The organism is Sphingomonas flavalba, assembly GCF_004796535.1.
Classification (GTDB): Bacteria; Pseudomonadota; Alphaproteobacteria; order Sphingomonadales; family Sphingomonadaceae; genus Sphingomonas_L; species Sphingomonas_L flavalba.
In genome coordinates, this window is the sequence record NZ_SPHY01000006.1 from 56705 (window position 1) to 114375 (window position 57671).

The 57671-nt window shown below is 68.0% G+C and carries 42 protein-coding genes (2 of these 42 running past the window's edge); 7 read left to right on the top strand and 35 right to left on the bottom strand.

Going from position 1 to position 57671, the window contains the following annotated elements; genetic code table 11:
- The 31 genes from E4A53_RS07650 to E4A53_RS07800 all read right to left on the bottom strand — a co-directional run.
- Positions 1 to 1317: the 5' portion of a M24 family metallopeptidase gene (locus E4A53_RS07650; RefSeq protein ID WP_136162508.1), read on the bottom strand. The gene continues 78 nt to the left of window position 1, outside the view; 1317 of the gene's 1395 nt are visible here — the first part of the coding sequence; its start codon is at positions 1315 to 1317; its stop codon lies off the left edge, out of view.
- Positions 1318 to 1514: 197 nt separating this feature from the next.
- Complete coding sequence (locus E4A53_RS07655) at positions 1515 to 2429, bottom strand: dihydrodipicolinate synthase family protein (RefSeq protein WP_136162509.1); 915 nt, start codon at positions 2427 to 2429, stop codon at positions 1515 to 1517.
- Between the two features lie 150 nt (positions 2430 to 2579).
- Positions 2580 to 4193 carry an amidohydrolase family protein gene (locus E4A53_RS07660; protein ID WP_136162510.1) on the bottom strand — a complete coding sequence of 538 codons (1614 nt, stop codon included), beginning with the start codon at positions 4191 to 4193 and terminating at the stop codon, positions 2580 to 2582.
- Between the two features lie 53 nt (positions 4194 to 4246).
- Complete coding sequence (locus E4A53_RS07665; protein ID WP_239018184.1) at positions 4247 to 5851, bottom strand: amidohydrolase family protein; 1605 nt, start codon at positions 5849 to 5851, stop codon at positions 4247 to 4249.
- 107 nt (positions 5852 to 5958) lie between these two features.
- Positions 5959 to 8817 carry a TonB-dependent receptor plug domain-containing protein gene (locus E4A53_RS07670; protein WP_239018185.1) on the bottom strand — a complete coding sequence of 953 codons (2859 nt, stop codon included), beginning with the start codon at positions 8815 to 8817 and terminating at the stop codon, positions 5959 to 5961.
- A gap of 541 nt (positions 8818 to 9358) precedes the next feature.
- Positions 9359 to 10762: an alpha,alpha-trehalose-phosphate synthase (UDP-forming) gene (locus tag E4A53_RS07675; RefSeq protein ID WP_206366268.1), complete on the bottom strand. Its 1404-nt coding sequence runs from the start codon at positions 10760 to 10762 to the stop codon at positions 9359 to 9361.
- Positions 10744 to 12555, bottom strand: coding sequence for a glycoside hydrolase family 15 protein (locus E4A53_RS07680; protein WP_168694328.1), 1812 nt, complete (start codon positions 12553 to 12555; stop codon positions 10744 to 10746). The genes E4A53_RS07675 and E4A53_RS07680 overlap by 19 nt, the downstream gene beginning before the upstream one ends.
- Positions 12537 to 13280 (bottom strand): trehalose-phosphatase, encoded by a 744-nt coding sequence (gene otsB / locus E4A53_RS07685; protein ID WP_136162512.1) that lies wholly within the window; start codon positions 13278 to 13280, stop codon positions 12537 to 12539. The genes E4A53_RS07680 and otsB overlap by 19 nt, the downstream gene beginning before the upstream one ends.
- 78 nt (positions 13281 to 13358) lie before the next feature.
- The gene (locus tag E4A53_RS07690; RefSeq protein WP_239018186.1) at positions 13359 to 15575 is read right to left on the bottom strand and encodes a penicillin acylase family protein; all 2217 of its coding nucleotides are present in this window, start codon (positions 15573 to 15575) and stop codon (positions 13359 to 13361) included.
- A 132-nt stretch (positions 15576 to 15707) separates the two neighbouring features.
- Positions 15708 to 16940, bottom strand: a complete 1233-nt coding sequence (locus E4A53_RS07695) for an NnrS family protein (RefSeq protein ID WP_136162513.1) — start codon at positions 16938 to 16940, stop codon at positions 15708 to 15710.
- Entirely contained in the window at positions 16937 to 18064 is a 1128-nt protein-coding gene (locus E4A53_RS07700; protein WP_136162514.1) for an ABC transporter permease, read from the bottom strand. The genes E4A53_RS07695 and E4A53_RS07700 overlap by 4 nt, the downstream gene beginning before the upstream one ends.
- Complete coding sequence (locus E4A53_RS07705) at positions 18061 to 19233, bottom strand: ABC transporter permease (RefSeq protein ID WP_136162515.1); 1173 nt, start codon at positions 19231 to 19233, stop codon at positions 18061 to 18063. Before E4A53_RS07705 ends, E4A53_RS07700 begins: the two co-directional genes overlap by 4 nt.
- Positions 19233 to 20264, bottom strand: coding sequence for an HlyD family secretion protein (locus E4A53_RS07710; protein WP_239018187.1), 1032 nt, complete (start codon positions 20262 to 20264; stop codon positions 19233 to 19235). The genes E4A53_RS07705 and E4A53_RS07710 overlap by 1 nt, the downstream gene beginning before the upstream one ends.
- Positions 20261 to 21619, bottom strand: coding sequence for a TolC family protein (locus E4A53_RS07715; RefSeq protein WP_136162516.1), 1359 nt, complete (start codon positions 21617 to 21619; stop codon positions 20261 to 20263). Before E4A53_RS07715 ends, E4A53_RS07710 begins: the two co-directional genes overlap by 4 nt.
- A gap of 45 nt (positions 21620 to 21664) precedes the next feature.
- Positions 21665 to 22537 (bottom strand): amidohydrolase family protein, encoded by an 873-nt coding sequence (locus E4A53_RS07720; RefSeq protein WP_136162517.1) that lies wholly within the window; start codon positions 22535 to 22537, stop codon positions 21665 to 21667.
- Positions 22538 to 22579: 42 nt separating this feature from the next.
- The gene (locus E4A53_RS07725) at positions 22580 to 24100 is read right to left on the bottom strand and encodes a UxaA family hydrolase (protein ID WP_136162518.1); all 1521 of its coding nucleotides are present in this window, start codon (positions 24098 to 24100) and stop codon (positions 22580 to 22582) included.
- 1 nt (position 24101) lies between these two features.
- Complete coding sequence (locus E4A53_RS07730; RefSeq protein ID WP_168694329.1) at positions 24102 to 25175, bottom strand: amino acid ABC transporter permease; 1074 nt, start codon at positions 25173 to 25175, stop codon at positions 24102 to 24104.
- An 11-nt stretch (positions 25176 to 25186) separates the two neighbouring features.
- Complete coding sequence (locus E4A53_RS07735; protein WP_168694330.1) at positions 25187 to 26368, bottom strand: ABC transporter permease subunit; 1182 nt, start codon at positions 26366 to 26368, stop codon at positions 25187 to 25189.
- Positions 26283 to 26924: a glutathione S-transferase family protein gene (locus E4A53_RS07740; RefSeq protein WP_136162521.1), complete on the bottom strand. Its 642-nt coding sequence runs from the start codon at positions 26922 to 26924 to the stop codon at positions 26283 to 26285. The genes E4A53_RS07735 and E4A53_RS07740 overlap by 86 nt, the downstream gene beginning before the upstream one ends.
- Positions 26921 to 28036 carry a histidinol-phosphate transaminase gene (hisC, locus tag E4A53_RS07745; RefSeq protein WP_136162522.1) on the bottom strand — a complete coding sequence of 372 codons (1116 nt, stop codon included), beginning with the start codon at positions 28034 to 28036 and terminating at the stop codon, positions 26921 to 26923. Before hisC ends, E4A53_RS07740 begins: the two co-directional genes overlap by 4 nt.
- 44 nt (positions 28037 to 28080) lie before the next feature.
- Entirely contained in the window at positions 28081 to 29094 is a 1014-nt protein-coding gene (locus tag E4A53_RS07750) for a transporter substrate-binding domain-containing protein (protein ID WP_136162523.1), read from the bottom strand.
- A gap of 58 nt (positions 29095 to 29152) precedes the next feature.
- Positions 29153 to 30712, bottom strand: coding sequence for a phytoene desaturase family protein (locus E4A53_RS07755; RefSeq protein ID WP_136162524.1), 1560 nt, complete (start codon positions 30710 to 30712; stop codon positions 29153 to 29155).
- A gap of 38 nt (positions 30713 to 30750) precedes the next feature.
- Positions 30751 to 32394 carry a thiamine pyrophosphate-dependent enzyme gene (locus E4A53_RS07760; protein ID WP_239018188.1) on the bottom strand — a complete coding sequence of 548 codons (1644 nt, stop codon included), beginning with the start codon at positions 32392 to 32394 and terminating at the stop codon, positions 30751 to 30753.
- Positions 32395 to 32491: 97 nt separating this feature from the next.
- Positions 32492 to 34777 carry a TonB-dependent receptor gene (locus E4A53_RS07765; RefSeq protein WP_136162525.1) on the bottom strand — a complete coding sequence of 762 codons (2286 nt, stop codon included), beginning with the start codon at positions 34775 to 34777 and terminating at the stop codon, positions 32492 to 32494.
- 224 nt (positions 34778 to 35001) lie between these two features.
- Positions 35002 to 36153 carry a fumarylacetoacetate hydrolase family protein gene (locus tag E4A53_RS07770; protein WP_136162526.1) on the bottom strand — a complete coding sequence of 384 codons (1152 nt, stop codon included), beginning with the start codon at positions 36151 to 36153 and terminating at the stop codon, positions 35002 to 35004.
- A 17-nt stretch (positions 36154 to 36170) separates the two neighbouring features.
- Entirely contained in the window at positions 36171 to 36914 is a 744-nt protein-coding gene (locus E4A53_RS07775) for an amino acid ABC transporter ATP-binding protein (RefSeq protein ID WP_136162527.1), read from the bottom strand.
- Positions 36911 to 37768, bottom strand: coding sequence for an SDR family oxidoreductase (locus tag E4A53_RS07780; RefSeq protein ID WP_136162528.1), 858 nt, complete (start codon positions 37766 to 37768; stop codon positions 36911 to 36913). The genes E4A53_RS07775 and E4A53_RS07780 overlap by 4 nt, the downstream gene beginning before the upstream one ends.
- Before the next feature lie 19 nt (positions 37769 to 37787).
- Entirely contained in the window at positions 37788 to 39260 is a 1473-nt protein-coding gene (locus tag E4A53_RS07785; RefSeq protein ID WP_136162529.1) for an aldehyde dehydrogenase family protein, read from the bottom strand.
- A 20-nt stretch (positions 39261 to 39280) separates the two neighbouring features.
- On the bottom strand, positions 39281 to 39541 hold the full coding sequence (locus E4A53_RS07790) for a hypothetical protein (protein ID WP_136162530.1): 261 nt from the start codon (positions 39539 to 39541) through the stop codon (positions 39281 to 39283).
- A 64-nt stretch (positions 39542 to 39605) separates the two neighbouring features.
- On the bottom strand, positions 39606 to 40760 hold the full coding sequence (locus E4A53_RS07795) for a nitrilase-related carbon-nitrogen hydrolase (RefSeq protein WP_136162531.1): 1155 nt from the start codon (positions 40758 to 40760) through the stop codon (positions 39606 to 39608).
- Between the two features lie 54 nt (positions 40761 to 40814).
- Positions 40815 to 42368 (bottom strand): phytoene desaturase family protein, encoded by a 1554-nt coding sequence (locus tag E4A53_RS07800; RefSeq protein WP_136162532.1) that lies wholly within the window; start codon positions 42366 to 42368, stop codon positions 40815 to 40817.
- A 243-nt stretch (positions 42369 to 42611) separates the two neighbouring features.
- Here E4A53_RS07800 and gcvA point away from each other — a divergent pair, with 243 nt between their 5' ends.
- The 7 genes from gcvA to E4A53_RS07835 all read left to right on the top strand — a co-directional run bounded on the left by gcvA (position 42612) and on the right by E4A53_RS07835 (position 54464).
- Entirely contained in the window at positions 42612 to 43547 is a 936-nt protein-coding gene (gene gcvA / locus E4A53_RS07805) for a transcriptional regulator GcvA (protein WP_136162533.1), read from the top strand.
- 49 nt (positions 43548 to 43596) lie between these two features.
- Positions 43597 to 46305 carry a winged helix-turn-helix domain-containing protein gene (locus E4A53_RS07810; RefSeq protein WP_136162534.1) on the top strand — a complete coding sequence of 903 codons (2709 nt, stop codon included), beginning with the start codon at positions 43597 to 43599 and terminating at the stop codon, positions 46303 to 46305.
- Positions 46306 to 46449: 144 nt separating this feature from the next.
- Positions 46450 to 48675, top strand: coding sequence for a TonB-dependent receptor (locus E4A53_RS07815; protein ID WP_239018189.1), 2226 nt, complete (start codon positions 46450 to 46452; stop codon positions 48673 to 48675).
- Between the two features lie 16 nt (positions 48676 to 48691).
- A complete protein-coding gene (locus E4A53_RS07820; RefSeq protein WP_239018190.1) occupies positions 48692 to 50761 on the top strand; it encodes a hydantoinase/oxoprolinase family protein in 2070 nt (689 codons plus the stop codon).
- Between the two features lie 2 nt (positions 50762 to 50763).
- A complete protein-coding gene (locus E4A53_RS07825; RefSeq protein ID WP_136162535.1) occupies positions 50764 to 52437 on the top strand; it encodes a hydantoinase B/oxoprolinase family protein in 1674 nt (557 codons plus the stop codon).
- A 29-nt stretch (positions 52438 to 52466) separates the two neighbouring features.
- Positions 52467 to 53609: a pepsin-like aspartic protease gene (locus tag E4A53_RS07830; RefSeq protein WP_136162536.1), complete on the top strand. Its 1143-nt coding sequence runs from the start codon at positions 52467 to 52469 to the stop codon at positions 53607 to 53609.
- 42 nt (positions 53610 to 53651) lie between these two features.
- Positions 53652 to 54464: an avidin/streptavidin family protein gene (locus E4A53_RS07835; RefSeq protein WP_136162537.1), complete on the top strand. Its 813-nt coding sequence runs from the start codon at positions 53652 to 53654 to the stop codon at positions 54462 to 54464.
- Between the two features lie 128 nt (positions 54465 to 54592).
- Here the strand turns inward: E4A53_RS07835 and E4A53_RS07840 are convergent, their stop codons facing one another.
- From E4A53_RS07840 to E4A53_RS07855, 4 genes are all read right to left on the bottom strand, one after another.
- The gene (locus tag E4A53_RS07840) at positions 54593 to 54793 is read right to left on the bottom strand and encodes a hypothetical protein (RefSeq protein ID WP_136162538.1); all 201 of its coding nucleotides are present in this window, start codon (positions 54791 to 54793) and stop codon (positions 54593 to 54595) included.
- Between the two features lie 238 nt (positions 54794 to 55031).
- The gene (locus E4A53_RS07845; RefSeq protein ID WP_206366269.1) at positions 55032 to 55637 is read right to left on the bottom strand and encodes a peptidylprolyl isomerase; all 606 of its coding nucleotides are present in this window, start codon (positions 55635 to 55637) and stop codon (positions 55032 to 55034) included.
- Between the two features lie 62 nt (positions 55638 to 55699).
- Entirely contained in the window at positions 55700 to 57451 is a 1752-nt protein-coding gene (locus E4A53_RS07850; RefSeq protein ID WP_136162540.1) for a M1 family metallopeptidase, read from the bottom strand.
- A 79-nt stretch (positions 57452 to 57530) separates the two neighbouring features.
- Positions 57531 to 57671, bottom strand: partial view of a TonB-dependent receptor gene (locus E4A53_RS07855; protein ID WP_136162541.1) — the 3' portion only. It continues 2577 nt past the right edge of the window; only the last 141 of its 2718 coding nucleotides appear in the window; the start codon falls outside the window, past its right edge — the gene reads right to left on this strand; its stop codon occupies positions 57531 to 57533.

A 57671-nucleotide genomic window follows, 5' to 3' on the forward strand; every position in this document is an offset into this window, starting at 1 on the left:
GAATCCGTCGGAGAAGTTCGCGCCGGTGCCGGTTTCGGGGTCGAACATCCCCGGCTCGACCGAGAACATCATGCCGGTGTCGAGGATGGTGTGATCGCCCAGCGACAGATAGGGCGGCTGGTGCCCTTCCATTCCCTCGCCATGGGCCGGGCGGTGATAGATGTATTTCTGCATCCCCCGGTCGATCTGCATCTTGTGAATCGCATAGGCGACATCGGAGCAGGGCGTGCCCTTGCGCGACAGGTCGAGCTGCATCAGGCAGCCGTCGCGTGCGGTCTTCCACACCTTGTCCATATGGTCGGTCCGCGGCGCGATCATATAGGGCCGGTACAATTCACCACCACAGCCGCCGATACGGACGACGCCCGCCACCTGCAGCGCCTTGCCCCGTTCGATCTTGTTGTAGAAGAACTGGTTGGGGTGTGGATAGCCCGTCGCCTGCCCGATGCGGCAACCGATGTTCACCTGGATGCCGACCGCGTTATGCGGCTTCCCGTCCCGCTTGATGTCGGCAAGGATCAGCTCGGTGCCGAATTTCCGAGCGGCATGCGAAATCTCGAAATCGGTCAGGTCGGTGCCGTGGGTCAGGACCAGGTCGCGCGCGAAGGCGTGGATGCGGTCGAAATAGCTGTAGGCGCGGCGCGTCAGCGCGATCTCCAGCGGCGTCTTGCGCTGGCGCAGGTACATGCAGTCGCCCGCCGCCGACGCCATCGGCGCACCCAGCACGTCCGCCACCGTCTTCTGTTCGGACGCCAGCAGCTCGCGATCGGCGGCCAGCTTCTTGCCGGCGAATCCGCGCTTCTTCAGCCCTTCCAGCATCCAGCGCCACAGGTCGTTCTGCGGCCCTTTCTTCAATATGCCTTCGTTCGGCATCGTCCCGGCAACGTCGAGCCAGTCGAAATACATATCGCCGTCTTCATACCACCACTCCTGGATCAGATCGCGGTCCAGCGCAGGGTAGAACCAGATCGGGTGGTCGCCCTTGGTCGGGATGAAGCAGTGGATCATCCGTTCCGTCGTGGTGTGGAACAGGCCGGTGAAATAGATGACGTTCCACTGGTTGGTCAGCAGGATGCCGTCGAGCCCGGCCGCCGCCAGACGCTGCTGCAGCACCTGCGTCCGTTCCTTGCTCCAACTGAGCGGAAGCCGGTCGATCGTGGTCGGCTCCAGGTCGTCGGGGGGAAGAAACAGCTTGGCGGACTCGCTTCCGGTCGGAAGGTCGCCCTTGTCCGCAAGCCTGTTCGCGACGACCGCTCCCGCCGCACCGCCGGCGACGACGCCAAGCCCGAGTCCTCCGATGAATTGACGACGCTGCATAGCATTCTCCCCGTTTCAGTTGGTTGATCGATTTACTTCCGCATTACTGGAACTTGCCTTTCATATTTCACGCTCGCAGGGAGCGGGCAGGACGGCGCGACAAAGCAAGCAAGACCTCAGCCGACATGGCTTTGCACATTCCTTGCGGCCGGCCGAAGCTTTCCGCCCCGGCGATCGATGCCGGGGCGGAAAGGCTGTCAGAAGCCGTACTTCGTCAGGTCCGGGCGGTTCTCCAGGCCGCGCTTGATGATGGCGAGCGCCTGCGCTTCCTCGTCGCCGACCAGCGGATAACGGGGCGCGCGAACGACCGGGGACGTACCCCGCACGACATGCTCGGCAAGCTTGATTTTCTGCACGAACTTCGGCCCGATATCGAGGCTGAGCAGCGGCAGGAACCAGCGATAGATTTCCATCGCCTCTGTGATGCGGCCTTCGCGCACCAGGCGATAAATCGCCACCGTCTCGCGCGGGAAGGCCACGACCAGCCCGGCGATCCAGCCGACGCAGCCGAGCACCATGCTCTCCAGCGCCAGGTCGTCGACACCAATCAGCAGCTTGTAGCGATCACCGACCAGGTCGATGATCTTGTTGATCCGCCGCGTATCGGCCGACGATTCCTTCACCGCGACGAACTTCTTCTCGTCGGCGAGCATCTGGAAATGCTCGGGCAACAGGTCGACGGTATACGCGACCGGGTTGTTATAGAGGATGATCGGCAGCTCGGTATTCGCCGCGATCGTGCGGAAATAGCCCATCGTCTCGCGCGGATCGGACAGATAGCGCATCGCGGGCAGGACCATCAGGCCCTCGACGCCAGCCTTTTCGACCCGGCGGACGAGGTCGATCGCCGCCCGCGTCGAATCCTCGGCGATCGTCATGATGATCGGCTTGCTGCCCGCGGCTTCGGCGACGGCGGCTTCGGCGATCGCCACCTTCTCGTCGGCGGTCAGGCTGCTAGCCTCGCCCAGCGATCCGCAAACGATCACGCCATCGACACCGGCGTCGATCTGAAAGCGGACATCGTCCCGCACAGCCTGGATATCGACGTCCTCCGCGGCGTCCATTTTGGTGGTGATGGCCGGGAATACGCCTTCAAAATCACTCGCGTTCATTTCATGTCCTTGTTCAAGAGCCGTACCGGCCGTCCATAGCTGGTCTCCGTTACAGAATATAGTATACGATTTTATCGATCGCGATACAACCGCTATTTCGCGGCCGTTCCGCGCGGGGGCGCTTCACCGAAAAAGCAGACTGTGAGCGGGTCAATCGCTGGCGCCAGCGGCGGCCTTCTCCTGCGCGACATACCACTTCGCTTCGCGCAGCAGGGCTTGCGCGTCGTAGGCCTCCCCCTCCTTGATCGTCCAGATGACGCCGCCGCCACTCCGGTCGGTGCCGTAATGGGCAAAGCCGGCCCCGTAGAGCAGCTTGAAGTTGTCGAGCGGATTGCCGTCGACGACAACGAGGTCGGCGATGCAGCCCTGGCGGATGCCGCACAGCCCTTTGTCCAGCCCGGCAACCGCCGCCGAATTGGTCGTCGCGATCTTGACCACGTCGAGCGGATGAATCCCGGCCTGCTGCATCAGTTCGAACTCGCGGACCGCGCCGAAACCATAGAGCGACTGCTGCGACCCGCTGTCGCTGCCCAGCCCGACCAGTCCGCCCTTCGCCCAGAAACGGTGCAGCCAGCGCATCCAGCGTTGGTAATTGTCCTTCCAGGCGATCTCGTCCGACGTCTTCCAGTCGGTGTGGAAAGATGCGTGGACGTCCGCACGCGGGCGCCACTGGTCGAGCATCGTCGGATGGACCAGCGTTTCCCGCCAGGGTAGCGTTACCACCCGCATGAAATCGGTCGACGCCTCGTAAATCGCGAAGGTCGGCACCCATGCCGTCTTGTTCGCGATCAACTCGTCGATGACCGCTTCCAGCGCGTCGGGGTCGGCGTCCGCCTGTTTCCACAGGTAGCCGGCCTGACGGAACCGCTGCAATTCGTCGAGATAGTTATAGTCGTAAGGAAAATTCTGCGTTCCCGACAGCGCCGCATCGGGCACGCCGTACCAGTGCTCTATGCTGGTCACCCCCGCCTGCGACGCGACGCGCGCGTCGGCTTCCGACACTTTCAGGTCGACCATCACGCCGCCCATGCCCAGCTTCGCCGCCTCGTCGGTGATCGCGGCGATCACGTCGGGATAGGTGCCGGGCCCATGGCTGATCTTGATGCCGTCGGCGCCCTGCGACCGGTATTGGCGGACCAGGGCGCGCGCTTCGTCCGGCGTATGGCCTTTGTCGCGGGTCCGCGCCGTGTTGGGCCAGCGTTTGTAGATCTGGACGCGCGGCGCGATGATGCTGTGCGCGTCCGACAGCCGCTTCTGCTCGACCAGTGCGGGAAAGTCGCTGGCGCCCGCGTCGCGCAGGGTCGTAAAGCCGTGCCCCAGCCACAGGCGGAACGCATAGGCGTAGGAATGCGCCCCCGCCTGCCGCGCATCGGGAATGTGCGCGTGCAGGTCGAACAGGCCGGGCAGCACATATTTGCCGCTGGCGTCGATGACGACGTCGCCGGTCGGCCGCGTCGCCAGCCCCGATCGGGCGGACACCGCGTCGAACGGCACGATGTCGACGATCCGACCCTGCTCGATGATGATATCGACCGGGCCTTCCGGCGGCACGGCACGGCCGCTCGCCGGGGTGCCGCGCCCGGTGACCATGATGCCGCCGCGCACGATCATGCGCTTGCCGGTCACCGCCTTGGTCGTGCCCAGCGGGATCGGTTCGGCGCCGGCGGCCGGCTCGACCACCGTCTCGGCGGCGGCGGGATGCCCCACGACCATGCCGCAAAGGGCAATAGCGAGCAGAGAGGGGGATAGACGAAATGTCGTCATCGCTATTGGTCCTTTCCGGCTGGGTCGTGGGGCAAGTGCGCGCGAACGGCGCCCTAGGGCAGTTGCTCGCCGTTATGGATGGCCATTTCGCCCTGCGGCATGCCGCGTTCGGTCTTCTGCCGGGCGACCATTTCGCGAACGTCGGCGCGCAGCTTGGCGGCGTCGTAGATGATGCCGTCCTTAATGGTCAGGGAGATGCCGCCGATCTTGTCGACCTTGCCGGTGTCGTCGTTCAGCTTGATCGTGCCGGTGCCGAACAGCAGTTTCAGGTTGGCGAGCGGATTGCCCTTCACCACCACCAGGTCCGCCTTGCGGCCGACGCGGATCGTGCCGACCTGGTCCTCGACGCCGAGCACCTGCGCGCCGACCTGGGTCGCCGCGTGGATCACCTCCAGCGGGCTGAAACCGGCCTCGCGCAGCAGCTGCATCTCCTGGATGTAGCCAAAGCCGTAGAGATTGTAGATGTAGCCGCTGTCGCTGCCGACCGCGACCTTTCCGCCCTTGTTTTTGTATTCGTTCAGGAATTTCATCCAGTACTGGTAATTTTCTTTCCACGCCATTTCATGTTCGGTCGTCCAATCGAACCAGTAGGCGCCGTGGTTGACGCGGCTCGGGCGGTAGAAATCCCACAGCGCCGGCATCGTGTATTCGGCATGCCATTCGGCGCGGCTCATCCGCATGAAATCGCGGCCGGTCAGATAGGCCGTCATCGTCGGAACCAAGGCAAAGTCACGCTCGAGCAGCTTGCCCATCACCTCGTTCCACTTGTCCGACCCCGGCTGGGCCGCTTGCGCCCACAGCCGCCCGGCTTCGCCGAAGCGCATCATCTCGTCATTGTTGATGAAATCGCCGGGGAAGGCCTGCAGGCGCTTGTCGGTGAACATCGCCTCGGGAAGCCCGTACCAGTGCTCCATCGACTCCAGCCCTTGCGCGGACGTGTCGAGCACATTGGCATAGGCGACGACCGGCTGCGCGTGGTGCATCGTCGTCCGCAGGTCGATCTTGTTCGCCTCGTCGATCGCGGCGAACAGCACGTCCTTCGCACCGCCGATGAACTTGATGCCGTCGGCACCGCGCCGCTTCGCTTCCTGGATGGTGGCACGCGCGGTTGTCGCGTCGTTGATCAACTGACCGCGGCGGATGTCGTGGAAGAACGGATAGATATGCAGGCGCGGCGCGACGATTTCGTTGCGGGCGCTGCGCTCCTTGATTGCTTTCAGCCACTCGATCGGGCCGCCGCTGCCCAGGTCGCGCGCGGTGGTGATGCCATGCCCCATCCACAGTTTCAGGATATATTCGGACGGGACGTTCTGGCCCTGGCTCAGCGTGTGCAGGTGGACGTGGGCGTCGACGAAGCCGGGCATCACGTAATGTCCGGTCAGGTCGACCTCATAGTCGCCTTTGGCGGCACGTGCATTGGGGTCGATCGCCCCCGGCGCGCCGATCGTCTTGATCTCGGCGATCTTGTCGCCCGACAGGACGATGTCAGCCGGCCCCTGCGCCGGCGCGCCCGTCCCGTCGATATAATAGACATTGCGCAGGATGATCCGGTTGTAGGGGCCGACACCTTCGGTGCGGTTAGGGATCGGATCGGCCTGCAGGGCGCCCGGCGGGTCAGCCGCGATGGCCGACCCTCCGCCGAAGGCGACCGATGCCATCATGGACAGCAGGACGAGCTTAACCCCCCGTATGCGCCTTTTTTCGCTACGCATTTTCGTCTCTCCTAGATCGAATATTCCGATATTTCGAATGTGTGTCGGCCAACTTAGAACTTGAAACGAACGCCAAGGAAGTAACGGCTACCGATGACGTCATAGAGAGACGGGTCCGTATTGGCGTCGCCGGCAAGGACGGTGCCCATGATCGGCGGCTTTTTGTTGAAGATATTGTCGATGCCGGCGACGATCTCAGCAAAGCTGGTGATCCGGAACTGCGACGACAGGTCGAAGTAGTATTGCGGGCTGGTCCGCTGCACCGCCGCCGTGATCCCCGGATAGAGCTTCAGCACGCCGACCCGCCGCATGCTGCCGCGCAGGGTCAGCGGGCCGCTGTTGTAGGTCAGGTTGGTCTTGAGGCTCAGCTTCGGCGTGCCGTAGATGCCGTAGCCGGTACAGCCGCCGCCCATCCGGCCCGCGCAATCGCGCTTCGGCTGGCCGGCAAGCACCTGGGTCGACCGCTCGAGCATCCAGCTGGCAACGACCTGGAAGTCGAGCCGCGCCAGATCCCCGCCGATTGCCAGCGCATCCGGCAGGTCGACACGATAGTCGATCTGCGCGTCGATGCCGCGCACCGCCAACGTACCGATGTTCTGCAGGTTGGTCGCCACATAATCGACCTGGCCGTTGGGCAGCCGGACGATGGCGCGGCAGGTCGTCGAATTCGGGTCCAAGTTGATGAAGCAGTCGGTCAGCGTCTGATCGGTGTTAACGCTGGCGATCGCCCCGGTGACGTCGATGTTGTAATAGTCGACGGTCAGGTTCAGCCGGTCCAGGAAGGGCGGGGAAATCACCGCGCCCACCGTCCAGGTCTTGGACTTTTCTTCCTGCAGCGCGGGGTTGCCGCCGGTCAGGGCCGTCATGCCGACCGTTCCCTGCTGCCAGTTGGGCAGGTCCACCGCCGGGACGCCCTGCGAAATGCATAGCTGCTGCTGGGCGGATGTCGGCTGGCGGGTGGCGACGCACGGGTCCTCGCCCGATCCGTAGGAACGGCCCATCGGGCGATAAAGCTCGTTCAGGGTCGGCGCCCGGATGGCGCTGTTATACGCGCCGCGGAAGCGGAGCCAGCGCACCGGCGCCCACTCGCCGCCCAGTTTCCAGGCGAACACGCTGCCGATCGTCGAATAATCGGCGTAGCGTGCCGCACCCTCGATCGCCAGCGAGTCCGCGAACGGCACGTCGGCCAGGATCGGCACGCGGGTTTCGCCGAAAAACTCCTTCAGGTTGTAGGACCCGCTCGCCGCCGCCAGCGACGACGGACCGTATTCGCCGGCCAGGTCCTGCGGGCTGGGCAGGAAGCTGTAGCTGTCCTTGCGATATTCGACGCCGATCGCGATCGGCACCGGCCCCGCCGGCATCTCGAACAGGTTGCCGCTCAGCGAGGCGCCAGCGACGGTGCGTGAGAAGGATTCGACGCTGGCGCGCGGCGGGGTCAGGAAAGTCGCGGCGGACGGATCGAGCACGTCGATGCCGAACACGCTCGCCGGAACACAGCCGCGCGACGTGTCGCGGCAGACCACCTGCCCGCTGCCGTCGACCACCGAGTCCAGCGACTGGGCCAGTCGGGTCAGCGAGATCTGCCCGGTGTTCAGCTGGTCGGTCCGGCTGTGCTGGTACTGGAAGAAGCTGTCCCAGCGCCAGGTACCGCTGCCCAGGCCGAACTCGCCGCGCAACCCGCCGGTCAGGTTGTAGGACTGACGTTCATACGCGTAATGGCGCGGGCCCAGTTCGGTTGAACGCCGGTTGGCGTTGATGACGATCGCATCGCCGTCGGCGTCGGTGTCGAATACCGCGGCGTTGTCGACGAAGAATTGCCGCACGGCCGGGGCCAGTGTCGGGTTGGTCGCGTAGTTGGGGATCAACAACTGCGTGCTACCGAGACCAGGCGTCTGCAGCGTCGACTGGTCGGGCGCCTGCTGAAAGGCGTTGACGTTGCGCATGTAGAACGCCTCGGCATAGGCCTCGACGCCATCGGTGATCTCGTAATGGCCGAGCGCCGAAATCTGGGTCCGCTCCAGCGGCCGCAGCAAATAGTTGTCGGCGGAATAGTTGAATGCGTTCTGCGGGGTACAATAGGGCAGCACCTCGCCGTTGACGCCGAAACGGATGCCGGTGATCGCGGTGCACGGGCCGCTCGGGGTCAGGTTGACGCCCTGGAGCTGCGCCAGCGTCGACGCGGTCAGGCCGATGCGCGTGCCGGGGATGCTCCCGGAACCGCCGGGAACCAGCTCGCCGTTGATCGTATCCAGCGCCACCGACGAGAATCCGCGATGCTGCTGAAACACCGGCTTGCGCTTGGTGTAGGACATCGACAGCGTGACGTTGCCCCGCCCCTCGTCCAGATTGGCGCCGACCGTCGCGTCGATCTTGTGCGACGCACCATCATTCTTGAACGTCTCTCCGTACAGGTAATTGAAACCGAAACCGGAAAAATCCTTCTTGAGCAGGAAGTTGACCGCGCCAGCGATCGCGTCGGACCCGTAGACGGCCGACGCGCCGCCAGTGACGATCTCGACGCGCTCGACCAGCACGTCGGGAATGCTGGCAAGGTCGACTTGCCCGTCGGAATTGGCCGGGATGAAGCGGCGGCCGTTGATCAGCACCAGCGTCCGCGTCGCCCCGAGGCCGCGCAGGTTGGCGGTCAGCACACCAGACCCGCCGGCGGCGTTGACGTTGGAATTCTGCCCGGCGGCAAGCTGCGGGAACTCGTTCAGCGTGTTCTCGATCGTGACGCTGCCCGACAGTTGAAGGTCGGCGCCGCCGACGACCGTGGTCGGGCTGGGCGCCGCCAGATCGGTCCGCACCAGGCGCGATCCGGTGACAATGATGTCTTCGTGGACGGCGGTCTCGGCCGGGGCATCCTGAGCCGAGGCGACCTGCACCGGGACCAGCATCGTGCCGATCAGCAAGGCGGTTGCGATACCCCGCCGACGTGCCCCTCGGAACCGCGCGCGCGCACTTTCGCTGTCGTGATTTTGCATAACTCTCCCTCCAGTTTTCGTCATGTTTTTTTGGGCCCCGGTCGCACAGATTATGACCTTATTGCCGCGTATGAGACGTATACTATATATCGTCTACACCCTGTCAAGGTGATGAACTTTTAAAAATTATGTGGTTATTTTCAGTATATTATTATTATATCTTAATAAATTTTCGAGGATAGGATTTTTGAGAAAATTTGCCCTTTTACCTGCCCCCCACTGCGTCGGCGGCGCAGGCAGCAACGCCGGATCGGACGCCTCTGCCACCGGCATTGTCAGGGGATCGCAGCGCTTTAAGATACCGCCGCGCTGCAACGGTGCGCGGTCATCGGCGGTAGTCGCCGCGACTCGCGCTCACATGGGGAAAAATCGCTTCCGGCCCTAATCCGAACCAGCGGCCCAGCGGGTCAGCAGCAGCTCCACGAATGCCTCGATCGCCACGTCGTCCGTCTACAACACGGCGCCGCCGCTACAGGAAGCTGCCGCCCGTCGGCGCCTGTTTCAGCGCATCGGTGAAACGCCTGCGCCACCAGGTCACGTCCTCGCGGATGACATTGTCGTACATCGGCTGCCAGCGGGCGATCCGCTCGTCCAGCGGCATAGCGAGCGCGCGCTCGAGCGCGTCGGCGATGTCGTCGGCGCTGTACGGGTTGATCAGCAGCGCGCCGTCCAACTGGGCGGCCGCGCCGGCGAAGCGCGACAGGATCAGCACGCCTGGGTTCTTCGCGTCCTGCGCCGCCACATACTCCTTGGCCACCAGGTTCATGCCGTCGCGCAGCGGCGTGACCAGGCCGGCGCGCGCCGCACGGTAGATGCCGGCCAGCACAGCGCGCGGATAGCCGTGGTTGACGTAGCGCAGCGGCACCCAGTCGATATCGGCGAAGGCGCCGTTGATCCGCCCCGACAGCGCGTCGAGCTGGGCGCGTATGTCCTGATAGCTCTGAACGCTGGCGCGCGACGGCGGCGCGATCTGCAACAGATAGACATGGGCATGCGCGCCGGGCCGCGTCTCCAGATAGCGCTGGTAGCCGCTGAACCGCTCTTCCAGCCCCTTGGAATAATCCAGCCGGTCGACACCGACGATCAAGCTGCGGCCGATCGAGCTTTCGACCATCCGCGCGTGGGTCGCCACCGCCTCGGCGCTGTCGCGGCTGGCGACGAAATCCTGCGCGTCGATGCCGATCGGGCAGGCGATCGCCCGGATCGTGCGCGCACCGACGGTGACCGCGCCGTCGGGGCCCACCTCGCCGTTCATCTCGTGGATGACGTAATCGTGGAACGTCTCCAGCCATTCGCGGGTCTGGAAACCGATCACGTCATAGGCGAACAGCGCGTCGACCAGCCGCCGGTGGTGCGGCAGGGCGGTCAGCAGCTTGGTCGGCGGCCAGGGGATGTGCAGGAAAAAGCCGATCCGGTTCTCCAGCCCCTGCCGGCGCAGCATCCAGCCGAGCGGGATCATGTGATAGTCATGCACCCAGACCAGGTCGTCCGGCTGGATATGCGGACCGATGACGTCGCCGAACATCTGGTTGACCCGCTCGTAACCGCCCTGGAAATCGCGTTCGAACTCGGTCAGGTCGAGGCGGTAGTGGAACAGCGGCCACAGCGTCCGGTTGGCGTAGCCGTCGTAATATTCCTCGACATCCTGTTCCGGCAGGTCGACCGTCGCGGAGGTGACACCGTCATAGGTCACGAAACGCGGCGCCTCCGTCTCCCCCGCTTCCCCGGACCAGCCGAACCAGATGCCGTTGGTTTCCCGCAGCGCGGCGGTCAGCGCGACGGCAAGGCCGCCCTGCGCGCCGGGCTGTTCGGCGGTCGGCGCCTGCACGCGGTTCGATATGACGATAAGGCGGGTCAGCGGACGGCACTCCATGGTTTGCTCAGCAGGACGGCGCAGTTGATCAGCCCGGCCAGCGAGTAGGTTTGCGGGTAATTGCCCCACAATTCCCCGGTCACCGGGTCGATGTCCTCGGACAGCAGGCCGGCGGGGGTTCGCCGCGCCAGTATCTCCTCAAACAGGGCGCGCGCATCCGCGGTGCGGCCGATGGCGTGCAGCGCCTCGATCAGCCAGAAGGTGCACATGTTGAACGCGGTGTGCGGCATGCCGAAATCATCCTCGCTGTCGTAACGCAGCATGTTGGACCCGCGCCGCAAACCGGCCTCGACCGCCGCCAGCGTTCCCTTGAAGCGCGGGTCGTCGGGCGACAGGAAACGCAGTTCGAGCAGTTGGATCAGGCTGGCGTCGAGCGTGTCGCCGGCGAAGGTCGCGGACAGCCGGTTGCTCTCCGGCCGCCATGCCGCCTGTTCGATCCGCGCCCGCATGCCGTCCGCCCGCGCCTGCCAGAAGGCGGCCCGCGCCTCCAGCCCCAGCGCCGCCGCCGCATTGGCCAGCCGGTCGCAGGCGGCCCAGCACATCGCCGCCGAATAGGTGTGGACATGGGCACGGGTCCGCAATTCCCACAACCCGGCATCGGGCTGGTCATAGCGTTCCCACGCCCGCTCGCCGACCGGCTCCAGCGCTTCGAAATCGGCGACGCCGGCCATCCGCAGCAGCCGATGATCGAAAAACGCCTGGGTGTTGGACAGGACGATCTGGCCATAGGCGTCATGCTGCATCTGGTCATAGGCCTGGTTGCCGACGCGCACCGGCCCCATCCCGCGATAGCCGTTCAGGCCGGGCGCCACGCGCTCGGTCAGCGTCTGCTCGCCGCCGACCCCGTAGAGCGGCTGGATATGCCCGCCGGCGGCGTTGTCGACGATGTTGCGCAGATATTCGAGATAGCCCTCCAGCACGTCGAGCGCGCCCAGTCGGTTCAGCGCCTGGATCGTGTAATAGGCGTCACGGATCCAGCAGTAGCGATAGTCCCAGTTGCGGCCGGAATCGGCATGCTCGGGGATCGACGTCGTCATTGCCGCGACGATCGCGCCGCTTTCCTCATGCTGGCACAGCTTCAGGGTGATCGCGGCGCGAATCACCGCTTCTTGCCATTCGAACGGCGTCGCCAGCCCGCGCACCCAGTGGCGCCACTCCGTCGCTGTCCGGTCGAGCATCTGCTCCAGCGCGGCGACGATGTCGTCGGCGAAGCTCTCGTCGGGGCCAAGGTAGAAATGCAGGCTGCGTTCGACCCGGAACAACCGCTCGCTCTCGATCCAGCCGACCGGCGCCGTCGTCGACAGCCGGATCACGCCGTCGTCCAGCAGGTAGCGGATATGGTTGGTGCCGCGCGTATGGCCGGCCCGCGCGCTGCCCCAGCCCCGGCCAGGCCGCAGGCGGATGCGGACGCGCGGGGAACCGGATACCGGCCGGACGATCCGCACGAAGGCGGTCGGCCGGAACATCCGCCCCAGCCGGCGGAAACGCGGTGCGAAATCGATGACCTCGATCGCGTTGCCGTCGCCGTCGCTGTGCCGGGTCACCAGCACCGGCGTGTTACGCAGATAGGCCTGACTGGTCTCGACGACGCCGTCCAGGTCGATCTCCCAGAAGCCGTAGGCACCCTCGCCCGCCGGCGGCTTGTCGTCGAGCAGCGACGAAAAGGCTGGCTCTCCGTCGATCCGGGGCAGGCACCCCCAGACGAACCGGCCGGACCGGTCGACCAGCGCGGACACCTGGCAATTGCCGATCGGCCAGAGGTCGAGCGTCGCGGTCACAGCGCTGCCAGCCATGCGCGCACCGCCGCTACATCGGCTAGCCGGGCGGTCGCCGCCGTCGGCCGCGCCGGGCCGACCAGTATGCCGGCGCCGCCCAGCGCCACGCAGCGCGCAAAGCCGGCTTCGTCGGTCACGTCGTCGCCCAGAAAGACCGGCCGATGGCCGATGAACGGCGGCCCGGCCATCAGTGCGGCGATCGCGCTGCCCTTGTCCGCTCCCGCCACGCGCAATTCGACCACCATCTTGCCTTTCTGGACGTGAAGCCCGTGTGTCGCCGCCAATTGCCCGGCTAGCGCCTCCGCCGCCGCTTCCGCCGCCGGGTCGCCCCGGTAATGCAGCGCGACGCCAAGCGACTTCGCCTCGACGACGATCGCCGCATTACCGGCGAACGCCCGCCGGAACGCCGCCTCGACCGCGTCGAGCGCCGCCGGTCGTGGCACCGGCACCGCTGGCACGCCGGGCCTGCGGCTTTCCGCGCCATGGCTGCCGACCACCACCAGCGCAGCCGCCGCCGGGCCGATCAGCGCGTCGAGCTGGGCGATCGACCGGCCGCTGATCAGCGCCAGCCGCCCGCCGAGCCTGCCCGCCAGCCGGTGCAGCAGCGCTGCCAGCCCAGGGTCAACGACAACCCCGTCCGGGCGTTCCGCCAGCCCGACCAGCGTACCGTCGAAATCCAGGAAAAGGCTGATGTCGCGGCTGTCCAATGCGGGGGGAACCGCCAGTGTCCGCTGCTGGTGCATCGCAAGAGGATACACGCCCAGGCCCGTCGGGACACCCCCCCTTGCCCGGTCGCCGCACTCCGCCGCCGCCCGCGGGCTCTAGCGCTCACCCGGCCGGTATTGCCGCCGGGTGTTCGCGGCGATCTCGTCCGGGTAGAAATGGACCGGCCGCAGCCGTCCGGCCGCGTAGGCCGCCGCCTGATCGGTGAAATGCGGCGACGCCGGGTCGCCGCTTTCGCCGCCGGCGCTGACCGCCCAGGCGCGCAGCCGCGGCGCGAATTCGACGACGGCGACAAAGCTGTTGCCGGTGCTGCCATACAGGCGCTTGGTGCCCGCGCCGCGCTGCGCACCGAATGAGGCCAGCGAGCCCCAATGCGCGGAAGCGAAGCCGACCGGCAGGCTGGGCTTGCCGTCGTCGAATACGCCGTCGATCGCGCCGGTCAGCCGCTGGAAGCGGTTGACCGCACCCCAGGGGACGCGCCAGTCGCCGAAATCCTTCCTCAGCCGGTCGAGCGCCTCGCCGAGCGCCGCCAGCGCCGTCGCATCGTCAAGATGATCGGCCAGATAGGCCGGCACGTTCCGTCGCGCCGCCTGCGCCGCCGGGCCGTAGCGCGTCCACAACACCTCGCCCCAGAAGACGGCGATCGTCATCGGGCGGGATGTGACCCCCCAGCGATAGTCCCAGCCCCGCAGCATCGCGATCGCCGGGCCGAGCCGCGCCCGCCGCGCATCGCCTCGCGGCAGCGCATCGAACGCCGCCGTCAATTTCGGGATCAGGGTCGCAAAGGCCGGCTGATAGCTGTCATAAGCCGCCGCCATCAGGCTTTTCGGGGTGAAATCGCGCTGGGCGCGGAGCAGCATGTCGGCGTGGACGCCGCGCGCATTCTCGCCGAACCGGTCCATGTAGCGCGGGAAATCCGCCGCCTTCGGGCTGGCGTCGCCGGCCGCCGTCCACGGCCAGTTGTTGGTGTTCATCACCCAGCCGCCGGGCGGGTTGCGGACCGACGGCAGCGCGGCGAGCGGGGTCAGCCCCTGCCAGTCGGTCGCAGGATCGGCACCGTCAACCGGGTCGGCATAGTCGAAGCGGTCGTCGCGGATCGGCACGAATTGCGGGTGGAGATAGGCGATGTCGCCATTGGCATCGGCATAAAGCGTGTTGTTCGACGAATTGGCGCTGAGCGCCGCGACCGCCATGAACGCCTGATAGTCCTGCGCCTTGGTCCGCAGGAAGGACTGCTGCAGCGCCGCCACCGGCCGGAACATCATCGCGATCGCGATCCACTTGCCGTCGCGCTCGCCGATCACCGGGCCGTGATGGGTGCGATAGACGGTGAAGCGCCGCTCCGCCTGCCCGCCGTCGGCGGTGCGATAGCGCAGGATCAGCGGCGCTTCGGCGACCGGCCGCCATTCGGCGCCATAGCGGTAATGGGGGCGGCCTTCGCGCCGGGCGATCGTCTCGGCGAACTCGTCGATATTGTCGACGCCGCTCGATGTGTGCATCCACCCGGCCCGCTCGTTGAAACCCTGATAGATGAAGAACTGCCCCCAGGTCGCCGCGCCATAGGCGTTCAGCCCCTCGTCGCTGGTCATCTGCAGTTCGGAGCGAAAATAGAAGCTGGTATGGGGATTGATCAGCAGCATCGCGTGGCCGTCGCGGCTGTTGCGGGGGGCGATGGCGATGCCGTTGGAACCGCGCGGCTCGCGCGGGCGCAGGCCGGCCTCCTCCGCCGTCGGCGCCAGCGCCTGCCCGCCATAGAAGCGGGCGAGCCCGGCCAGCGGAATCCGCTCTATGTCGCCGCCGATGCTGCCCTCGCTGAACGCCAGCGCCATCCACGGTTCGAACCGGGTGATCAGGCGCGGGCGGACATGCGGGTGGCTGGCAAGATAGTAATTCAGCCCGTCCGCCCAGGCGCGGGTCAGCGCGTGCAGCCAGGCCGGGCTGGCGGCGTGGCGGGCCTGCAGGTCGGTCGGGTCGATGTACAGCCGCATCCGCAGATCCTGCCAGATCGCCTTCTCGCCCTCGACCTCCGCCAGCCGGCCGAGCGCGGTGATGTAGTTGGTCTCCACCCGATTGAAGTCGTCTTCCGCCTGGGCATAGATCGCGCCGAACACGGCGTCGGCGTCGCTCTTGCCGCGGACATGGGCGATCCCCCAATTGTCGCGGGTAATGGTGACGCGGGCCGCCGTATCACGCCAGCGCGCCGCGTCGTCCCCCACCGCCAGCGCCACGCCCGGCAGCAACAGCAGCAGCGCCAGCGCCATGCCCCACAGACCCGGCCGCAGGGCGGGCCGGGCCGCGCGATAAAGGGATGGCATCGGCTTCGTCCTCCAGTCGGGCTCCAACCCGGCCCAGCAGCAGCGAGGCCGTCGTCATTGTCGGTTCCGCCGCCGATGTCCAGCACGCGTTCAAAGCGCGTTTCCCCGCTCGAGGCCCCCACATGCCCGGCGTTACCGCTCGCCGACTCGAGGCGCGAACAGTATCGGCGCGTAGCCCGCCAGGAACGCGCCGAACGCCGCCACCCACAGCCCGCCGGAAACCGCGATCCCGACCTGATAACCAAGCAGGTCGAATGCCGTCGCCATCCGTAGCAACGCCCCCAGCGTCACCAGCGCATAGGCGGCGACGGTCAGCGGCCCGGCGCGCAGATCCCGTGCCGTCTGGCTCAGGATGGTGCGGGTCATCACCGCCAGGATCATCGTCGCCATCGCCCCCGCGGCCAGCGCGTGCAGCGCGGCGGTGCGCGGCACCGGTCCGCCGAGCACCGCCGCCGCCAGCAGGGCCAGCCCCGCGGACAGCCAGGCAAAGCCCAGATGCAGGCTCAGCACCAGCGGGTCGCGCGCCGCCGTCACGCCGCGCCAACGCGCCATCCGCCCCGCCTGCGCTACCGCGGCGGCGGCAAGGGCAAGGCCGGCGGCCCGCGCATCGGGCCAGACCGCCCAACCGGCAAGCGCCGCCGCAGTCACCACCATCGCGGCGCGGTCGTAACGGTCGGGCTGGCCCGGCATCCGCCCGGTCGCGTCGTTCCGCGCCAGCCAGTTGCGGGTGAAGGACGGGACCAGCCGGCCGCCGACCATCGCGATCAGCGCGACGATCAAGGCAAGGCCGGCGCGCCAGCCGAGCGCATCGTCCGCAACCCAGCCGGCGGCCCCGCCATGGTCGAGCACACTGGCAATGCCGAGCAGCAGCACCAGACCAACCAGCGGCAGGTTGCGGTTGCCCATCACCAGCGCCTCGCGCGCACCGAGCAGGGCCAGCACGAGCGGAAAGGCGCCATCGACCAGCATCACCGCCGCGCCGCCGGGGCCGCCGGCAAGCAGCAGCGCCGCCCGTCCGGCCAGCCACAGCAGCGCCAGCGCGGCAAGCGGCGGCCCGGCCACCGGCAGGCGGCCGCTGCGGTTGGGAATGGCGGTCAGGTAATAACCGGTGATCGCCGCGCCGACGAAGCCGAACAGCATTTCGTGGCGGTGCCAGGCAAGCCAGTCGCCCGGCCCCGGCGCGGGCAGGCCGGACAGCATCGCCACCCACAGGCCGATCGCCACCACCGCCCACAGCGCGGCGGCAAGGAAGAACGGCCGGAAACCGCCGCGCAGCACCGGCGGTGCCGCCGCCATCCGCGCCCGCCGCAGCGCCAGCATCCGTTCGCCGCGCGTCTCGCCACCTTCCTGCCGCCGCTCCGTCATCCGCCTGCCCCCTCGCCGCCCCGCGCCGGGAACTGGCCGTAACGGACCGCCGCGACCGTGCCGTAAAGCAGAGTCAGCGCGGCGAGGTTCAGCAGTTCAATCCGCTGTTCAGCCAGCGTCGCGCCCATCTGGTTGATGCCGACCATCAGGTGAATGCCCGGCGTCGTCGGCAGCAGCCGGGCGAGCAGCGCCAGCCAGCCGGGCATCGCCTCCGCCGGCCAGGACAGGCCGGACAGGAAGAAGATCGGCACCGAGGTGACGATCCATAGCTGGATCGGCCGCTCCCGCGTACGGAACAGGCTGGCCAGCGCCAGCGCCGCCGCCACCGTCGCCGCCGCGAACAGCGCCGTCGCCACCGCCAGCGCGCCAAAGCCGCCGGCGGCGCGCGGCATGTCCTGAAACCAGAAGACGAAGCCGGTGTAATAAGCCGTGTTCGCACAGCCGATGGTGAAGAAGGCCAGCGCGATGCCAACCAGCTCACCGGCATCGAAACGCCGCGCGCCGTGCCGTTCGCGCATGGTCGCGGCAAGCAATGCCAGGCCGATCAGCAGCGTCTGGTGGATGATGACGAAGGTCACGCCGGGGAACACCGCGCTGCCGTAACCTTCGCGTGTGTTGAACAACGGCCGCTGGACGACGCTGAACGCCGGCGGCGCCGGCGCCCCGAGCATCATCGCCTGGTCCGTCGCCGCATCCCGGCCGAGCGCGCCCAGCGCGGCACCGACCCCGGCGAGCGCGGTGCTGCCGCGCAGCAGATAGGCGCCGTTGCCATAAAGCGCGACCGTACCCTGCTCGCCGCGCAGGATGCTGCGTTCGAACCCTTCGGGGACCAATACCGCCGCGCTCGCCCGCCGATCGGCGATCCAGCCCAGCGCCGCCTGCGGCGACGGCAGCCGCGCGACCAGTTCCGCCTGCTGCACTGCCCGCAGCCTGCCGACCAGCGCCCGGCTGCTGCCGCTGTTGTCCATGTCGACAACGACGATCGGGATGCGCGTCGGCACCTCCCCGGCATAGGCGCTGGGGTAGAAGAAGGAATAGAGGATCGCCGAACCGACCAGCAGCATCAGCGCGGTGCCGTCGCTCAGCACCGCGCGGAAGGTGGCGCGGAACGCCCGCCCGATCATCGCCGCCCCCAGACCGCCGGCCGCGACGCCGCCGCGATGTAGCGCGGCAGCCCCGCGACCGCACCGACAAGCAGGAAGGCGAGCATGATCGCCAGTTGCGGCACCGACACGCCGGCTGGCGCGCCCATCATCCATTGCTCGGCAAGCAGCTTGGCGAAGGCGGTGTAGGGCAGCAGTGCGCTCCACAGCCGCGCGAACAGCGACGCGGATTCGATCGGGAAGATCGCGCCGGCGAAGGCGAAGGACGCGCCGGCATACAGCCCTGTCGCCGACAGCGCCTTGCCCATCGACAACGTCACCGCGGTGACCAGCACCGTCACCCCCGCATAGGCCAGGTACATTGCCGCATAGCCGCACAGGATCATCATCGGGCTGCCGAGGATCGGCCAGCCGCGCAGCCCGGCGAGATAGCCGGTGGCGACGACGCCCCATGCCATGAAGATGGCGAGGTAGACGGCGATCTTGCCGGCGGCGGCGGCCGCCGCCTCCCGCCGGGACAGCGCGGCCAGCCAGGGCCCGATGCTGCCGTCGCGCAGTTCCCGGCCCAGCGCGCTCGCCACCGCGACCATGAACAGCAGGTGGAGCAACGCCGGGTGGAGCAGCACGACCAGTTGCAGTTCGTAACTGCCCTGCGGGTTGAACAGGATCGTGGTGTGCGCGGCGATCGGCGGCGGGCGGATCGCACCGGGCGTGACGGCGGCCCCCTGCTCCGCCGCCAGCCGCGTGGCGTGGGCCTGAACGACCGCGCCGACGTCGCGCAGCGCCGCCCCCGACGCCGTCATATAGCTGGCGTTGTAGAACACGGTCAGGCCGGCGGTTTCCCCGCGCAGCACCGTCCGCTCGGTATCGCGCGGGATCAGCACCACGGCATAGGCCCGGTTGGCGCGGACCAGCCGCCGCGCCGCGACCATGTCCGCCGGGCGCGCCACCACGCGCAGGCCGGGCGCCGCGTCCAGCCGCCGCGTCAATTCGCGGGCGATGCCGCCGCCGTCGAGATCGACGACCGCAATCGGCAACGCGCGCGGCACCCCGGCGGCGAACTGAACGGCAACCAGCACCAGCAGAAGCAGCGGAATCCAGCTAACCAGCGCCAGATCCCAGGCGCTGCCGCGCAGGAAGCGGATTTCCCGGCGCCATCCATCGCGAAAGGCAGCGCCCGCCCCCGGCACTATTGCGGCCAGTCGAACAACACGGTCATGCCCGGTCGCAGGCCCCGCACCGGGGCAAGCGGTGCGACGCGGACCTCGAAGCTCTTGACGTCGAACCCGCTCGACTGGCGGGTCGCGCGCCAGGTCGCGAAATCGCCGGCCGGCGCGACATAGCTGACCCGAAAGCGTACCCGCTGGCCGGACAGCGCCGGCACGGTGCCAGCCAGTTCGCTGCCCCGCGCGATGCCGCGCAACTGGTCCTCGCGCAGGGTCAGCGTCACCCACGGATGGGCGACGTCGCTGAGCACGAACACCGGAAAACCCTGCGGCACCAATTCGCCGGGCTGAGCCAGCCGGCGGCCGACCTCGCCGGCGATCGGCGCGATCACCCGCGTCTCGGCCGCTGCCGCCGCCACTTCCGCCGCCGCGCCCTGCGCCTGTTCCGTCTGGCCGCGCGCCGCCGCCTTGTCTTCGGCCCGCGCGCCGGCGAGCGCCTGGTCATACTGCGCCCGCGCCGCCCGCGCCGCCTCCCCGGCGGCGATGGCGTTGGTCCGTGCCTCGTCGCGCTTCTGACCGGCCAGGACCCCTTCGTCATACAGCCGCTGGCTGCGCTGGTAGGTGGTCTGCGCCAACGCCGCCGCCGCATCGGCCCGGCGCCACTGCGCCTCCGCGGCACGGACATCCTCCGGCCGCGCGCCGTTGTTCGTCTTGCTCTCCACCGCCCGCGCCGATGCTAGCGCCCCATCCGCCTGCTGCGCCCTTGCCGACACTTCCGGGCTGGCGACGGTATAGAGCAGCTGCCCGGCACGCACCGCCTGCCCTTCCTCGACGTGGAAGGCGGCGATCCGTCCGGTGACCTTGCTGGCGATCCGCACCTGCCGCGCGTCGACCATGCCCTGCACCAGATCGGGCACCGGCCGGTAGGCAAGCCACAGCCCCGCCGCGAGCAGCAGCAGCGCAGCGCCCATCGCGACAATGGTTAGCCGGCGGCGGCGCTGCCCCTCGGCCATCGGCGGCTCCGCCGCCCGGGCTTCCTCGCTCTCCTCGCTCACCGGACTGCCCTGTCGGCGCGGGCGGCATAATCGGGCAGCGCGCCGATCTCCCCGCTGAGATCGAGCAGTTGCGCCAGCGCCAGCACATAGTCATGCGCCGCCTGCGCGCGCTGGATGCGGGCGCGGCCAAGGCCCAGTTCGGCATCGATCACGTCGAGCGACGTCGCCTGCTGCTCGCGATAGGACAGCCGCTGCAACCGCAGATTCTCCCCCGCCGATTCCAGCGCGCTGTCGAGCAGCAGGAAGCGCTTGCGCGCCGCCTCCGCCGCGTTCCATGCGCCGGTCACGCCAATGGTGATCTGGGTACGCGCCTCACGCAGGCCGGCGTCGGCCTGCAGCGCCGTCTGCCGCGCCGCCGCCACCGCCTGGTTGCGCCCCAAGCCCGACGCCAGCTTGTAGCGCAGGCCGATGCCGACGCTCCAGTCCGGGTCGGTCAGCAGAGAATCCCGCCGGTCGAAATTATACTGGCCGAAGCCGTAGAGCGTCGGCCGCCGCTTCGATTCCTCGATCATCACCCCCGCCTCGGCCTGCGCCTCCAGCGCGCGCAGCCGGCCGATCTCGGGGTGGGTATCCAGCGCCCGCGCGGTGAAGGTCTCCAGCGGGGGAAGCGCCCGCGCATCGACAAACAGCGGCGTCAGCGGCCGAACGCCGTCGGGCGCGCGCAGCAGCCCGGCCAGCGCCGCATTGGCGCTTGCCAGGTCGGACGCCGCCGTCTCGAACGCGCGCGCGGCATCATCGCGCGCGACCTGCGCCTGCAGACGCTGCGCGCGGCTGATGAATTGCTCGCGCTCCAGCTTCACCGCGTCGGACAGGTGCCGCTCCAGCCCGGCGAGCACGTCGCGCCGCACGCCCAGCGCCTGCTCGGCCAGCTGCTGGCCGTAATAGGCCTGCGCCAGTTGCAGCAACGCCTTGTCGACCGCGACCTGCCGTTCGGCACGCGCCTGGTCGAGCTGGGCGCGCGCGCCCGCCTTCACCCCCGCCATCTGCCCACCGGTGTAGAACGGCAGCGTCGCCGTAACGATCGGCCGCACCGCTGTCTCTCGCCGCCGGAACCGCAACGGATCCTCTATGCCGAACGACTGCGCGACCGGGGCAAGCGATCCGAAGGGCAGGTAGAGCGTCTTCTGATAATCGAGCAGTTGCGCTTCGACATCGACCTCCGGCCGGCCGAGCGACCGCGTCGCCCCGGCCTGCAACGCCTTGCCGCGCAGATTGGCGTCGGATGCGGCGATCGCGTCGGACCGCTCCAGCAACCGCTGCTGCGCCGCCCGGTAATCGAGCGCCACGGGCGCGGCGTCCTGCGCAACGGCCGGCCCCGCACACACCCCGACAACCGCCGCCAGCCAGACTCGCATGGCCCGCCTCCTGACCCCACTGCCTATTGCCGCCCGCCGGAAATCTCAATGGCGCGGTGTCAGCCCGTAGAAACGGATCGCGTTGGCGCCGAGGATGGCGGCGCGTTCGGGGGCGGACAGGTGGCCGATCAGGCGATCGGTGCAGGCGACCCAGCCGGCATAGCTGCTGGCGCTCAGCGCCACCGGCCAGTCGCTGCCCCAGAGCAGCCGGGCCGGGCCGAACAGTTGCAGCAGCGCGTCGCTATAGGGTTTCAGGCTGTCGGGGGTGTAATCGGTCGCGGCTTCCGTCACCATGCCGGACAGCTTGCAGCACACCCGGCGATGGCGCGCCAGCCGGTCCATCGCGTCCCACCATTGCAGCCGCTCCTCCGCGTCGGGGGGCCAGCGGGCGATATCCGGCTTGGCGCCGTGGTCGACGACGAAGCGCACGTCGGGGCTGGCGTCGACCAGCGCGACGGCGGCCGACAGGTGGCGCGGCCGGATCAGCAGGTCGATCGGCATGTCGTGCGCCGCCGCCCAGGAGAGGAGCGGCGCCCCGATCACCGAGTGCAGCCGCTCGCCATCCGCATCGTCCTGATACCAGAGGCGGATGCCGGCGAGTTGACCGGTTGCCCGCCACGCCTCGGCGCGGGCGACGGCGCCGGCATCGGCCGGGTCGAGCCAGCCGACGACGCCCCACACCCACGGCACCTCCCGCGCCAGTGCCAGCAGCCAGTCGGTCTCGACCGGCGTCTCCGCCGCCTGGACGACGACGGTCCCGGCGATGCCCGCCGCCTTCAGCGCCGGCGCCAGATCGGCGGGTAGATAGTCGCGATGCAGGATCGCCGGCGCGTCCGCCATCCACGCGCAATAGCCGTCAGCATAACGCCAGAAATGGTGGTGTGCGTCGACGCGCAGCGCCGGGGCGTCAGCCGGCATCGGCGGTGTCCGGCGCGCGGCGGTTTGTCCTCCCCCGACGCGTCACATCGTCGCTCCAATGATCCAGGGCGCGAACTCATTGTCGCCCAGCCCCAGCACCTCGCTCTTGGTCGGCTCGCCGGAGGCGGTACGCAGGATCAGGTCGAAAATCTCCGCCCCTTTCTCCTCCACCGTCGCCGCGCCGTCGGCGACGGGGCCGCAGTCCAGGTCCATGTCGTCGGTCATCCGCTCGTACATCGGCGTATTGGTCGCCAGCTTGATCGACGGCGCCGGCTTCGCGCCGAACACACTGCCGCGCCCGGTGGTGAAGCAGATGATGTTGGCGCCGCCCGCGACCTGCCCGGTCACCGCCACCGGGTCGTAACCCGGCGTATCCATGAAGACGAGGCCGGACGCGGTCACCGGCTCGGCATAGCCATAGACGTCGACCAGATTGGTCGACCCGCCCTTGGCCACCGCGCCAAGCGATTTTTCGAGGATGGTAGTCAGCCCGCCCGCCTTGTTGCCGGGCGACGGGTTGTTGTTCATCTCGCCGTGGTTGCGGGCGGCGTAATCCTCCCACCAGGCGATCCGCGCCATCAGCTTTTCCGCCACCGCCGGGCTGGCGGCGCGGCGGGTCAGCAGGTGCTCGGCGCCATAGATCTCCGGCGTTTCGGACAGGATGGCGGTGCCGCCATTGGCGACGAGCAGGTCGGCGGCGGCGCCCAGTGCCGGGTTGGCGGTGATCCCCGAATAGCCGTCCGATCCGCCGCATTCGAGCGCCAGGCGCAGCGCGGATGCCGGCACCGGCTCACGCCGCGCCGCTTCGGCCAGCGGCACCATCGCGCGCAAGGCATCGACCCCCCAGGCGATCGTCGCCGCCGTGCCGCCCTTGTCCTGGATGGTGGCGAAGCGCAGCCGCTCGCTTTCCTCCAGCCCGGTCGCGGCGGCGAGCCGGCTCAACTGGTTGGATTCGCAGCCAAGACCAAGCAGAAGCACGCCGGCGAAATTCGGGTGGTCGGCATAGCCGGCGATGGTCCGGCGCAGCACGTCCATCCCCTCCCCCTCCGGCGCCATGCCGCAGCCGGCATTGTGGGTGATCGGCACCACACCATCGATGTTCGGGTGGCCGTACAGCTCCCTTCCCATCCGATCGGCAATGGCGCGGGCGACCGTGGCGGAACAGTTCACGCTGGTCACCACGCCCAGATAGTTGCGGGTGGCGATCCGCCCGTCCGGGCGGCGGATGCCCTGAAACACCGCCGGCGGATCGCGATAGGCGGTCGGCCGCGCATCGGCGCCGACGGCGTTGTCGCGGGCGAAGGCGCGCATCTCGACATTGTGGACGTGGACGTGGTCGCCCGGCGCGATCGGGGCGCTGGCAAAGCCGATGACCTGGCCGTAACGGCGGATCGGCTCCCCAGCCGCTATCGCCGCTATCGCCAGCTTGTGCCCGGTCGGGATCGGCTGGCGCAGGGTCAGCGCCGGTTCGGCGAGCACCGTTCCGGCGGCCAGATCCTGCCGTGCGATGACGACATTGTCGGCCGGCGACAGGCACAGAACCGGTGGCGGGGCAATGGCCATGTCAGGCCCCTCCGCCAAGGCCGGTGGCAGCGCCGCCGACCCAGCCGCGACGGGCGCGGCGTTCGAGATAGGCGCTGTAGCGCGACATGGCAAAGCAGATGCCCCAATAGAGAAGCGCGATAAACAGATAGCCGGTCGCGCGCGCCGACGACAGATGCCATTCGGTGTCGCCCGACGCCGCCTGGACGACGCCGAGCAGGTCCGACAGGCCGATGACGACAAGCAGCGATGTTTCCTTGAACAGGCCGATGACGATGTTGGTGATCTGCGGCGTCGCCACCCGGATCGCCTGCGGCAGGATGACGTGGATATGGGCGCGCCAATACCCCATGCCCAGCGCCCGTGCGCTCTCGTACTGGCCGCGCGGGACGGAACGCAGCGCGCCGCGGATCGATTCGCCGACATAGCAGGCCATCAGGATCGACAGCGCGACCAGGGCCCGCGCCAGCTTGTCGATCTCCCGCTCCACCGGCAGGAACAGCGGCAGCATGATCACAGCGACAAACAGCACGACCAGGGTCGGCACGCCGCGCCAGAACTCGACCCAGCTGCCGGCCAGCATCCGCACCACCGGGATCGGCGATTCCCGGCCGAGCGCCAGCAATATCCCCATCGGGAAAGCGGCGGTGAAGGCGAACAGGCCGACGACGATGGTCAGGAACAGGCCGCCCCAGGCGCTGGTCCCGACCGGCGCCAGCCCGAATACGCCGCCGGCGAACAGCGCCAGCGCCGCCAGCGGGTAGAGCAGCAGGAACGCGCCGACCCACACCGCCTTGCGGCGCAGCGGCAGCAGGATCAGCGGCACCAGCAGCAGCGCGCCGAGGCCAAGCCCGGTGTTGACCCGCCAGCGCTCCCCCGCCGGATAGGCGCCGTAAAGGATCTGGTCGAACCGTTCGCGGATGAACGGCCAGCAGGCGCCCGACCGGTCCGGGCACGCCTGCGGCCCCTGCCCCGCCCAATAGGCGCTGGTCACCGCCCAGTCGAAGGCCGGCCAGAGCAGCAGCAGCACCCCGGCGAGGACCAGCAGCCCGATCACCGCGCGGATGCGACCGCCCTCGCTCAGCCCAGCGGCCACGCCCGCCACCCTCATAGCGCCGCCGACCGGCCGACGCGGCGGTCGATCCGGTGCATGATGAAGGCGACGAGCAGCGAGATCAGCAGATAGGTGACAAGGGTCAGCGCCATGATCTCGATCGGCCGGCCGACGATGTTGTTGGTGGTGCCGACCATTACCGACACCACTTCGGGATAGGCGACGGCGGCGCCCAGCGATGACGCCTTCAGCACGTTCAGATAGGCATTGGCCATCGGCGGCAGGATGACGCGCAGCGCCTGCGGAAAGACGATCCGGCGCAATGTCTGGGCCGGGGTGAAGCCCAGCGCGCGCGCCGCCTCCCACTGCCCGCGCGGCACCGCGTTGATCCCGGACCGGATGATCTCGGCGATATAGCTGGCGTTGTAGACGGCTAGGCCCAGGACCAGCGCGCACAGTTCCGGGCTGATCTCCCAGCGCGATTCATAGCCGAACCGGCCAAGCGTCGGTGCTGTCACCGTCCCCCAGCGCAGCGCCCAGAGCGCGGCGGCGGCGACGCCGAGCAGCACCAGCCAGCGCCTCGCCCGGTGGCGCAGCACAATGGCGGCACCAGCAACGGCAGCGGCAAGGCCAAGCGCCTCGACCAGCGCGCCGCCGCCGCCGACACCGATCGCCGGCAGGAAGATGCCGCGGTTGTTGATCGCCATCCAGCCGCCAAGGTCCAGGCTGTCGGTCGCCGCCGGCAACGCGCGCAGCACGACGAAATAGCAGACGAAGATCTGGAGTAGCGCGGGGATGTTGCGGAATATCTCGACATAGCTCCAGCCGATCGCGCCAAGCAGCCGGTCGCCGCTCATGCACAGCAGCGCGACGACCAGCGCGATCAGCGTCGACAGCGCGATCGCCAGCACGGTCAGCACCAGCGTGTTGGCGATACCCGCGAGGAACGCCATGTAGACCGGAGAGGTCGAGGTGAACGGCAGCAGCGTGGTGCCGAGGTCGAACCCGGCCGGCTGGAACAGGAAATCGAAGCCGTGCTGGATGCCCAGCCTGTCGAGGTTGCGGGCCGTCGTCGCCGCGATCGCCGCGACCAGCGCGGCGATGCCGAGCAGGATCGCCGCCTGCCCCGCCCACAGCCAGAGCCGCGACCTAGGCAGGGCGCACCGCCTTCGGCGCCGCCGCGATCCGGGCGAGGTCTGCGACCACCCCGGCGACCGGCGGCAGGCCCGTAACATGCGCCCACCACGCTTCGAACCCGGCATCGCGCGCGAAGGGAGAGACGAAGCCGAGGCGCGCGGCGAATAGGTCGGTGTAGAAACGCGCCGGGACCAGCGCGCAATCGGCCAGGCTCAGCGACGGCCCGCACAGGCAGGCGCCCGGCGCCGTCAGCCGGGCCAGTCGTTCGACCGCCGTCTCCAGCTCCGCCACCGCCCCGGCCAGCGCGCTCGCATCCCCCGCCGCCGCGCCGCGCAGCCCGAACAGCGCCGGGAACAGGTAGAGGTCCACGGCGCGGGTAAAGGCGCGGACGCCGGCCACCGCGAACGGGTCGGCGCCACGCAGGTCCGGCGCCGGATACATGTCTTCCAGATATTCCTGGATGACCGCCGATTCGATGATGTCGCCGGCGTCGGTCCGCAGCACCGGCACCTTGCCGAACGGGTTGACCGCCCGCCATTCGTCCGATCCAAGCCCACCCGGCGGCTCCGCCAGCGTCAGCGCCAGCCCCTTCGCCGCCGCCTGGATGCGAATGCGCGCGCCGAACGGAGACGAGGGGACGGTGAACAGGATCATTGCACCGGACTCGGCACGCGGACGCAGCTTTCCATCGCCGCGAGGAAGGCCAGATTCTCCTCCTCCGTGCCGATCGTGATGCGCAGGCTGTTGCCGGGGCCGGACACGCCGAGCGGCCGGGGGATAATGCCATGCTCCAGCAGATGAGCCGCCACCCCCTTGCTGGTCAGGCCGCTGTCGGGCGACAGGGTGAGCAGCAGGAAATTGGTCACGCTCGGCACCACCGGAATGCCCAGATCGGCCAGCGCCGCCGCCATCCGGCCGCGCCAGGCAATGGTGTGGTCGCGCACCCGATCGGCATAATCCCGGTCGCCCAGCGCCGCGGTTGCCGCCGCCAGCGCCGGCGCGTTGGCGTTGAACGGGGTGCGGATGCGCTGGATCGCCGCAATGACGTCGGGCGAACCATAAGCCCAGCCGATCCGCATGCCGGCAAGGCCGTAGAGCTTGGAGAATGTGCGCGTCATGATCGCGTTCGACGCCGTCCGGACGATGGCGATGCCGCTGTCGTAATCCGGCGCAACGACATAATCGCCATAGGCGCTGTCGATCATCAGCAGCACGTTTTCCGGCAGGCCGGCGTGCAGCCGCCGCAGTTCCGCCGCGCTGATATAGGTGCCGGTCGGGTTGTTGGGGTTGGCGATGGCGACCACCCTGGTCCGCTCGGTCACCGCCGCCAGGATATTGTCGACGCTGACCCGCCAGTCGGCCTCTTCCACCTCGACCACCTCGGCGCCCTGCGCCAGCGCGTGGATGCGGGTCATGACGAAGCCGTTCTGGCTGAGCACGACCTGATCGCCGGGGTCGACGAAGGCGCGCAGCGCCAGCAGGATCAGCTCCTCGCTGCCGTTGCCGGCGATCAGTTGGTCCGCCTCGACATCGAAGCGCGCGGCCAGCGCCTCGCGCAGCGCCCGCTGGCTGCCGTCGGGGTAGCGGTGCAATTCATCGACGGCGGCCAGATAGGCCGCCTTCGCCGCCGGGCTGGGGCCGAACGGGGATTCGTTCGACGACAGCTTGATCGGCTTCTCCATGCCGGCGATCGCGCTTTTGCCCTGCACATAGGGCGGGCAGGCCGCGAGGGCGGCGCGAGGGGCTGGGGAAGTGCGGCTACGCATCGACAGGCATCCTTGATCAAACGGTGTGAACATGAAAATCGCGATCAGCGGAACGGCAGGGCCAGCATCGCCCCGCCCTGGCTGACCAGCCGGTTCGGCCCGCGCTCCAGGCCGATCGGCGACAGGTTGCGCCGCCAGACATCGTCGTAATTGCCGACAAGACGGATGACGTTGAACGCCCAGTCGTTCGACAGGCCGAGCGCGCGGCCGTAATTGCCGTAGACGCCCAGCATCCGCTGCACCTCCCGGTTCGGCGAGCTCTTGCGCATCTGGGCGACGTTGCGCTGGCTGACGCCCAGCTCCTCCGCGGCAACGCGGACGTTCAGCGCCCAGAACACGATGTCGCGCCAGCGCGAATCATTCTGGCGAACCAGCGGCCCCTGCGGCTCGCGCGAGATGATCTCACCAAGAATGCGGTGCTGGGCGCGGTCGGGCATGCCGGCGGCGCGCGCGGCCAGCGCCGCCCGCTGCATCGTCACCGCGTCGCAGCGGTCGGCCTGGTACGCCTCCAGTGCCTTGTCGGCGTCGCCATAGGTGATCGGCCGGTATTTGAGGCGGCGGCGGTGAAAGTAGTCGGCGAGATTCTGTTCCAGCGTCGTGCCCTGCGCGACGCAGATCGTCGCCCCGGCCAAGTCGGCGACCCGCTGCACCCCGCTGCGGTTGCGGACGAGGAAACCCTGCCCGTCGATGAAATAGACCCCGGCGAAATCAAGGCCCAGCGCCGCATCGCGCGAGAAGGACCAGGTCGCGCCGGCCGGGAACACGTCGATCCCGCGCGACTGGAGCAGGGTGAAGGCGGTCTGCGGCGTGGTCAGCACATATTGCACCTTCAGCGTGCCGAACAGCGCGGCGGCGATGGTGTTGCAATGGTCGATCTCGAACCCGGCCCGCTTGCCGGCGGCGTTGACGAAGCTGAAGCCGGGGCCGGATTCGGTGATTCCGCAGCGCAGATAGCCGCGCTGCCTGACCTCGCCCAGCGTGTCGGCGCGCGCCGCCGTCGCGGCCATCGCCGCCGCCAGCACCGCCAGTGCGCCGGCGGCGGCGCGCGCTACGCTCACCTCCGCCCGCCGGCGCCGCTTTCCTTGACAGAGGCCAGACACAACACGCGCTCCCGGTTCAATCGTCGCTGGACAGTCCGAAATCCTTCAGCATCTCCTGCGCGGTGATGACGCCCATCCCGCTGATCCCGCCGCCAGGGTGGCAGGACGGACCGGCAAGGTACAGGTTCTTCAGCGGCCCGCGATACTGCGAGAAGCCGGGCAGCGGGCGGAAATAGCCCATCTGCGCCAGCGTGCGCTCGCCGCCCGACGGCACGCCGCCGACGAAGCAGGGGTTATGCGCCTCGATGTCGTCGGGCGAATGGGCGAAACGCTGGATGATGTTATCATCCTCCATGTTCGTCGTGTATTTGCGCAGCGTCTTGATCAGTTCCTCGGCATAGCTGTCCTTGATCTCCGCCCAGTTGCCGGAAGCGAGCTTGCTCGGCACGAAGGTGTCGATCATGAAGGTCTGTTTGCCTTCCGGCGCGCGGGTCGGGTCGACCAGGCTCCAGCAATGGGCGTGGACCGGCGGCTCCTTCGTCGGCACGCCGACGGACAGTTCGGCGAAATGCCGGTCGATGTCGGCGACGCTGCCGATCGTGCGCTGGAACGGCGCCTTGCTGATGTCGGGGCCGCCCTTGAACTGCGGCGCCTCGTGCAGCGCGAAATGGACGCGGAACGAGGCGACGTCGCCAAAGGTGAAATTGCGCACGGCGCGGACGAAGCCGGGGTCGAGCGCATTCTCATCGATCAGCTTCAGGAAGGTCTGCTTCGGCTCAAGCGCGCTGACCACGCCCATCCGTGCGGTGATCTCGGTACCGTCGGCAAGGCGGATGCCGCGCGCGGTGCCGTCCTCCACCAGAATGCCGGCGACCGGGCTGTTGGTCATCACCTTGCCGCCATGCGCCTCGACATAGCGGGCAAGGGCATTGGGCAGCTGGATGCTGCCGCCGCGCGGGATCGCCTGCCCGTAGACGTGGATCGCCGGGATCATGATGTAGAAGGTAGACCCGGCGCCCTGCTGGGTCGGCTTGATGTTCGGCCCCAGCGCCCAGCTGATCAGGAACGCCTGGATGTGCGGGTCCTCGAAATTCTCCATCACGAATGCGCGGGCGCTGAGGCTGTAGTTGCGCAGCATGCGCAGCCCTTCCTCGCTGCGCTCCATCGCCGCCGGCAAATAGCTGGGCGGTGACGGCGGCGAGAACATGTTGCGGGTGAAGCCGTCCTTGATCTCGACGAACCCGTCGTAGATCTCGCGATAGCGGTCGGCGTCGCGCCGCGAATATTCGGCGATGCTGTCGCAGGTCTTGTCTACGGAGCGATGGACGATGACGCCGGGGCCTTCCGTCATCGGATGGCCCATGATCTCGTTCTCGCCCCAGACATATTCCAGGCCGTAATCCTTCAGTTCGGGCAGCAGTTCGCGGATATGCGGGTTGGCGTGGATCCAGACGTGGTTGGAACCGAACAGGTCGTGCTTGAAGCCGGGCTGGGTCAGCTCGCGCGTCACCGCGCCGCCGCCAACCCAGTCGTTGCGCTCCGCCACCAGCGTGCGGATGCCGTTCTTGCAGAGCACGGCGGCACAGGCGAGGGCGTTATGGCCGCCGCCCGCGATCACTACGTCATAATCGTACATCGAACTGTCCTGTTACTTTGGCCTGTTAGCCGGGCCTGTCACTTGGGCTGCGCATTCGCCTTCGGGCCGCGCACGGAGGGGAGCAGAAGGTATTTCCATGGGAAGGCCGTCTCGCCGATCGGCACCTCGATCAGCATCGGCCCCTTCGCCTTGAACGCCGCGCGCACTGCCTCGCGCAGCTCAGCCGGGGTTTCGGCCCGGCGCCCGGCGACGCCGAAGGCCTCGGCCATCTTGACGAAATCGGGGTTCTGCAGCGCGGTGCCGACGACCCGGCCGCCGAAACGGCTGGTCTGCGCGCGCGCGACGTTGGTGAAGGCCCCGTCGCTGAACACGATGATGACCATGTCGAGATTGTATTTGGCGACGGTCGCCAGCTCGCCGCAATGGTACATGAAGCCGCCGTCGCCGTTGATCGAGACGACCTGCCGCCCCGGATTGGCGATCTTGACGCCGACCGCGGTCGACAGCCCGTAGCCCAGATTGCCGGAATAGCCGCTGGTGATCAGCGTGCGCGGCGCATAGACCGGGAAGCCGTACCAGGATGCGTAGCCGACCTGGGTGATCTCATCGACCAGGACCGCGTCGTCGCTCATCTCGCCGCGCAGCACGTCGAGATAGGCGATCTGCGGCTGGATGTCGTCGGAAAACGCTTTGGTGAAGCCGGCCTTCAGCGCCTCCAGCCGGTCCTTCTCGCTGTCGCGGCGGCGGTTGGTGGCGCCGAGATCGGCGATCAGCGCGCGCAGCGTCGCCTGCGCGTCGCCGGCCAGGCCGACGGCAGGCGCCGCGATCCGGGTCAGCTGCATCGGGTCGATATCGATATGGACGACCTTCAATGCGGCGTCGTTGCCCCAGTGCATCCGCGGGTATTTGAGCCGGGTGCCGATGGCGAGGACGACATCCGCCTCCGGCCACAGCCTGTGGCCGGCGGGGAAGGTCTGGCTCAGGTAATGGCGGTCGCTCAATATGCCGCGCCCGCCCCGGTGCGAGACGACCGGCGCCTGCAGCATCTCGGCGATCTCGCGCACCTCCTCGGCCGCGCCGATCGCGCCGGCGCCGACGAAGATCAGCGGTTTTTCCGCCGCGCCCAGCAGCGCCGCCGCCTCGGCGATCAGGTCGGGGTCGGGCAGCAGCACCTCCGCCGGCGCCACCGGTTCCGGCAGGGTGACCGGCGCGGTCTGCCCCATCACGTCCAGCGCCATTTCCAGCGACACTGGGCCGGGCCGCCCGGTGGTCAGCTGCCGGAACGCCTCCGCCACCGCGCCGGGGGCGTGGGCGGGGTGATCGATCCGCGCCGCCCATTTGGTCATCCGCTGTACCGCGCCAAGCTGGTCCGGCACATCGTGGAGGAAACCGATGCCCTTGCCGATCCCGGTCGACGGCACCTGGCCGGTCAAGCACAGCACCGGCGCGTTGCAGGCATAAGCGGTGGTCAGCGCCGCGCCGGCGTTCAGCACGCCCGGCCCCGGCACGACGGTGAAGGTGCCGACCTTGCCGGTCGACCGGGCATAGCCAAACGCCATGTAGGCGGCGCCCTGCTCGCTGCGGCTGGTGATCAGCCTGACCGTATTCTCGCGGCCGTAGAGCGCATCGAACAGCTCATATGTCTGGCCGCCGGGGATACCGAAAATGGTGTCGACGCCGTGGCGGAGCACCGACTCCACGATTGCACGACCACCCTTCATCTTCACCATTATAACTCTTCTCGCTTGTAGACCCGGAAACAACAAAGGCGGCCACCGGCACCCGCCGCCGCCGGGCGCGGGTGCCGGTGGCGCGCAGCTAGAATTTCAGCCCTACGTTCGCACCGATGATGCGTGGGTGCGGACGCAGGCGGATGCCACCCAGGCCGAAATTCTCACCTGTGCTGGTGTAATACGCCTCGGCCAGCAGGTTCTCGACGAACAGGCCGAACTTCAGCCGCTCGTTGACCTCAAGCCCGGCGCGCAGGCTGACGACATCGAACGCCGGCAGACGGTAGGGGAAGACCGGCCGACCGAGCTGAACTCGTCCCGTCGCCTCCAGGTCGCCGTAGGAATGGCTGCGGTGCGTCCAGTTGACGCCCAGATAGGCCTCGCCCGCCCCCGTGGAGAAATTATACTCGGTGTCGAGATTCCACGTCCATTTCGGCGATTTGGGCGTGCTCAGCCCCTCGACGTCGACGGGCAGGCCGCCGGTAACGACGATGCGCTCGTCCGACAGCATCTTGGCATCGAGATAGCCAAGTCCGCCGGAAATGGTCAGCCCGCGGGTGGGAACCGCCGCGAATTCGAACTCGACGCCCTTCGATCGCGCCTTGCGGACATTATGGGTCAGCTCAACCTGGCTGCTGATGTCGGTCGGGTCGAGCAGGTAGAAGGTCTGCAGCTGCAGGTCCTTCCAGTCGAGGTAGAAGGCGGAGATGTTCAGGCGCAACCGCCGGTCGAACAGCTCGGACTTGAACCCGATCTCGTAGTTCCACAGCCGCTCCGGCGCGAAGGTGTCGACGAACGGATCGCTGGCGTCGTCATGCCCGACATTGACGCCGCCGGCCTTGTAGCCCTTCGACACCACGCCATAGAGGCTGACGTCGCGATCCAGCTTGTAGCGCAGCGAAAGGCGCGGCGCGAAATCGTCGAAGCTGTGCTTGCCGCGCACGTCGGGCAGCGGGCGGCCGCCGAATACCTGCACGTCGACCACCCCGGTCGACACGCTGTCATGGGTATAACGGCCGCCGGCGATCACCTCCAGCTCCGGCGTCACCCGCCAGGTCAGGTCGGCAAACGCCGCCAGGCTCCTGATCCCGAAGGTGCCGGTGTCGCGGTTGATCGGCGTGCCGGCCGGGAAGGCGGCGACCGGCGGCAGGATGCCGACGCCGCCGAGCGAGCGATCGCTGCCCATGAAGATATGATTGCGCTTGACCTGCTTGTCGCGCGCGTAAAGACCGCCGACGGTCAGGTCGAACTGGTCGGTCTGCGCTTCCAGCCGCAGCTCCTGGCTCCACGACCGGCTGTCGAAGTCGTTTTCGCGGATGACGATGTCCAGGCTGGTCACGTCCTGGTCGAAGCGGCGATCGGTCGCCGTTTTCAGGAAACCGGTCACCGACTTCAGCGTCAGCCCGGGCGACAGCTCCTGGCTGATCCGCAGGTTGCCCAGCGTCGTGCGGTTCTTGTTGTACTCGCGCGCGTCGTGGTTGACCTTGCTCTGGTTCTTCGGGAAGAAGCCCAGCCCTTCGCCCCACGGCGTCAGCCCGGCGGCGACCGCGCCGGCGAAGGTGCCCGAGGTATCAAGGTCCAGCACGCCCGAATTGACGGTCGGGTCATGCCCCTCATTCTCGTTGGTATGGAATAGCTGCGCGTCGATCGTCGTGCCTTCCGCCGGCATCCAGCGCAGCGACAGCCGGCCGTGGAAATAATCCCAGCCGCTGTTTGGCGTGCCGTTCGGGTTGACGTTCTTCACATAGCCGTCGCTGCGCTCGACGTGCATCACGCCACGCGTCCACAGCGTTTCGCTGAGCGGCACGTTCAGGATGCCGGTGACATGCTGCTCGGCACCGCCATTCTCGTAGAAGCTGGCGCCGGCCTGCACCTCGCCGCCCAGCTCGCCGACCGGCTTCTTGGTCGTAATGTTGAGCGCGCCACCGATCGCATTGCGGCCGAAATAGGTGCCCTGCGGACCGCGCAGAACCTCGATCCGCTCAACGTCCTGCAACTGCGGGTTGATCGTGCCGCCGGACACCGACGCGACCGAGAATTCGTCGAGGTAGATACCGATCGAATTGATCACCGAATTGTCGAGCGACTTGATATCGCTGACGCCGCGGATGCCGATGCTGACGCCGCGGTTGCCGGTCTGGCCGTCGTCCTGGAAGCTGACGTTGGGCGTACGCTTCAGATAGTCGGCGGCGGCGGTGATGTTGCTGCGTTCGAGCGCCTCGGAATCGAACGCGGTAACGCTGATCGGCACGTCCTGGAGCGACTGCGCGCGGCGCTGCGCGGTAACGACGATCTCACTCAGGCCGCCTTCCGCTTCACTCTGGGCAACCGCAACCGTCGGCATGCTGGCGCCGGCAAGCAGCGCACACATCATCAAAGTGGCATTTCTGGACACAAACCCTCCCCTCCGCAGTTATGCGGATGTTGTCATCGCTGGTAGTCTGGCATTCTGATCTTTTCAGCGCGTCTAAACGTAATACTCATGTACTAGTTGAGAACGATGGAAGAATACTATCGCCCCCGATCAGCGACAAAGGATATTAATTAATACGACCAATGAGGAATTTTTGGCCTCGCTACTGGCCTTCATTACAATTTCTACGGGTTCGCCCGCCCGGCCAGGCTCGCGATCAGCGCGCGCGTGCCGAACGTCCACGGCGGCGCCAGGTCGCTGGTCGTCACCGTGTTGCGCAGCGTACCGAGCAACGGCGAGCGGATCTCGACGACATCGCCGATCTTGTGGGTAAAGCCGCCGCCCGGCGTGTCGCGGTCCTGCGTCGGCGCGAACAGCGTGCCGCAGAACAGCACGAAGCCGTCGGGGAAATGGTGGTATTCGATCGTCTGCGCGACCAGGTCGAGCGGGTCGCGGCTGATCTGGCGCATCGAGCTTTCACCGGCGAGGCGAAAGCCGTCCCGCCCGTCGACGGTCAGGGTCAGGTCGGCGGCACGGACATCGTCCAGCCCGAAACCGTCGTCAAACAGGCGGATGAACGGGCCGATCGCGCAGGAGGCGTTGTTGTCCTTGGCGCGGGACAGCAGCAGCGCGCTGCGCCCCTCGAAATCGCGCAGGTTGACGTCGTTGCCCAGCGTCGCGCCGACCACCTGCCCCCGGCTCGACACCGCCAGCACCACCTCCGGCTCCGGGTTGTTCCAGCGCGAGCGCGGGTGGATACCGATATAGGCGCCGAAGCCGACCGCCGACATCGGCTGCGCCTTGGAGAAGATCTCGGCGTCCGGCCCCAGCCCGACTTCCAGATACTGCGACCACAGCCCGCGCTCGGTCAGCAGCGCCTTGGCGCGCGCCGCCTCCGGGCTGCCCGGCCGGATCGCCCGCAGCTCGCTGCCCAGCTCGCTGACCAGCGCCGCGCGGAACTGCTCGGCCTGGGCCGCGTCGCCGCCGGCCCGTTCCTCGACCACCCGCTCGATCATGCTCGACACGAAAGTGACGCCGGCCGCCTTGATGGCCTGCAGGTCGCATGGCGCGAGCAGGAAAGGCCCCGCCGCCGCCCAACCCGGCGTGCTGTTCTCCAGAATCTCGTCGATCGCGCCGATCGGTGTGCCGCGCACCGCGCGCACCGCCGCCGCCGGATCGTCCAGATCGAGCAGGTCGCTCATCGTCGGCGCCAGCGCGCCGATGTCGATCACCTCGCCGGCGCGCACCGCGATCAGCCGGGGCGCGCCGTCCAGCCACAGCCGGCCGACAAGCAGCGCGCGGTGCAGGTCGACGGGGAGCAGGTCGCGGTTGCGCATCGCAGAATCCTTCGCGGTCACGCCAGGGAAACCTGGGAGAGAAAACGTTTCAGCCGGTCGGTCTGCGGGGCGTCGAAGAAGCGCGCCGGCTCGCTTTCCTCGACGATCCGGCCGTCATCCATGAACAGCACGCGGCTGGCGATCCGCCGGGCGAAGCCCATTTCGTGGGTGACGCACAGCATCGTCATCCCCGAATTGGCGAGGTGGGTCATCGTCTCCAGCACCTCGCCGATCATCTCCGGGTCGAGGGCGGATGTCGGCTCATCGAACAGCATGATGCTCGGCTGCATGCACAGCGCACGGGCGATGGCGACGCGCTGCTGCTGCCCGCCGGACAGTTGCGCCGGGTAGCGCCCGCAGAAATCGGCGAGCCGCACCTTGGTCAGATATTCCATCGCCAGGTCGACGGCGGCGGGGCGCGGCACCTTGCGGACTATCTGCGGCGCCAGGATCAGGTTCTCCAGCACGGTCAGGTGCGGGAACAGGTTGAACTGCTGGAACACCATGCCGACGCTGCGCCTGACCGCCCGCACGTCGCGCGGGCCGTTGATCTCCTGCCCCGCCACCGCCAGCGTCCCCGACTGCGCCGTCTCCAGCCCGTTGATGCAGCGGATCAGCGTCGATTTGCCTGATCCCGACGGGCCGCAGATCACCACCCGTTCGCCGGTCGTCACCTGCAGGTCGACGTCCTTCAGCACGTGCTGCTCGCGATACCATTTGTTCAGCCCGGCGATGCGGACGGCGGTTTCCGGCGCGCTCACCGCTCCGCCTCCGGCCCGGCAGCACCGGCGATCCACCAACCGATGCCGGAAAAGCGGGTCAGCAGCTCCGCCCGCGCCTCGGCGTCGGCGGCGGACAGCGCCGCATCCAGCCCGATCGCCTTGTCGCCGACGAGATGGCGGAAGGCCGGTGCCGGATCGCCGGCGATCCGCAGCAGCGCCGCCGCTACCTCAGCCGGGTCGCCGCCGTCGCGGCACGCCTCGCGCACCCGCTCCATCCGGTACCGGTGCAGCGCCGCATAGGGCGAGCGCGCCTGCGCGTCGGACAGGGTAAAATTGCGGTCGATCCCGGTCCTGAACGCGCCGGGGCAGACCACCGCCACCTGCACGCCGAAGCGCGCGACTTCGTAGCGCATCGCCTCCAGCGCGCTTTCGACCGCCGCCTTGCTGGCGCAATAGATGCCGTCCATCACCCGGCCGACGCGCGAGCCGACCGACGATACCGTCAGGATGTGGCCGCCGCCTGCCCGCCGCATCGCCGGCAATACCGCGCGGCTCAGCGCCAGCACGCCAAAGAAATTGGTCCGCATCACGCGGTCCAGATCGGCCTCGGCCATATCCTCGACGGCGCCGAGCAGATGGACGCCGGCATTGTTGACCAGCACGTCGATGCGGCCATGGTCGGCGAGCACGGCGGCAACGCAGGCGGCAACATCGTCGCCGTCTGTCACGTCGAGCGCGCGCACCTCAATCGCCCCCGCCCCGTCGAAGATGCCGGGGTCGGCCCGCGCCGGATCGCGCATCGTCGCGACGACGCGGTAGCCGGCGGCGGCAAAGGCCCGCGCGGTCAGCGCGCCGAAGCCGGAACTGCACCCGGTGACGAGCACCGTCTTCATGGTTGCCTGCCCCGTCACCTCAGTCGAGCCGCGCGATCACGGACTTCGCCTCGGTATACTGCTCCATCCCGGCCCAGCCATTCTCCCGTCCCCAGCCGGATTGCTTGAAGCCGCCGAATTCGATGCCGGGGTCCGCCACCGCGTGGCAGTTGATCCACACCAGCCCGGCCTCGATCTGCGCCGCCAGCTTGTGGGCGCGGCCGATGTCGCGGGTCCAGATGCTCGCCGCCAACCCGTATTCGGTGTCGTTCGCCTTCTCCGCCACCTCCTCCAGCGCGTCGAACTTCATCGCGCAGAGCACGGGGCCGAAAATCTCCTCGTCGACGACGCTCATCCCGCGCCGCACCCCGGTCAGCACGGTCGGGCGCACGAAATAGCCTTTGTTCCCCTGCCGCTCGCCGCCGGCCACCACCTCGGCGCCCTCGTCGCGGCCGCGCGCGATGTAGCCGAGCACGCGCTCCATCTGCTTTTCGGACACCACCGGGCCCATCGCCGTGTCCGCCTCCACGCCGGGGCCGACCTTCATCCCCTCGGCGATGCGGGCGATGCCGGCGACCACCCGGTCATAGACCGGCGCCTCGACATAGAGGCGCGATCCGGCGATGCACACCTGCCCGGCGTTGAAGAAGATGGCGTTGGCCGCCGCCGGGATCGCGCGGTCGAGATCGGCGTCGGCGAAGATGATCAGCGGCGATTTGCCGCCCAGCTCCAGCGACAGCTTCTTCAGGTTGCCGGCCGCCGCGGTGACGATCCGCTTGCCGACCTCGGTCGATCCGGTGAACGCAATCTTACGGACGCCGTCATGCGCGCACAGCGCCGCGCCGGCGGTATGGCCGTAACCGGGAACAATGTTGACCACCCCGGCCGGCACCCCCGCCTCCAGCAGCAATTCGCCGATATAGAGCGCGGTCAGCGGCGTTTCCTCGGCCGGCTTGAACACGATCGCGCAACCGGCGGCCAGTGCCGGCGCCAATTTCCACGACGACGCGACGATCGGCCCGTTCCACGGCGTGATCTGGCCAACGACGCCGATCGGCTCGTGGCGGGTGTAGACATGAAAATTGGCCGGGTCCGCCGACAGCACCGGCGATCGCCCGGCAATCGCGGTGCACAGCCCGGCATAATGGCGGAAGGTCCTGGCCGCCGCCGGCACGTCGCCCCCGCGCGAGGCGTGGAGCGGCTTGCCGTTTTCCAGCGTGTTGAGCAGCGCCAGATCTTCGGCATGCGCCTCCAGCAGGTCGGCGATCCGCCACAGCACGGCGGCGCGGCGGTGCGGCGGCAGCCCGCGCCACTCGGCCGCGGCAAAGGCGGCGGCGGCGGCAGCCACCGCGGCGTCGACCTCGGCCGGGCCGGCGGCGGCGATCGTCGCGATCCGCTCTGCGGTCGCCGGATCGAGCACGTCGATCGTGTCTCCACCAGCCGCGCCCACCCATTCGCCGCCGATCAGCATCGGCCGGGTCCGGGCCAGGAAGGCGTTCACCCTGTCGGTCATCGTCGCCGTCTCCCGCCCGCTCAGCGCTTCTTCGCCGGCGGCGTCTTCTTCCCGCCGCCCAGCTTGCGGCGGAGCACGCTAAACGGAAAACTGATCATGAAGAACAGCGCCGCCGGGCTGGTCAGGACGACCCGTGCGATGGAAGCGGCGTCCTCCGCCGACACATGCACCTTGGTCGCCATCGCCTTGCCCGGATCGTTCAGGATGACGATGCCGTTCGCGGTCTTTTCGATCCGGCTGATCTCGAAATCCAGCTCGACCAGCTTGCTGACTACCTTCATCACCGCCCCTCCTGCCCGGTGGTGGGACCGCGCGGCCGGTCGCCCCGGCCGCGCGTCCCTCGCTTTAATCGATCTTCCGCAGCGTGCCGATGCTGTGCGCATAGTCGACGCGCCGATCGAGTTCGTCTGCCATGTCGGCAACGCTCAACCCGTCCGGCGGGGTGAAGGTGCCGCGCTCGTACAGCGTCTTCAGCGCCGCCTTCGCACCGTTGATCTTCTCGGTCAGGCTGCGCGGCGGCCGCCCGACCGGGAACAGGTTGGCCGGGTAGATCGGCGCCTCGTACATTTCCTTGAAGATCTCGGCGCGCACGTCGACCCAGGTGTTGTGCGAGATGCGCGACCGGTGCTCGCGCAGCGCCTCGATGTCGATCGGCGCGCCGATCACCTGCTCCGCCGGGTAGGGCGCGCGGCGCACCAGATTGCCGATATAGTCGATGATGAACGAATTGCCGGCGCAGAATGCGTGGGGGTAATAGTCATATTCGACCGAACCCCAGTTCGACCCGAGGATGTAGCACATATTGTCGTGCGCCCGCGCCCGCCGGGTGAAGGTCCAGAAATCCCACGGCTCGCTGACCCCCTCGAACTCCTGCTGGGCGGTCGGGTGGCAGATCACCTCGGCGCCGTTGAAGCCCAGCGCGCGGGCGATCTCCGGCGTCGCGCCGTCGTGGCAGGTCATCGTGCCCAGCTTGCCGATCTCGGTGTCGACGACCGGGAAGCGGCTCTTCAGGTCGCCGCCGTAATGCTTCGCATATTCGTCGATCATGTCGTGCGGGCTGGTGCCGAGGCCGATGAACGCCGGCACGTGCCATTTGTGGTATTTCAGGATCACGTCGCCGTCGGGACCGATGATGAACGCGGCGTTGAACCAGCGATCGGGGAATTCGGGAAGCTGTTCGACGACGCCGCCGCCGGAAATATAGATGCCGTACTGCTTCGCCTTCTTGGCGAGGATCTCGATCTCCGGTCCGGGGATCGTGATCGCCTTCTTCATGAACTCCTCAAGGCCGTGCTCGCCCTTGCCTGGCGTCGTCACGCCCTGCAGGAAATATTCCGGCAGCACGACCAGCCGCGCCGGCAATTCCCAGTTATAGCCGACGCCGAAATCGATCATCTTGCAGACGCGATCGAGGTTGATCATGATCTCGTCGCGCGTTTCCGCCACCTTCACATGCGGCTGAATCACCAGCCCGGTATATTTCTTGATCTTGCCCGTCATTTTGTCCTCTGCGTCATCTGGTGGCGGTTGCGGCGCGCGCGGGCGCGCCGGCGGTTACTGGTCGAGGTCGTCGAGTATCTCGTTGGCGGTCACCATCCCCATCGCGGTGATGCCGCCGCCGGGGTGGCAGGACGCGCCGGTCAGGTAGAGGCCGGGGACCGGCCCGCGATATTGCGAATAGCCCGGCACCGGCCGGAAATAGCCGGTCTGCGACAGGGTCCGCTCGCCGCCGGTGCTGGCGCCGCCGATCAGGCAGGCATTGGCCCGCTCGATGCTGAGCGGGGTGTCGACATAGCTGGCGAGGATGTTCTCGTCGCCCATGTTGTCGGTATAGTCGCGCAGCCGCTTGAGCAGCAGCGCGGCATAATCGTCCTTGACCTCGTCCCAAGACCGGCCGTCGGCCAGCCGGTTCGGCACGAAGGTGTCGATGATCAGCGTATGCTTGCCCTCCGGCGCCCGCGTCGGGTCCTGCAACGTCCAGCAGGCGGTCCAGATGAACGGGTTCTTCGGCGGCACGCCCAGCGCGATGTCGGCATAATGGTCGCAGGTTTCCGCGACCGAATGGAAAATGCGCTGGAACGCCGTCGCGGTCATCTCCTCGCCGTTCAGGAAGCGCGGCGGTTCGTTGACCGCGTAATGGGCGCGGAACACGCCGATCGCGCCGAACGAGAAGGCTTCGGCATTGCGCACCGTCGCCTCGTCCAGATAGGCGCGGTCGATCAGCTTCAGGAAGGTCTGCTTGGGGTCGAGCGAGCTGACCACCGCCTTTTCGGCGCGCAGTTCGCGGCCGTCGGCCAGCCGGACGCCCCGCGCCGTGCCGTCCTCGATCAGGATCGCCTCAGCGCGCACGCCGGTCAGCACCTGCCCGCCATGGGCGCGGACGTAACCGGCCAGCGCCTCGGACAGCATCTGGCTGCCGCCGCGCGGGATCGCCTGGCCATATTCGTGCAGGCCGGGGATCATGATATAGAATGTCTGGCCGACCGCTTCCTGGTCCGGCGTGATCTGCGGCGCCAGCGCCCAGCCGAGGATGACGTTGCGCACCTCCGGGTGCTCGAAATTCTCCTCGACGAAGGCGCGCGCGCTCAAGTTGTAGTCGCGCAGCATCCGCAGCCCTTCGCTGCTGTTCTCCATCGCGCTCGGCAGGTAGCTCGGCGGCGCGGGCGGAGAGAACATGCCCTTCACGAAGCCGTCGCGGATCTCGATGAAGCCGTCGTAGATCTCGCGGTAACGCTGCGCGTCGGCGGCGGAATAGCGGGCGATGCTCTCGCAGGTGCGCTCGACGTCGCGATAGACGATGATGCCGGGGCCGTTGGCCGTCGGGTGGCCGGTGATCGCGTCGTCGGCCCAGATATAGTCGAGCCCGAATTCGGCCAGTTCGGGCAGCAGCTCGCGGAAATACGGGTTGGCGTGGATCCAGACATGGCTCGACCCGTACAGGTCGTGCTTGAAACCGGGCAGCGTCACCTCGTGGGTGCCGGTCGCCCCGCCGATCCAGTCATTGGCCTCGACGACGATCGTCGACAGGCCGGCGCGCCCCAACTGCGCGGCGCAGGCCAGCCCGTTATGGCCGCCGCCGATGACGATGATATCCGCATCACAAGACATTAATCGAACGCCTCAATCCCAACGCTTCTGTTTTCCGGCCCGGCCGGGCCACCGCCCTTGCCGCTTCCGTCGCCGCAGGAGGTGCGGGGAACAGGCGGGCCAGGTCAAACCAATGTTTTTCATGGTCATCATGGATGACTTCATCGATCCGCCGGCGCGCTTGACGACCGGGCGGGAAGCCGTGACAAAATAGGGCGCGCGCAGCGGTCCGCGCGCAGGTCCTTTGGCAAAGCGGTATCCGGTATGGTCCCACCCCAATCGCCGCGCAGGCTCCCTCCCCTGAACGCGGTGCGCGCGTTCGAAGCGGCAGCGCGCCACGGCAACTTCACCCGCGCCGCCGACGAACTGTCGGTCACCCAGGGCGCGGTCAGCCATCAGGTGCGCTCGTTGGAGGAATGGTTCGGCTTCCCGCTGTTCGAACGCCACAAGCGCGAGGTCCGGCTGACGCAGAAGGGGGAAACCTACCTCGCCTTCGTCCGCGCGATGCTGAACGAACTGCATTCGGTAACGCAGATGGTGCGCGGCAAGACGACGGAGGAATCGCTGTGCATCTCGGTGCCGGAATCCTTCGCGGTCAACTGGCTGATCGGCCGGCTCGGCTCCTTCGCCGAACGCCATCCGGAACTGACGATCCGCCTGACCTCGCAGAACCAGATCGACGATCAGGGCCGCGTCGTCGGCGAGGAAGGGCCGCACTGGGTCGACCTGCGCATCCGCTACGGCCGGGCGAAATGGCCGGGCCTGAGGGTGCTGAAGCTGTTCGACGAGCAGGTGTTTCCGGTGTGCAGCCCCGGCTATGCCGCCGGCGGGCTGCGTGAGTTGGCCGACCTTGGCGATCATGCTCTGATCCATGACGACATGCAGATGTCGTGGGCCAGTTGGCTGCGCGCGGTCGGCGCCGAACATGTCTCGCCGCCGCACGGGCCGGCGTTCAGCCATTCGCACATGGCGCTTCAGGCCGCCGCCGCCGGGCTCGGCATCGCCCTCGGCCGCAGCGTGCTGACCCACGACTATCTTGAAAGCGGCGCGCTGATCCGCCCGTTCGACGCCTATGTCCCGGCCGAGCACGGCTATTACCTGCTGTGCCAGGAACGCATGGTCAACCTGCCGAAGATCCAGGCGTTCAAGGTCTGGATCGCCGAGCAGGCGAAGGAATTCGCGCCGCCGGCCGCCGCATGACCCGATCTTTCCCTCCGGCCGCGATCGGGTTAGCGTCGGGTGGGGCAGGATGAAAAAAGCAGAGACCAGAGCGATCGGGCCGGACGCGGCGCCGCCGTCGGCGCCGCCCACGATGCTGATCGGCAAGATGCGCCCGCCCCGGCAGCGGATCGTCGCCTCGGTGCGCGAGGCGCTGCTCGGCCAGCTCGAAACCTCGCTCAGCGCGCTGATCACCATCGCCCAGTCGCCCGCCGGCTTCGGCAAGACGACGCTGCTCGGGCAATGGTTCGAACGGCTGCGCGCACGCGGCGGGATCAAGGTCGCCTGGCTCAGCCTTGACGAGGATGACGGGGAAATCACCCGCTTCCTCGCCAACCTCGCCCTTGCCTTCCAGGCGGCGGGAATCGCGGTCGATCCGGCGGCGACCAGCCAGGCGCCGTCGTTCAGCGAGGCCGCCTATCGCCGCGACGCGCTGCGCGACGCGATCGAGCGGGAACCGGCGACGGTCATCGTCATCCTCGACGATTATCACCGCGTCCGCTCCGCGGAGGTCGACAGCGCGATCAACTACCTGGTCCGCGCAGTGCCGACCGGACTGCACGTCGTCATCAGCACCCGCGACTGGCCCGACCTGCGCGTCGCCGATCTCGAGGCGCAGGGGCTGGTCGCCACCGTCGACGCGGCAATGCTCGCCCTGACCGTGGCGGAGGCGGCGACGATCTTCGAAGGGCGGCTGGAGGGCGAGGACCTCGCCCGCATCCACGCCCGCACCGAGGGCTGGGCCGTCGCCCTGCAACTCGCCAAGCTGTGGATCGACCGCGACCCCGCCCGCCGGGGGGAAATCGGCGCATTCAGCGGCCATACCGACGCGATCGGCCGCTATCTGCTCGAACAGGTGCTCGGCGACCTCGAACCGGATCTTCAGGATTTCCTCGTCGAAACCTCGATCCTCGACAGCTTCGATGCCGAGGCGGCCGATGCGGTGCGCGACCGCGACGACAGCCGGCAGGCGCTGACCCGGCTCGGGCGGTTCGACGCGCTGCTGATCCCACTCGACGCCGGGCGCCGGTGGTTCCGCTATCACCATCTGTTCGCCGATTTCCTGCGCGAGCAGTTGCAGCGCGATCCGGCCCGCGCCACCCGGCTCCACCGCCGCGCCGCCACCCGCTTCGCCGCCGACGGCGACGTGCTGCAGGCGGTGAAGCATGCCCAGCGCGCCGGCGACCTCGCCGGGGCCGTCGCCCTCGTCAACCAGGCCGGCGGCTGGGAAATCGTGCTGCACCAGGGCGTCGGCTTCGCACGCGGGCTGATGGCGCTGTTCGACCCGGCCGCGATCGAATGCGAGCCAGCGCTGCTGCGCGTCCACGGCTATCTTCGCCTGAAATACGGCGAGGTGGACGAAGCGCGGCGCTGCATCGACCGGGCAAGGCTGCTGGCCGGCGGCGTCGAGGAGCATCGCGACGACGCGATCCTCGGCGCGCTGCTGCGCACCTATGCCGACGAAGTGCACGACGCGGCGTGGATGCCGGCGCTCGACGCGCGCATCGCCCGGCTCGCCCCGGCCGACCATCTCGGCCGGGCGACGCTGCAGGCGACGGTCGCGGTCGGCGCGCTCGGCGCCGGCGATTTCGCGCTGGCCGAGCGCGCCAGCGCTGCCGGCATCCGCGCGATGGAGGCGGCCGGCTCCGCGCTCGGCGCCACCTATTGCCAGTTCCACCTCGCCCAGAGCCACTTCTATCGCGGCGCGATCGAGGCGGCGGAGGCATCGTTCCGCGCCGCGCTGGTCACGGCGGAGGAGAATTACGGGTCGGACCGCGCGCTGAAGGCGGTCGGCAACAGCCTTCTCGCCCATATCCTCTACTGGCGCGACGAGCTGGACGAAGCCCGTCGCCGCGTCGATTCGGCGCTCGATGCGCTCGAGGCGCACGATAGCTGGCTCGATATCCTGACCGTCGCCTGCTTCACCGCCGTCTTCCTCGCCGCCGGCCGGGGCGATGCCGCCGCGCTCGACACGCTGTTCGACCGGGTCAAGGCCATGGCGCGCGGGCGCGGCCTGCCGCAGCTCGACGCGCTCGCCGATGCCTGGCGGCTGGAAACCCTGGTCGCCCGCGGCGATGTCGAAGGGGCAGCGCAGATCGCCGCCGACCGCGGTTTCGATGCGCTGGCCCGCGGGCCGGACCAGCCGGGCGAATGGCGGATCCGCACCGCCGCCGGCCTCGCCGTCGCCCAGCTTCACCTGCGCACCGGCCAGGCGGCGCGGGCGTTGCAGATCCTCCGCCCCTTGCGTGCCACTGCCGAGCGCCAACAGCGCGCCCTCGATGTCGCCCGGGTCGATACGCTGCTCGCCTGCGCGGCACGGCTGCGCGGCGAGACCCCGGCGATGCTGACGTCGATCGCCGCCGCCCTCGATTATGCCGCCGCCCACGACGTGCCGCGCGTCGTCACCGGCGTGGCGGTGGAGATCGACCCGCTGCTCAACGCGGCACTGCGCGGCGGCGCCACCGCCCTGCCCGACCGCTCGCGCGCCTATGCCCGCCGTCTGCGCCAGGCGCTGCCGACCCGGCCGCCGCCCACCGGCGAATCACTGTCCGGCCGCGAACTGGCGGTGCTCGGCCAGCTTTGCGTCGGCCGCTCCAACAAGGACATCGGCCGCCAGCTCGACCTGTCGGAAAACACGGTGAAGTTCCATCTGAAGCGCGTCTACGAGAAGCTTGGCGCCCATTCGCGCTCGGCGGCGGTTTCGGCCGCCATCCAGCGCGGCCTGATCCGCATCGACTGACCGCGCGCCTACCCGTTCGGGTAGGGCGCCGCCGCCGCCGCTACGTCACTACCCGTTTCGACCGCCGCCGCCCGCGCGTTGGGCATTGCACATCCCCCGCCTCTGCCCGCACCCTGACACGCACAAAAAGGGGAGGGTTTGGAAATGGTTGCACGCACGGTCGCGGCCCTGCTGACGGGGACGATGCTGCTGGGCCTGGGCGCCACCGCGGCGGCCGGCCAGACGACGGAAGGCCGGGCCGCCCCGGCCGCCGACGCGCCGGACACCGATATCGTCGTCACCGCCCGCTACCGCGAGGAACGGCTGCAGGACGTGCCGATCGCGGTCACCGCCTTCGGCGAAAAGCAGATCGCCGACGCCAAGGTCGACCGGGTCGGCGATTTCATCGGCCTGACCCCCAATGTCACCATCGCCCAGTCGGAAAGCTCCGGCCTCAGCGCCATTTCGATCCGCGGCATCACCCAGGTCCGCAATTCGGAAGCGCCGGTCGCGGTCGTCGTCGACGGCGTGCTGCAGAACAATCCGCGCCAGTTCGCGCAGGAGCTGTTCGACGTCGGCTCCATTCAGGTGCTGCGCGGGCCGCAGGGCGCGCTCTACGGCCGCAACGCCACCGGCGGCGCGATCATCATCAACACCCGCCAGCCGACCAATGATTTCTCCGGCCATGTCCGCGCCGGCTACGCCACCGGCCGTGAATACATGATCGAAGGGTCGGTCAGCGGGCCGATCGTCACCGACACGCTGCTGTTCCGCCTCGGCGCCCGCTACACCGACCGCAACGGCTATTTCGACAATATCACCGTCGGCAAGAAGCAGGACCCGTATCGCGACCTGTCGGTCAGCGGCCTGATCAAATGGATGCCGACCGAAACGCTGACCGTCGACCTGCGCGGTTCGCTGTCCCGTACCCGCGGCGGGGCGCTCGACTTCCGTTACCAGCCGGCGAACCTCGCCGCCGACGGCAAGTCGCTGGACCCGGCCAATCCGTTCGACTTCACCCGCGCCGATGCCAATCTGGTCGACCGCAGATTCTACTCGACCAATATCGGCCACGACGTCCGCGACATCGACGATATTTCGCTGAAGCTGGACCTCGACCTCGGCTTTGCGACGCTGACCTCGATCACTGCCTACAACCGGCTGGAGGAATTCGTCTCGGGCGACCAGGTACCCTACACCGCGTCGCGCAACGTCTTCGGCCTCGACGGCACCCAGACGCAGTATATCGACATCAGCGCGTTCAGCCAGGAACTGCGGCTGGCCTCCGCCTCATCCAGCCGGCTGCGCTGGATGATCGGCGGCTATTTCCTCGATTCGAAGCGCTTCATCTCGACGACGACCGGCTTCGACAGCGGCACCGGCATCGCCCGCGTCGAACACAGCCCGCGCCCGATGACCGCCGACAATCCGTCGCTCAGCTTCTTCGGCGACAGCAACCGCAACCGCGACTATGCCGGCTTCGGCAACATCGCCTACGATATCGTGCCCGGCCTCGAAGCCAGCGTCGCGCTGCGCTACGACAAGGAAACCCGGCGCCAGACGGTCTCGCCCTACAACAGCGGCGGCGTGCCCGGCGCGGTCAACCGCGCCAGTTTCGACAAATGGCAGCCGAAGGTGACGCTGGCCTACAAGCCCAATGACGACGTCAACGTCTACGCCTCCTATGGCGAGGGTTTCCGCTCCGGCCAGTTCAACCAGAATGGCACCGCCGCCGCCGCCCAGGCCGCGGGGGTCGCCGGCGTGTCGGACCGGGTGCCGCAGGAAAACACCCTGACCTACGAAATCGGCACCAAGCTTCAGCTCGCCGACCGCCGGGTCCGCATCGACGCCGCGCTGTTCGACACGCGGGTGAAGAACCAGCAGTATTTCGTGTTCATCGGCGCGATCGGCGCGCAGGTGCTGGTGCCGATCGACAAGGTCAAGCTGACCGGCGGCGAAGTGCTCGTCACCGCCGACATGGGCGGCGGGCTCAGCGCCTATGCCGGCTTCGGCTACACCGACAGCACGATCAAGCGCTACCTCGTCACCCCGGCCGACGTCGGCAACCGCGCGCCCTATGTGCCGAAAACGACAATCAACGGCGGCCTGCAATACCGCACGCCGCTGACCGACAGCCTCGGCCTGTTCGCGCGAGCCGATTATCGCCGCCTCGGCCGGCAATATTGGGACCCGGAGAATGCGACCGCGCGCTCCAATATCAGCCTCGCCGATTTCCGGCTGGGCATAGAGGACCCGAACGGCGGCTGGTCGGTGATCGGCTCGCTCGAAAACGCCTTCGACAAGAAATACAATTCCGAATACGTCGCTGGCGGCTTCGCGCACGCCGCTGCCCCGCGCGTGTGGCGCATCGACCTGCGCTATAATTTCTGAGCCGGGCCGGGCGGACATGGCAAGGCGGCTGAGAGTAGCGAGTGACGTCGGCGGCACCTTCACCGACATGGTGTGGTGCGAAGTCGATACGGCCAGCGGCACGGCCGGGGCGGTGCAGGCGGTCAAGGCCGACACCACCCCGCCGGATTTCGAACAGGGGGTGCTGGCCGCCATCGCCAAGGCGGGGGTCGATCTCGGCGCGGTCGACTTCCTCGCCCACGGGTCGACGGTCGTCATCAACGCGCTGACCGAGCGCAAGGGCGCGCCGACCGGCCTCGTCACCACCGCCGGCTTCCGCGACGTGCTGGAAATCGCGCGCGGCAACCGGCCGGACCTTTTCAACTTCAACTTCCGCAAGCCGCCGCCCTTCGTCGAGCGCCATCTGCGCCGCGAGATCGACGAACGCACCAACGTGCAGGGGGAGATCGTACGCGAACCGGCGCTGGACGCTCTTGCCGCCATCGTCGCGCATTTCCGGGCGGAAGGGGTGACGGCGGTCGCCGTCTGCTTCCTCCACGCCTATGCCAACCCGGCGAACGAACAGCATGTCGCCCAGCGGCTGCGGGAACTGATGCCGGAAGCATCGGTCATCGCCAGCCACGAGATCAGCCGCGAATGGCGCGAATATGAACGCACGTCGACGACGGTGCTGTCGGCCTATGTCGCGCCGACGGTCGAACGCTATGTCGGCGCGCTCCGACATGGGCTCAGCGAACGCGGTCTCGCCGGCGCGCCTTATATCATGCAGTCGAACGGCGGCATCGCCACGGTGGCGGCGGTTTGCCGCAACCCGATCACCATGGTCGAATCCGGCCCGGCATCGGGCATCTTCGCCGCCGCCGCGCTCGGCCGGCTGATCGACGAACCAGACCTGCTGGTCCTCGACATCGGCGGCACCACCGCCAAATGCGCGCTGATCGAAGACGGCGAGGTCAAGGTCGGCACCGATTATTACATCGAGCGCGATCGCAAGCGCCCCGGCTACCCGATCCAGACGCCGGTCGCCGAAATCGTCGAGATCGGCAATGGCGGCGGCTCGATCGCCTGGGTCGACGACGGCGGCAAGCTGCATGTCGGCCCGCGCTCGGCGGGCGCCCGGCCCGGCCCGGCCGCCTATGGCCGCGGCGGCGACCAGCCGACGACGACCGACGCCAATCTGCTGCTCGGCCGCATCGATCCCGCCACCTTCGTCGGCGGAGAGGTGGTGCCGGACTGGGCGGCGATCGACGGCGCCTTCGCCCCGCTCGCCCGGCGGCTGGAGATGGACAACGCCCAGCTCGCCGCCGGCATCGTCCGCATCGCCAATGCCAACATGGTCAATGCCCTGCGCCTGGTGTCGACAAACAAGGGGTACGACCCGCGCGACTTTGCCCTGCTGGTCTGCGGCGGGGGGGGCGCGATGCACGGCGTCGCGCTGGCCGAGGAACTGGGCGTCCGGCATGTCATCGTGCCGGTCAATTCCTCGGCGTTCTCGGCGTGGGGGATGCTGCTGTCCGACCTGCGCCGCGACTATCTGCGCACCAGCCTCGTCGACCTGGACGACGGCGCGCGCGCGCAGGTCGAGGCGCTGTTCTCGGAGCTGGAGGCGACTGCAACCGCCGACTTCGCCGAGGACGGCGCCCAGAACCCGCCCCGGTTCGAACGCTTCGCCGACATGCGCTATCTGGGCCAGGAACACACGGTGAAGGTGCCGATGGCCGGTGCCGACACCCTCGCCGCGCTGATCGACCGTTTCCATGCGCTGCACGAGAAACGCTACACCTACCGGCTCGACGGCGCGGTCCAGCTGGTCAACGCCCATCTCGTCGCGCTGATCGAGGTGCCGAAGCCGTCGCTGCCGGAACGGCCGGCGACCGGCGCGCCGCTCGCCACCGCGCGGATCGGCAGCCGCCGCGTCTCGTTCGACCGGCAGGGCGCGCATGACGCGGCGATCTACGACGGCCTGGCGCTCGAACCCGGCATGGCCTTCGCCGGGCCGGCGGTGGTGCAGGAACCGTCGGCAACACTGGTCGTGCCGCCCGGCCACGGCGTCTCGATCGACCGCTTCGGCAACTACCACGTCCACCTTGGCGCAGCGGAGGCCTGACCATGCAGGACGATCTTTTCACCATAGAGATCATCAAGGAAGCGCTGGTCGCGATCGGCGACGAGATGTTCGCGGCGCTGATCCGCACCTCGATGAGCCCGATCATCTACGAAACCACCGATTTCGCGGTCGGCGCCACCGATGCGCGCGGCAACCTGCTGGCGCAGGGCAACGGCGTCACCGGCTTCCTCGCCACGCTCGACACCGCGGTGCAGAGCACCCTGCTCCATTATCCGGCGCCGGGCGACGTGCGCCCCGGCGACATCTTCATTACCAACAGCCCCTATGAAGGCGGCGGCACCCACCTGTCGGACGTCGTCATCCTGCTGCCGGTGTTCCACGGCGACCGGCTGATCGCCTGGACGGTCAACAAGGCGCACTGGACGGAGGTCGGCGGTGCCTTCGCCGGCAGCGCCTCGACCCAGTCGACCGACATCTATCAGGAGGGGCTGCATTTCCGATTCCTGAAACTCTACGAAGGGGGCCGCATAAACCGCGGCATCGTCGAGATTATCCGCGCCAATGTCCGCCTGCCGGACAGCACGATCGGCGATCTTCACGCCGGCGTCGCCGCCTGCCGGGTCGGCGGCAACCGGGTGCTGGAACTGGTTGCCAAATACGGGCTGGAGCCGGTGCTCGGCGCGATGGACGAGCTGCTCGACTATGGCGAGCGGATGACCCGCGCCGCCCTCGCCCGCCTGCCGCAGGGCGTGTTCGAGGCGGAGGACGTGATCGAGGAGGACGGCGTCGGCAACGGCCCGTTCGCGATCCGGGTCAAGGTGACGGTCGCCGGCGACCGGATGGTCGCCGACTTCACCGGCACCGCCGATCAGGCGAAAGGGCCGATCAACACCAGCATGGCCGGCCTGGTCACCGCCGCGCGCTGCGCGTTCAAGGCGGTGACCGATCCCGACATCCCGGCCAATGGCGGCTGCTTCCGCGCGCTGGAGGTGATCTGCCCGCCCGGCACCATCCTGTCGGCGCAAAGCCCGGCGCCGGTCTCGGTCTACTATGAATCGATGATCGCCGCGATCGAGGTGATGTGGCGCGCGCTGATGCCGCACATGCCGGACCGGCTGCCGGTCGGCCATACCCGCAGCGTCGGCGCCACCTTCATTTCCGGCATCCACCCGCGCAGCGGCGCCCTGTTCGTGATGGGCGAACCGCTGCTCGGCGGCTGGGGCGCCTCCGCCGGGGCGGACGGCGATAACGGGCAGTTCTGCTGCGGCAACGGCGAGACATTCAATATCCCGGTCGAACTGGCCGAAAGCCGCTACGGCTTCGAGATCGATCGCTATGCCTTCCGTGAGGATGCCGGCGGCGAAGGGCGCTATCGCGGCGGCCGCGGCGTCGTGCTCGATTACCGGATCACCGCGGACGAAGCGTTCCTGACCTTCTCGTCGACCCGCACCGTGTCGCGCCCCTGGGCGGCGGCCGGAGGCTGCGAAGGCTCGCACAACGGCGCCTTCATCTTGCGCGCCGACGGCTCGGAAGAACCCCATACCATGGTCACCGGCCTGCGCGTGGCGAAGGGCGAGACCATCCGTCTCCTTACCGCCACCGGCGGCGGCTACGGCCCGCCGGCCGAGCGGCCGGCGGCGGCCATCGCGCGCGACATCAGGAACGGCTTCATCACGGCTGATCGGGCGAAGGAGGTTTTCGGCCGGCCAGAGTAAAAGCGTAAGCATTGAAATGGAGAGGAAAAATGACCGATTCCACCGCGCCGCTCGGCGGCGTCTCGTTTCCCATGCAACGCGGACCCTACCAGAATAACGGCGCCAGCCCCTGGTATACCGAAACGACGCTCGGCACCCCCGGTCAGACGCTCAAATTCGCGATCGACACCGGCACCAACATGGTCTGGTCGACCTCGACCCTCTGCGCCCCGACCAGTTGCCAGCATTACAGCGGCGCCCGCTTCGACTATCAGAAATCCTCGACCTACACCTGGGTGGACTGCATCCAGGTGCCGTTCAGCTTCGGACCGTGGGGGACGATGCAGGTCGAAACCGGCCAGGATTTCCTGGGCCTGCCCGGCGGCGTTCGCCTTCCGCTCGTGCTCTATCTGTCGGCCGACTATACCGGCGACCAGTTCGCCCAGCTCGACTGGGACGGCGGCATCGGCATCCCGTCTGGCAGCCCGTACAAGCAGGGCGACACGACGTTCATCGTCCAGGACATGATGAACAAGGGGCTGATCTCCCCCAACCTTCCGTACGTCGCGTTCGACTGGAACGCGGCGACGTCCACCGGCTCCTGCCTGATCGGCGGCGTCGACCCGGCGAAATACATCCCCGACGAAGGCATTTTTCTGCCGTGGACGCCCTACACCCAGTTTGCTGGCGTCGAATATATCTGGAGCGCCGATCTGAAGGCCTATTTCGTCGGCAACCAACTGGTTGCGCAGAACGTCCAGTTTGCGCTCGATTCCGGCTCGTCGCAGTTCAAGGGCGACGACGACATCATGAACAAGACACTGTCGCTGCTCCAGGCGATGGGTAACCCGCCGGTGCGGATGGGCTTCGCCGACGGCGGGATGATCACCATCCCGTCCAACCTCTACAACGTCACGATCCAGGCCGGGCCGGACAAGGGCAAGACCCTGCCGCAGTTCCAGCCGCTCGGCCTGACCGGGCTGGTGCTGGTCGGCTCGGTGGTGATGGAAAGCTGCTACACCGTCCACGAATATCGCGTCGTTCAGTGCGGGGCGAACCGCTTCTCGCTCGCCCCGGTTGGCATGTACGTGTTCAACAAGCCCGGCGGGCCGAAGATCGTTACCCCGCCGTCGTCCGGCATCGGCCGCCCGTTCGGCCAGCGTGAGGTCGTGCGCGGCCGCACCATGGAATAGCGCCGCAGCGCCCAATCCACCCCCACAAGCAAGGAGGATAACATGACCCTCGCAGGTACTTGGCAGAACGAATACGGCTCGCAGATGGTGTTGAGCGAGATCAACGCCAATCTGGTTTGGGGCCAATACTCGTCGACCACCGGCTCGACCGGCAAATACATGGTCATCGGCTATCAGCAGACCGCCAATCCCAAGCCGGCCGCCGGCCAGGCGGTGGCGCTCGCCATCGAATGGCACTCGATCGTCGCGGGGCCGGGCGACCCGAGCTGGAACTGGTCGTCGGGCCTGAGCGGCCAGATCAGCATCCAGAACGGCAAGGAATCGCTGGTCCTCGCCCATGCCATGGTCGCCAGCAGCGATTTTTCCGGCCTGGCGGCAGCCGGCACATATATCGACAAACTGACCTACTTCCGCACCGCCACGGCGCCGGACGGAGCCGGGCAGCGGCCGCAGAACGGCGCCGCGCTGGCCGACCCGCTACAAGGCACGTGGGAAAGCGCCGACGGCACGATGCTGGCGATCCAGGTCTACCCCTATACCGGCTCCCAGTTCGGCTGGGCCGAGGGCAAGATGCTGTACAACGGCATAGTCTGTCCGATCGAGGGCGTGACCGACATCAACGCCCAGGCCAGCGGCCTCAACCTGCAATCGACGGCGATCACCGCCCTGCCGACCCCCACCGGCCCGGCGATCGCGCTGGCCGGCTGCCTCGACTATCGCAACGGCCGGCTGACCTTGACCAACCTGACCAGCCAGTCGACCGCGTCCAACGCGACCTATGTCGAAACGACGGTATCGCAGCTCACCTTCGTCCGCGTCGGCGACATGACCGACCTCGACAAGCTGCGCCGCTGATACCCCCCCTGCTTCTGCACAAGCAGAAGCTCGGGAGGGGCGACGAGCGCCATGGATCCGGCGCGCCCCATCGCCTGACGACTGGGAAAGCGCGGCAAGACACCCTCCAGAGCGCGGCTTTGAGTCCCTCAGAGCCGCGTTTCGGAAGATCCGGCTTGGCGCCGCCGCCGCAACGGCGCTGGCGGAACGGCGAAGGCGAGCAGCAGCGCCGCCTGGCTTCGCCGCAGCCAGGCGACGGCAACATGGCGGAAGGCGCGGAAGAACGGCGTCGCATTATCGAACGCCCGCGCCTGACCGCCGACGCGTAGCGCGGCGATCGTGTCGCCCACCGCCGACGGCGCCGCTACGTGGGCTTCCAGCCCGGCGGTCGCCCCGTTTCCGGCACCGTCTCGGCGATCCGCCGGCCGAGGATCGGCAGCGCCGCGTCGTCCGGCCGCTACGCTCGGCTTCAAACCTCATTCTCTATGCAAAAATAATTCGCTATACTGTTGATATATAATCCAATAAATTAAGCATATCGTAGATGCATTCCGTGCTCCCGCAAAAAGCAGGGTCCAGCCATCACCCTTAGTTCCGTGTCGCGCCAGCCCGTCGCCGGTCGATCGCCAGCCCGCACCGTTCTCGTATCGCGGCAACGGTCGCCCGGCTCGCGCGGTGCACGGCGATGCGCCTGATCCGCACCGGCGGACGCAGGCGCTCCCCGTCCGCCTCCGCGCGGTGGATCTTACGCACCACGTCCATGCCGCGGGTGACATGGCCGAACACGGCGAAGCCCTGCCCATCGCGGTTGCGGGGGCCGGCGAAGTCCATCGACGGGCTTGGCTTCACGACGATCGAGAAGCTCGACGTCGCCGTGTCCGGTCCCCAGCGCGCCATCGACAGTGCGCCCGCCCGGTGGCGGAGGCCGGTCACCGACGTCCGCTCCAGCGGGATCGGCCCGAACGCGTCATGCTCCTCGCCGTCGCGCGCCTCGATCTGGATCACGTCGATCGGCGGGGCGGTGCCATCGTTCCGGTCGCTGCGCACGGTGCGGAAGAAGCGGCCGCCGTCATAATGGCCGCCCGCGATGTAGCGCAACGCGTTGCAGACGGTGACCGGCGCCGCCGCCAGCGCCAGTGCCGCGTCGATAGGGCCCCGGTCGGTCTCGATCCGGATCGGCACCTCCGCCACCACCGTGCGCGCGCCCGCCGCCGCCGGCAGCAGCGCCAGCAGGATCGGCGGCAGCGCGCGGCGGATCAGCGGCGGCGCCCCTGGTCCGGCTGCGTCGCGCGCCAGGCCTGGAACTGGTCGATCGAGTCGAGCTGACGCAGGATCTTCGCCTCCGGATCCAGCGTCACCGTCGCCGATGCCGGCGCATCCACCACGCCCGTGCCGTCGGCCATCGCCAGCGTCACCGTCCTGCCGTCGACGCGGACGTCGACCGGCATCGGGAACGGCAGGTTGTCCGGCGTTTCCCAGCGAAGGCTCAGCCGGTCTCCGGCGCGCGTCTCGACCAGCTTCGGCAATCCGGCGCGGTAGAGATAGATATTGAAGAACCAGTCGTAATTGCTTCCGGTAACTTGGTTTACCGTCGCCATGAAGCCCTTGCTGGTTCCGAATTGCGGCTCGAAGTTACCGGGCCTCGGGTCCGGCCGGCCATAAGTGACTCGCCTGATAACCTCGTAGAAAGCCTCGTCGCCGATCAGGTTGCGCAGCGTATGCATCACCCAGCTGCCCTTGGGGTAGATATCCCCCCTCGGCCCGGTCGGGTCGGCATAGACCCAGTTCTCCGGCCGCTCCTCGCCGCTGACCAGCGGCTTCTCGTTGCGGATGCCGGCCCGCTGCGACTTGAGCAGCGCATGATAGTCCAGGTCGCCGTACAGATAGCGGCCGAGCAGCGGCTGCATGTACGACCCGATCCCCTCGTGCAGCCACAGGTCGTCGTAATTGGCGACGGACAACTGGTTGGCGAACCACTCGTGCGAGAACTCGTGGTGCATCAGCGGGTCGAACCCGTACATCGTCTTGGTATAGTCGATGCTGTAGCCGTTGAGCGTCTGGTTCTCGAGTCCGGAATAGGGCACGCGGATCACGCCCATCTTCTGGTCGCCCCACGGATAGGGGCCGATCTGCGATTCGAAGAAATCGAGCGCGACAGGGAATTCCTTGAACAGTTCGGCGGCCTTCTCCTCCTCACCCGGCAGGTACCAGAAGCGCATCGGGATGGTGTTGCCGAACCGGCTCTTATAATCGCCCTCCAGCAGCTTGTACGGCCCGACGTCGAGCACCAGGCCATAGGTATGCGGGCTGCGCGCGCGCCAGTTGTAGGTGCGCCAGCCATCCTTCTCGGTCATCCCCATGAACGTGCCGTTTCCTGGGGCGACCAGCGGGGCGGGCACGGTATAGTGCAGGTCGGCGAGCTTGGTCTTGCCGGTCGGGTGGTCGATGCACGGATAGAGCAGATCGCAGCCGCCGCCCCAGTGCGACGTGTCGATCCAGGTCTGGCCGTCCGGTGTCTTGGTCCAGGTGGTGCCGCCTTCCCACGGCGGCCGCTTGGCGAGCGGCGGCGTGCCGGACCAGACGATCCGCGCCTTGGTCACCGATCCCTTGGCCAGCGGCCGGCGCAGCTTGATGCGTAGCTGCCCTTCCGTATTCGTATAGTCGGCCGGCGATACGGTTCGCCCGTTGAGCACGATCGAGGCGATCCGGAACTTGGGATAGAGGTCGAGGATCAGCTCGGGCACCGCCTCCTTCGCGCGCAGGGTCAGCGTCGCATCGCCCTCGATGCGCTTTTCGTCCGGAAACACCTTCAGCGCCAAGTCGAGATGCTCGAACGACAGTGCAAGCTGTTCCGGCGGCATGACGCCGCCCATCTTGCGGGTCTGCGGAGTGATGAACTTCGCCTCCGCATCCGGGTCGGGTGCGGCGGCTGTGGTCTGCGCGACGGCGGCGGTCGCGACCAGAAGGGCGGCGCCCGCCACCAGGGTCCGGTAGGCGACTGGCTTCATCCTGTTTCTCCGCTCGTGAACCGGCATCGCCGGCGCCGTGGTGGCGCTGGTGATGCCATGATACCCCGCTGCTTCGCGATCAGAAGTCCTTCGCGATGCGGAACGAGAAGAACCGCCCGCGCGAATTGAACGTCTTTTCGTCGAAGCCGTTGAAGTAGTTGCCTTCAAGCCACGGCGGCATCCGGTCGGTGAAATTGTCGACCGCCGCCGTCAGCTTCAC

What these genes read in the sequence shown, in the direction of transcription:
- hisC (WP_136162522.1), bottom strand. Translation starts at nt 28,036, where the DNA reads ATGCGTAGCCGCACTTCCCCAGCCCCTCGCGCCGCCCTCGCGGCCTGC.
- E4A53_RS07695 (WP_136162513.1), bottom strand. Translation starts at nt 16,940, where the DNA reads ATGACGGAGCGGCGGCAGGAAGGTGGCGAGACGCGCGGCGAACGGATG.
- E4A53_RS07690 (WP_239018186.1), bottom strand. Translation starts at nt 15,575, where the DNA reads ATGCCATCCCTTTATCGCGCGGCCCGGCCCGCCCTGCGGCCGGGTCTG.
- E4A53_RS07660 (WP_136162510.1), bottom strand. Translation starts at nt 4,193, where the DNA reads ATGACGACATTTCGTCTATCCCCCTCTCTGCTCGCTATTGCCCTTTGC.
- E4A53_RS07795 (WP_136162531.1), bottom strand. Translation starts at nt 40,760, where the DNA reads ATGACGGGCAAGATCAAGAAATATACCGGGCTGGTGATTCAGCCGCAT.
- E4A53_RS07835 (WP_136162537.1), top strand. Translation starts at nt 53,652, where the DNA reads ATGACCCTCGCAGGTACTTGGCAGAACGAATACGGCTCGCAGATGGTG.
- E4A53_RS07820 (WP_239018190.1), top strand. Translation starts at nt 48,692, where the DNA reads ATGGCAAGGCGGCTGAGAGTAGCGAGTGACGTCGGCGGCACCTTCACC.
- E4A53_RS07735 (WP_168694330.1), bottom strand. Translation starts at nt 26,368, where the DNA reads ATGTTACGGGCCTGCCGCCGGTCGCCGGGGTGGTCGCAGACCTCGCCC.
- E4A53_RS07800 (WP_136162532.1), bottom strand. Translation starts at nt 42,368, where the DNA reads ATGTCTTGTGATGCGGATATCATCGTCATCGGCGGCGGCCATAACGGG.
- E4A53_RS07725 (WP_136162518.1), bottom strand. Translation starts at nt 24,100, where the DNA reads ATGGCCATTGCCCCGCCACCGGTTCTGTGCCTGTCGCCGGCCGACAAT.
- E4A53_RS07700 (WP_136162514.1), bottom strand. Translation starts at nt 18,064, where the DNA reads ATGATCGGGCGGGCGTTCCGCGCCACCTTCCGCGCGGTGCTGAGCGAC.
- E4A53_RS07740 (WP_136162521.1), bottom strand. Translation starts at nt 26,924, where the DNA reads ATGATCCTGTTCACCGTCCCCTCGTCTCCGTTCGGCGCGCGCATTCGC.
- E4A53_RS07760 (WP_239018188.1), bottom strand. Translation starts at nt 32,394, where the DNA reads ATGAAGGGTGGTCGTGCAATCGTGGAGTCGGTGCTCCGCCACGGCGTC.
- E4A53_RS07830 (WP_136162536.1), top strand. Translation starts at nt 52,467, where the DNA reads ATGACCGATTCCACCGCGCCGCTCGGCGGCGTCTCGTTTCCCATGCAA.
- E4A53_RS07675 (WP_206366268.1), bottom strand. Translation starts at nt 10,762, where the DNA reads ATGGAGTGCCGTCCGCTGACCCGCCTTATCGTCATATCGAACCGCGTG.
- E4A53_RS07715 (WP_136162516.1), bottom strand. Translation starts at nt 21,619, where the DNA reads ATGCGAGTCTGGCTGGCGGCGGTTGTCGGGGTGTGTGCGGGGCCGGCC.
- E4A53_RS07680 (WP_168694328.1), bottom strand. Translation starts at nt 12,555, where the DNA reads ATGGCTGGCAGCGCTGTGACCGCGACGCTCGACCTCTGGCCGATCGGC.
- E4A53_RS07825 (WP_136162535.1), top strand. Translation starts at nt 50,764, where the DNA reads ATGCAGGACGATCTTTTCACCATAGAGATCATCAAGGAAGCGCTGGTC.
- E4A53_RS07665 (WP_239018184.1), bottom strand. Translation starts at nt 5,851, where the DNA reads ATGGCATCGGTCGCCTTCGGCGGAGGGTCGGCCATCGCGGCTGACCCG.
- E4A53_RS07785 (WP_136162529.1), bottom strand. Translation starts at nt 39,260, where the DNA reads ATGACCGACAGGGTGAACGCCTTCCTGGCCCGGACCCGGCCGATGCTG.
- E4A53_RS07770 (WP_136162526.1), bottom strand. Translation starts at nt 36,153, where the DNA reads ATGCGCAACCGCGACCTGCTCCCCGTCGACCTGCACCGCGCGCTGCTT.
- E4A53_RS07755 (WP_136162524.1), bottom strand. Translation starts at nt 30,712, where the DNA reads ATGTACGATTATGACGTAGTGATCGCGGGCGGCGGCCATAACGCCCTC.
- E4A53_RS07790 (WP_136162530.1), bottom strand. Translation starts at nt 39,541, where the DNA reads ATGAAGGTAGTCAGCAAGCTGGTCGAGCTGGATTTCGAGATCAGCCGG.
- gcvA (WP_136162533.1), top strand. Translation starts at nt 42,612, where the DNA reads ATGGTCCCACCCCAATCGCCGCGCAGGCTCCCTCCCCTGAACGCGGTG.
- E4A53_RS07850 (WP_136162540.1), bottom strand. Translation starts at nt 57,451, where the DNA reads ATGAAGCCAGTCGCCTACCGGACCCTGGTGGCGGGCGCCGCCCTTCTG.
- E4A53_RS07655 (WP_136162509.1), bottom strand. Translation starts at nt 2,429, where the DNA reads ATGAACGCGAGTGATTTTGAAGGCGTATTCCCGGCCATCACCACCAAA.
- E4A53_RS07780 (WP_136162528.1), bottom strand. Translation starts at nt 37,768, where the DNA reads ATGAAGACGGTGCTCGTCACCGGGTGCAGTTCCGGCTTCGGCGCGCTG.
- E4A53_RS07815 (WP_239018189.1), top strand. Translation starts at nt 46,450, where the DNA reads ATGGTTGCACGCACGGTCGCGGCCCTGCTGACGGGGACGATGCTGCTG.
- E4A53_RS07810 (WP_136162534.1), top strand. Translation starts at nt 43,597, where the DNA reads ATGAAAAAAGCAGAGACCAGAGCGATCGGGCCGGACGCGGCGCCGCCG.
- E4A53_RS07765 (WP_136162525.1), bottom strand. Translation starts at nt 34,777, where the DNA reads ATGATGTGTGCGCTGCTTGCCGGCGCCAGCATGCCGACGGTTGCGGTT.
- E4A53_RS07720 (WP_136162517.1), bottom strand. Translation starts at nt 22,537, where the DNA reads ATGCCGGCTGACGCCCCGGCGCTGCGCGTCGACGCACACCACCATTTC.
- otsB (WP_136162512.1), bottom strand. Translation starts at nt 13,280, where the DNA reads ATGCACCAGCAGCGGACACTGGCGGTTCCCCCCGCATTGGACAGCCGC.